Source organism: Pseudomonas brassicacearum (assembly GCF_003732265.1).
GTDB lineage: Bacteria > Pseudomonadota > Gammaproteobacteria > Pseudomonadales > Pseudomonadaceae > Aquipseudomonas > Aquipseudomonas brassicacearum_D.
This window is the reverse complement of sequence record NZ_MOBK01000018.1, coordinates 1-57663: the sequence shown is the minus strand read 5'-3', so window position 1 is coordinate 57663 and position 57663 is coordinate 1. Positions and strand designations below refer to the sequence as shown.

Here is a 57663-nt window from a genome sequence, read left to right as displayed (position 1 = left end):
GTTGTTAAAGAGCGGTTGGTTAAGATCTTTCGTCTCAACCGAGGCGCGCATTCTACAGCAGCCCCTGTTGCTGTCAAGCGGTTATTTTCAGAAGTTTTCAAAGTTTCGCTTGGAAATCTTTAACAACTTCAACCACTTGCGCTTCCGATCACTCGGTAGCGGGAGGCGAATTCTACAGCGTTCCAACATTACGTCAAGCCTCTTTTTGAACTTTCTTACCCACTCCGAACACCTGTACTTAAGAGACCCTTTTCAGGCCACTCCCAACCCGCATTGGCCGGGTAAACCAGCGACGCGCCTACTCAGTCGTCCAGTCAAGATCGTCGTCCCACTCCTCATCGTCCTCAAAGTCCTCCTCATCAACCTCCTCCGCTTCCGGTTGGTTAAGGAGAAAATCCTTGCGACTCTCAGTAATTGCCCGCCTTAGTTCCTCCCCCTTCACGGGGCAGTTGAGCATTTGGGCGATGCGATCGATTTTTTTCGCCACGGCTTCCTCCAACGCATCGGCTATGGCCCGATAGTGCGCGCTTTCGGGCACGGATGCCAAATGGCTGACCGTCTTGCGACTCAGTTTCTCCGCAATTCCTTGAGTCGGGCCTCGACGTTTTCGCCAGGAAAGCGTTTGTGCAATGCCTTTATTAATGTATCTGCCGCCTGTGCCTGACCGGCATTCTGCAGGCGCACCACCTCACGCAGTTGCTCATCCAGCGTTATTGCCGGCGCCGCTGCACGCTTGGCTACTTTCGCCTCTTCAGCCCTCTCGGCATTAATCGACTCGCTCTGCGCGGGCGCAGCAACATCAGCCATCGGCGCTGCCGGGGCAGCCAGAGATCGCGCAGCCTCTTTTTTGACGACCGGGGCGGATGCCTTGGGCGCCGGGACGAAGTCATAGCTCGGCGCTTGCTCCGGCGGACCCTGCACCAACGACAACATCAACGCGACACCCACAAGGCTCGCAAACGCAACCTGCCAGCGAGGCTTCTGGCAAACCTGAACCCAACGCTGCCAGAAGTTCAGCTTCGGCGCCGGTGTTTCCCGATGGGCCATTGCAAGGATCAATGAATCCAGATGAGCTGGCGGTTCACCCATCGCGTGCTCACGAACGTGCTTCACCACATCATCTTCAGGTGTAGGACGGGCGTCAGTCATGTCAGTACCTCCTCGGCCAGCAGCCGACGCAGTTTTTGCTGGGCGTAACGCAATCGGCTTTTGACGGTTTCCAGCGGTGTTCCAGTGAGCGTGGCGATCTGCGCCAGGTCGAGATCGCCATGGGCGCGCAGAAGGAAGACTTCACGCTGATCAGCGGGAAGGTCTTGCAGCGCCGTTTCCAGACGCTGACTGTCGCGACTCAGGCTCAGCAATTGCTCCGGATCGGTCGTCTCATCAATCACCGCATGAGCCTGTTCGTCATAGCTGTCCTGCAAGGGATTGTGGACTCCATGCTTGCGCCAGTGATCGATCAGTCGATTACGGGCGATCTGGTAAAGCCACGTACGAAAGTTCGCCCGACCTTGTGGCTGACTGGTGCTGCGAATCAGGCTCAGCCAAGTGTCCTGGTAAACCTCTTCGGCCAGCTCGGGTTTACCGCTGAGGCCAAGCAGGAATCGATAGAGGCCCAGACGATGGCGGGCGTACAAGATCTCGAACGCCGACCCGTCACCTGCTCGATAACGGGCCAGCAGCGCTTCGTCGCCCGGTTCAGGAGCTGACATGTCAGTTGTAGCCTCCTTTAATAAGCGGCTGACTGTTCGATGCCGTCGTGGTGCGCAGGCTTTGCGCCAACTCAACCAACTGCACGAACTCGGCACGCAGCCCGAAGCGATCCTCACCCCGCGCACCGCGAGCCAGCGCTTGCGTGTCCTTCAAACTGAAATCACCGGTGTACCGCCCATCTTTAAGCTGCTGGGAAAACGCGGCGACGGCCGCCGCAAACCTCAGGTCATCGCTGGCTTTGCTGGCCTGACTGTCAGTGATCGGACGCTCGATCAAGCGACTATTCCCACCTTCGGGCAGCTGATACCTCACTCGCAGCATCGCCAGTTCTCCGGTATTCCCCGAAACAACCGACTCAGGCTGGCCATAGCGCAACGGCTCCAGCCATCCCTTCTCACCCTTGGGCACAATTTCATACAGCGCCGTGACCGTGTGCCCCGCACCGATCTCGCCCGCATCGACCTTGTCATTGCTGAAATCCTCGCGCTTCAGCGCCCGATTCTCATACCCCAACAGTCGATATTCGCTGACTTGAGCCGGATTGAACTCCACTTGCAGCTTGACGTTCTTCGCCACGACCGCGAGGGTTGAGCCGAGCTGATCCACCAGCACCTTGCGCGCTTCACGCAGGTTGTCGATGTAGGCGTAGTTACCGTCGCCGGCGTCGGCCAGTTGCTCCATCAGGTGTTCATTGTAGTTATCCACACCAAAACCCAGGGTCGTCAGGGAAACGCCGGTCTTGCGTTTATCCACAGCCATTTGTTTGAGGCTATCGAAATTGCTGATGCCGACATTGAAGTCACCGTCGGTGGCCAGCAGGATGCGATTGATCCCCTTGGGAATAAACGCCTGCTGCGCCATTTGATAGGCCAGTTCGATACCTGACGCACCAGCGGTCGAACCTCCGGCAGTCAATTGATCGATAGCTGTACGAATTTTCGCCTTTTCGCGTCCGGAAGTGGGCTCGAGTACCACACGCGAATCGCCAGCGTAGACCACCAACGAAACACGATCCTGTTCGCGCAATTGATCAACCAGTAATTTCAGGGTGCTTTTGACCAGCGGCAGACCTTCGCGGCGGTCCATTGAACCGGACACGTCTACCAGAAACACCAGGTTCGCCGGGGCCAGTTCCGCTACCGCGCGGTCAGAGGCCTTGATGCCGATGCGCAGCAGGCGCGTATGCGGGTTCCAGGGTGACGGTGCCAGTTCAGTGGTCACCCCGAATGGCGAGCCGTCGGTGGGTAACGCATAGTCGTAGGGAAAGTAATTGACCATCTCCTCCAGCCGTACCGCACCGTCGGGAGGCAAGCGCCCCTGATTCAGCAACCGTCGGACGTTGGCGTAAGCGCCAGTATCCACATCGGCGCTAAAGGTCGAGACCGGCGCCTCGGTCACGCTGTGGATGGGGTTGTCCGCCAGCGCCTGGTATTGCTCTCGCTGTTCATCCCGATACCCCGGCGGCAACGACTCAGGCGCAAAACTTGCGACCGGTGCCGGACGAACGCTGCGCTTGGCCATCGACGTATCCGCCATGACCGCCTCGCTGCGCACCATCCCAGCCGTCTTCATCTCGCTTTGAGCCGGTGGCGACACTTGCGCAGAATCGGGTGTGGAGGAAACGCCGCAACCGGCGATGGCCAGCAGCAACCCGGTGGTGAAACCCTGGGCGGCCGGGCGTAGGAAATGCAGAGGGAGGGACATGGGGGCTGACCTCAGGAGGAAAATGATCCATTCATCCTCTGAGACGAGCCCCCGATCAGCTTCGGGTTAAACCGGCTGAAAATTAAACTCAGCGGTGGTAACGGCGCACCACGCTGCTGTTCCTGAGCACATGACCTTTGATTTTTTCCAGCAGTTGCGCGCGCGTCAGGCCGGCAGGCAAGGCGTCTGGAGCGAGGTCCAGCGCATACAACTGAATAATGTAGTGGTGGGCACTGTCGCCAGTCGGCGGGCAGGGTCCCATATAACCGGTGGTGCCTTTGCTGTTGGTGCCGCCGACACCTTCAAGCGCTGATTTTGCCCCGACGCCGGCAGGAATCTGGTGGGTGGTGGCCTTGATGCCGTAATGCACCCAATGATCGACGCCCTGACCCTTCTGGCCGTCCGGGTCGTGCATGACGATGGCATAACTCAATGTCCCCGCCGGCCCGGTGTTCCAGTTCAGCGCAGGAGATGCATTGTGTCCGCCACAACCCGGTGCATCGCTGGCAGCCGCCGAGGTAAACAGCCGGTCATCGGTGACACCCGGGATGTTCAGGGTGAATCGCTCCTGGGCCTGCGCCGGAAATTGCACGCAAAGGGCGACTGCAATGGCCGCCAGCCAAGGGTTCAGAGAGGTCAATCGGGTCATTCCGGAGCACCTTGTGCGGATAGGGCCGTCGTCGGCTTGCGAACTATAGCTGGACCGTTCGTGCGGTGGCAGTGGGAATTGGCTGAACCTCGCGTAAAGCGCCAAACTCTTAAGTGAAACGTTTGTCTGGAGAGCCATCATGGCACTGCACCGCGTTGCGCGTTTCGCCGATGTGTCCGAGAGCCGGGGCCTTGAAGTCCGGATTGCGGACACCAAAATCGTTTTGTTGCGAGTGGGCGATCAATTGCGCGCCTATCAGGGCGAATGCCCGCATGCCGGGGCACCACTGGCGGAAGGCGCGCTGTGCCACGGACGCTTGATCTGCCCATGGCACAAAGCGGCGTATCGGATTGAGGACGGGGCATTGTGCGAACCGCCGGCCCTGGACAGTCTCAAGCGCTATCCGCTGGAAGTACGCGATGACGAGATCTGGGTCGACGACCAGCCATTAGTCGATGCGCATACGCCGCCGGCGGATGACGAACGGACATTTGTCATCGTCGGTGCCGGGGCGGCCGGTACGGCGTGTGCGGCGGCTCTGCGCGAAAAGGGCTTCGGCGGCCAGGTGCTGCTGATCGACCGCGAAGTCGACGCAGGATACGACCGCACCGTCCTGAGCAAGTTTGTTATCGCCGGGGAGATGCCACCGGAAGAAGTCCCGCCGTTAAGGGATGACGCGTTTTATTCCGAACAACGCATCGAACGCATCAACGGTGAAGTCGCCAGCCTGGACGCGTCGAGCAAAACCCTGCAGCTGACTGATGGGCGATCGCTGAATTATGACGCCGCGTTGCTTGCCACCGGCGGCAAGCCCAATCCACTCACGCTGCCTGGCGCCGATTTGCCGCAAGTGTTCGTGTTGCGCTCAAAAGATCAGGCGCGGGAGATTCTGCAGGCGGCAAAACCCGGCCAGCGAGCGGTGATCATTGGCGACAGTTTCATTGCCCTCGAGTCTGCTTCAGCCCTGCGTGAATACGGTTTGGAAGTGACGGTCCTGGCCCGGCATGCCATCCCCTTCGCCGCGCAATTTGGCGAAACCGTCGGCAAAGCGATTCGCGCCCTCCATGAGGCCAATGGCGTGGTGTTTCACACCGAAGGCGAAGCCTCCTATATAGAAGGCGCGGAAAACGTCGAAGCGGTGTGCCTGGACAATGGTCAACGCTTGCCGGCGGATCTGGTGCTGGCCGGCATCGGCGTCACCCCCGCCACCGATGCGTTTACCGATCTGCCCAAGGAAAAAGACCGCTCTCTGAAGGTCGACGGTGCCATGCGCGTCATCGACGGGGTGTGGGCGGTCGGCGATATCGCGACCTTCCCGCTCAACGGCCAGCCTCAGCGCATCGAGCATTGGCGCCTGGCTCAGCAACAGGCGCGGATCGCCGCCGCGAATATGCTGGGCGCCGACGAGCATTACCTCGACGTACCGTATTTCTGGACCTGGCACTTCGGCAAAAACTACGACTATCTCGGCCACGCCGAAGCCTGGGACGAAGTCGAGTTCAAGGGTGATCCCTTCCATCCACCCTTTATAGGCCTGTTCGGCAAAAACGGCGTAGTGGCGGCTGCGGTTGCCTGCGACGAAGAACGGGCCATGGCGCTGCTCGCCGAACGCATGAAGCAGCCGCTGTCAGTGGATGAAGCGTGGCAACTGATTCGGGACCTTGGTTAGCAGGACAGCAAAACGCCCGACCTCTGCGTGCAGCAGAAGCCGGGCGTTGTTTTGAACGACAGGTTTTATTCCTGGATTTCAGCCCCACCACCGATTTTGCTCATCACGAAGCCGACAAACTCTTCAACGGTCATTTTCTGGCCATTGAATTCCACTTGATTGTTGGCGTAGTGAAATTTGCTGACGATGTTATTGCCGTCCAGTTTGGCGAACTGCGTACCGACCGCCATGCTGCCGAACATGTTGGCCGTGGCGGTCGCCTGGTCGGCGATGAGCTTGGCGTCGGTCTGACCATCAAGTTGGCTTTGCACGGTGAACACGTCAACGAGCATTGGCTTGGACACTTTTACATTGATATCCAGCAGTGCAATCAACTGTTGGGTCAGTTGATCGGGCGGCAGGTCCATAGTCGGTGGCTTGGTCAGGTCGAGCACCAGGTTGGCGCGGCTTTCGCCATTGGTGGTGTTGAACGACAGGTTTTCCAGCGCCACTTGCGGGCCGGCAGCCAGCAGTTTTTCGAGGCCGGTTTTGACCTGCGCCTCTTCGGCCGGGGTCAGGACCAGTTCTGGAGACGGCTGACCAGCCGCGGCGGCTTCGGCGGCGGCTTTCTCATAAGGCTGCAGTTTGGTCTGGTAGACCTGCATCAGCGACATGGTCGCCGGGATGTCGAGGTTCTTCAGGCTCATGGCCATTTGCGCGGAACCGACCGCCTTGCCGTTCACCGACACTTCACCCACTTTGTAATCGGCACGCCCCGAAGCGCTGGTGCCCGATTCCTCGGTCTGGTTTTTCATTTCAAATTTCTTCAGGCCCAGTACCGATTGCTTGGGGCCGAAGGTGGATTTGCTGTCGGTCAGCTCGAGGGTGTTCTCGCCGGTGTAGAAACCGTAAGTGCTTTTAACCAGGTTACTGGCCATGGTCAGGCCATTGAGCTCGACCTTCACCGGGGTTTGATCTTCGGCCACGGTGGTCAGCGTCAGGCTGTCCATGTAGCCGCTGGCCTTGACCTTCTGAGCCTGGGCGCTGGCGGCGACTTCGAGGTTCAAGCCGGAGAATTTCAGGTTGGACTTGTCATCCAGCGCGACGTCCAGTGGCAAGAATTCGAGGGTGCCGTTGGTGGCGTTGTCGTAACCGATGTTGACCACGCCGGTGAGCGGGGATTTTTCTTTGGCGGCGGCAAACCATTTCTCGGTGAGCGGGGTGCGTTCCAGTTCGTAGTGACTGGTAGCCATGACCGGCAACCATTTCAACGAGACCAGACGCGAGAACGGCAGCGGGCCGTGTTCGATGTGGTCGACAAAGAGCAATTCAACCGGGGCTTCACCGAACATCTCGCCTTCGCCCTTTAGGCGGTAGTGCGCGGTGCTGCTGAACACATGACGCTCAAGCGACACCAGTTCCAGCGAGGCCGTGCCATTGGAACCGACCAGCGCAGCCTTCAGCTCTTTGTTGGCGTCGGCGATCGAAGTGTTCAATACGCCTTCGATTTTGGTCCCGGTGTACCAGGCACCACCCGCGCTGATTGCACCGATGGCTACGACGATTCCAAGAAGCACGCCTGCTGATTTATTCATGAATGACCCAGTCAATGTCCGTTGTTTGAAGGTGTCGTCGTCTTCCCTGAACCCTTGAGGGGTTGCGGCTCGACTCCGCTAAAAGTGGGGTGGAGATTAGCACTAGGCGCATCGGGCGGCCCAATGTTTAAAGGTTAAAGAATGTCTAGAAACACTGTTGCCTATGGACACTTCACAGGAGGCGAGAGTTTCAGAGTTTACCGGGCCCTCTTCGCGAGCAAGCCCGCTCCCACATTAGATCTTCAGTGGACACAAAATCTGTGAACAAAGAGATCAAATGTGGGAGCGGGCTTGCTCGCGAAGGCTTCAGTTCCGCCAATACACATTCAGGAATACTGCACTTCCATCTCATCCAGCTGATGATCAAAGCTCTTGAGCCGCGCCGTCCACGTATACACCAGCACCTCGAAGTCCCGGTTGATCACCGCCCCGCCGGTCACCTCCGAGCGTGGATCACAGACGTCCAGCTGATAGCGTTCCCGCGCCATCTTGGTGGCAACGTCCGACAGCTCGCGGGCATTGCTGAGCCAGTGCCAGCCATCCTCGGACACCTGTTTATCCAACGCCAGGCATTGCTTCCTCAAGGTTTCGAGGCTTTTTTCCAGCGGTGTGCCGGTGAGCTCGCCCATGACTTCCTGGAACGTGCGCCCCGGTTGCCAGTAGCTGCCCCAGAAATATTGGTCAAACACCGTTTCGACACGACGCAGCGCTACCTTGGTGTCCCAGATCAGCACCAGGGTCTTGCCTTGTTCGAATTGTCTTTTTTTGATGCGCTGACCCTGGACGGAAGCCCAGGCCACCACCACGATCGCCATCACGGCGATGAGCGCGGTAGCGCTGTCGAGAAACACCAGCGCCTTGTCGATCTGGTGGGCCAGCATGATGCCGTAGAAATAGGTGGCCGACAGCAAAACCAATGCTGCAATAGCGCACCAGAAGCCAGGAGCATAAGGGTTTTTCATTATTTTTAATCCCCATGACCAACGCGAGCTTGATCGATGAAGTCGACTCGCGACTCCATCAATTCAAAGCATAGCAACGGCCTCAGGGTTTGCTGGTGTTCGTGCCTTGCGTTCGTCCGCTTTCCCAGCCGCCGCCCAAGGCGAGGAACAAATCGATCTGGCTGGCGGCAACCTGGGTGTTGGCAGCGGCCAGTTGCGCTGTGACATCCGTGTAGGTGCGGGTCGCTTGCAGGTCCGCCAGGAATGATTCGCGCCCGGCCTGGAAGAAACGATGCGTCTGGTCCGCTGCCAGTCTTGCCGATTGCTCGGCGTCTGCCAGGGCGTCACGACGTTGCAACAACGCGGCGTACTGGGCCAGGCTGGTCTGGGTTTCGCGAATGGCGTTGAGCACCACCCCATCGAAATGCGCCAGCGTCGCCTGGGTCACCGCTTCGGCTTCGCGGATGCGTGCCCGGGCGCCGTTGGTCGGCACGTTCCAGGTCAGCGACGGACCGAAGCCCCAACGGTTGGTGGACGGGTCGCCGAGATCGTCGAGGATACCGACGGTGCCGATGGTCGCGCCGATGCTGATGTTCGGGTACAGCTCACCCGTGGCGACGCCAATCCCGGCCGTCGCAGTCGCCAGCCGGCGCTCGGCCTGCCGCACATCGGGACGACGCTTGAGCAATGCGGCGCCATCGCCCACCGGAATCAATTGGGCGATTTTCGGCAGCTCGTCGCAGGTGGCGGTGCCGGCCGGCAGTTGATCCACTGGCTTGGCCAGCAACATCGACAGGCGATACAGCCCGGCCTGACGCGAGGCCTCATAGCGCGGCATGTCGGCGCGCAGGGATTTGAACTGGGTTTGCGAACGGGTGACCTGGGTTTCGTCGCCACGGCCGGCATCGCGCAGACGCTGGATCAGCGTGGTGCTCTGGGCCTGCAGGTCGAGGGAGTGCTGGGCAATCTCCCGCTCCTCATTGGCCGCGCACACTTGGGTGTAGGCTCGGACCACGTCGGCCACCACGGTGATGCGAGCCGTATCGGCAGCTGCCTGCGTCGCATCGGCGTTGGCCTTGGCCGCCTCGATGCCGCGCTGCAACGTGCCGAACAGATCGAACTGGTACGACGCGCTGATGCCGATATCGCCGACGTTGGCCACCGGCACTTTTTCCGGAAGCAGGAACGCTTGGCCAGACTCCTGCAATCGCTGGGCGCCCATCTTCACACCGCCGCTCCAGCCACCCGCCGCTTCTGCCTCATCGACCTGAGCGCGGGACCGAGACAGGCTGGCCGCCGCAACGCGCAAGTCGGTATTGGACGCCATGGCCTGTTGCACTAACTGGTCGAGTCTCGGGTCCTTGTACAGGCGCCACCAATCGGCCGGCACCGGTGCGGACACCACCGTTTTGCCGTCGACCGCCAGATCGCCCTGCAAATCGGGTCGATGAACAGCCGCTTCGTCGGGCAAATGGTAATCCGGGCCAACTACCTGACAGGCCGACAGCAGCAAACCTAATCCGGCAACCGCCAAACCCGACGCCTTGCTCATTTCGCCGGCTCCTGCGGTTGATCGTCGAGGATCGACACAGTCGCGGTCCGCCCGGCGATCATGCGGAAGTCCGCCGGCACATCGTCAAAGACGATCCGCACCGGAATCCGCTGTGCCAGGCGCACCCAGCTGAATGCCGGGTTGACGTTCGGCAGCAGGTTGTTGCCGATGGTGCGGTCGCGGTCTTCGATGCCGGCGACGATGCTTTCCACATGTCCACGCAGCCGCGCGCGGTCGCCGATCACGCGGATGTCGACGCTTTGGCCGACATGAATGCCGTTCAGTTTGGTTTCTTCGAAATAACCGTCGATGTGGAATGAATTACTGTCGACCACCGACAACACCGGCCGCCCGGCTGTCACGAATTCCTGCGCACGCGGTGCACGGTCGTTGACGTAGCCGTCGACCGGGCTGCGGATGGTCGAGCGGTCGAGGTTCAATTGAGCGCTGTCCACCGCCACTTGCGCTTCCATCAACGCCACTTCGGCGCGAGCGACCCGGGACTGACTTTCTTCCAGCTGCTCGCCCGGCACCAGATTGCCCAGGCCACGGTTACGCTTGGCTTCGCGTTGAGCCTGAGCCAGGGTTTCCTGACGGTCGGCGACCGCCGCTTTGGCCTGGCGCAGGGCCAGTTTGAAACGGTCCTGATCGATGCTGAACAACACCTGGCCGCGTTTCACCAATTGGTTGTCGCGCACATCCACTTGCTGAATCAGCCCGGACACGTCCGGAGCGATTTGCACGATGTCGGCACGGATATGCCCGTCGCGAGTCCACGGCGCAAACATGTAGTACATCACCATGCGCCAGACCACGACGACGGCGAAGGTCACGATCAACAGGGTCAGGACCACGCGACCCAGGGTCAAAAAAGGTTTTTTCATGTCATCAGGTATCGACTGAGTGAGTCCACGGCGCCGAGCAGCAAAGCGTAGAGAGCCACGTTGAACAATGCCCGGTGCCAGACCAGACGGTAAAAGTGCAAGCGCATCAACAACCCGTGCACCAACAGGAACAACACATACGTAATGCCCATCAATACCAGCAGCGTGGGCAGAAACACCCCGCTGATGTCCACATCACCGATCATAAAGGCGCTCCATCGATGCCATGGGGCAGCGGTTCTTCGAGTTCGCCCGAGCTTACGAATTCCACGCCTGGCAACAACGCCAGGCGCAGGCCGCTCAGGGCATGCAACAAATTCAGACGGGCATCCTCATCACAATTCGTGTCCAGTGCCCGGCGGGCGCGGTCGAGGGTCATCAGCAACGGGGCGGGGGCCGGCAGACGCTCATCCGCCTTCAGACAGGCCTTGAAATACTCACCGACTTCCGCCACCACCTGATGCAGCAGCGCTCGCGGTACACCGTCCACTCGCGGCGTGTAAGCCAGCAGATCGAGCACGTTCAACGCCACACGCACCTCACGCAACGCGATGCCGGTGTCCTGGCCGGTCATGGCCAGACGCGGCAAGTGCTGCATCAGACGATCGAGCACGTGTACGCCCAATTGCCGGTGTTCGGCCAGATTTGCCGGTTTGCTGAGATTGACGATGTCGCGCCAACTGAAGCGGGTCAGCCGCTTGGCCGCCAGTTCCGCACCGAACGGCCGGGCGATCAGGGTCCAGATGAAGGCAAACAACAACCCGATGGGGCCGGCCAGGTTGGAATTCGCGAAGCTGAGGAAATCCGCGTCATAGGCGCCTTGAATGCTGATAAAGGACGAGGTGTTGACCAGGGTCAGGAGCATGCCCAGGTAAAACTGCGGCTTGACCGTCAGGGTGCCGATGCAGATAAACGGCACGGCAAACGCCAGCACCAGCATCGGAAAATCATGCAGGTTGGGCAGGACCAGGAACAGATACAGGCTGGCGAGCACCACGGACATTGCGGTCCAGAAAAAGAACCTGAAAATCTGCGGTGCCGGGTCATCCATCGAGGCGAAAAAACTGCACGACACGGCGGCCAGAATCACCGCCGAGCCTCCATCGGTCCAGCCGAGCAGAATCCACAGCACCGAGGCGACGATGATCGCGGTGACCGTCGAGGCCGCCGAGTAGAGCATCAGCCCACGGTCGAGAAACGGTGACAGGCGACCCAGGCGCCAGTGGCGATACACCGCGCGCCAGCTGTCCGGGCTTTCGCACTGGATGGCGTATTGCAGGCTGCGGCAGTCTTGCCACACATCGATCCACTCGCCGAGGCGATACAACGCGTTTGAGAACAGCAGCTGTTTGCGATCGTTCAGGGCTTCGGCGGACGGTTGCAGGGCATCAAGCTGATCTTTCAGCGCCTGCCAGCGAGCGAGGTCGGCGTCTTTGTGATTGAGCCATTCGGTGGTGGCGGCCAGTATCGGTGCGAATTTTTCCACTAGCTCGGGCGTGCGCCGCTCAAGGGCATACAGCGCATCGTCGAGGGCGTCGATCACCGGCAACAGGTGAATCATCCGCCCGCGCAGTTCCTTGGTGTTGCGCACGGTTTGCCGGTGCGCGCCCTCGTGCGGCAATTGGCCGATCATCAATTCCAGGGTGTTGAAGGTCGTGACCATGGCCGAGCGCAGCGCGCTGACTTCATTCGGCTCAACCTGACGACTGAGAAAACGCAGGCTGTACGTCGAAGCATCGGTAAACCATTTGCTCACCGCATCGTTGAACACCGGCGCCAGCCGCCGTGGCCAGAACATGGCGCCGACCACCGCTGCCACGGCAATGCCGAGGAAAATTTCTTCCGTCCGCGCTTCCGCCACGTCCCAGACGCCCAAGGGGTTGTTCACCACCGGCAGGGCGATCAGCGGCAAGGTGTAACCCGCGAGCATCAAGGCGTAGTTGTTGGCGGTGCGCAGGTGCAAGGACAGAAACAGCAACGTCCCGGTCCACAGCGCGATGACCACCACCAATACGTAGGGACTCTGGACAAACATGGGCACAAAAAGCACCGCTGCCGCCGCGCCAAAAAAGGTACCGATGGCACGGTAGAGCGCCTTGGAACTGGTAGGGCCGACAAAGGGGCTGGACACGATGTAGACCGTGGCCATCGCCCAATACGGACGCGGCATCTGCATGAGCAGGGCGATGTACAACGCAATCATCGAGGCGGCAAAAGTACGCACCCCGTAGAACCAGTCTCGCGCGGCGGGCATACCGCTGAAAAATCCGCTCAAGGGTTGACCACCGACGGCGCATTCGCCGCTTCAAAGGCTTTCAGTACCCGAAGCGTAGCTTCCAGATCGCTTTGGTCGATGCCTTCAAGCACTTCATGGCGCAGGCGCACCAGCTCGATTTCGACCGCCTGCACCAATTCGCGACCGGTGGCGGTCAGGCTCAGGCACTTGGCGCGTCGGTCATGGGCATCTTCGGTGCGGCAGACGTAGCCCGAATGACACAACTGATCGAGCAAGCGCACCAGGGACGGACTCTCCATCCCCGCCGCCTGCGCCACCGTCACTTGACGCACACCTTCGCCCAAACGCCCGATCATCAACAACGGGACGGCGCAGGCTTCGGAGATTCCATAGTTGACCAGCGTGGTCTGGCAGATCTTCCGCCAATGCCTGGCGGCCACCACCATGGAGCTGCTGATGTTCATCTGGAGAGCGTCGAGGTTCTTCGGCACGAGGGGAGATACACACTGTTAGTTTGCTAACTATCAATATCGCATTTGGGGGGAAAGGTGGTCAAGTTTTGAAACAAATTGGCGCGATCAGGGCGACCGCGCATGTTCATGGGTTTGGAATATTTATACCCCCCGCCCCTTCCTCAACAACACATCCAACTGATCCACCACCTCCGCCCAATCCGCATCATCCAAAATATCGTCCCGCAAAAACTGCGCTTGGCACTCGCTCCAGAAAAACGCATCTGCAAGGTGCAGTTCGGGCTTGAGCGGTGAGTGGGTAGCGATGAATTTATCGATGCTCTCGGCGTCATCCTCCAGGCCGAGTTGCTTGAACAGGTTGGGCAGGGTGTGGGTTGGGGATTCCATGTCGGGCTCCTTGAAATAGGAAAAATGTTTCGCGAGCAGGCTCATTCCCACATGGACACACGGTCAACTGTGGGAGCGAGCCTGCTCGCGAAGGCGGCAGCACTGAAAACACAACACTCACTGACTCAATTCCCGCACCTCGGCATGCGGCACCATTTTCAAGAACTGCGGCATGGCCATGTGCAGCAGATTGGTGTGATTGCCCGCTTCCAGATAGATGTCTTTCTGCCGGGTTACCAACGGGTCGATGACCACATCCAGCCCATAAGCCTCACCCAGCGCCGGCACGGCACCGCGTTCGCAATCATCGAACAGGTGCGGCAGATTGCTTTCCCGCGAGACCTGCCATTCGCCGCTGCTACGGACTTTGCTCAGGTCCAGATGACGGCTGGCAGGCAGTACGGCCATCAGGTAATGGCCGTGGTGGTCGTCGAGGATGACCGACTTGGCCATCCGCTCTGCTGGAATGCCGGCGACCCGCGCCGTTTCCAGGCTGCTGGCCGAATGTGGATGGGTCACGATGTCATATTCGCAGTGAGCCGTTTCCAGGCTTCTCTGCACGGTTCTTGCCATACGCATGATGCACCTCGGTGTCCGCAACAGTGACGAGCGGACGATGGTTGACGCTTTTCTTCGTACTGAAAGTCTAGGCCTGATGGTGCATGCCGGCGGGAAATCCGCCCATCGGACGCCATCGTAAAGTGAGCAGAATTCAGAGATGCCCAGGCTCAACTAAACTGTATACAGAGCCACCTGATGACTCTCGCGGAGGGTCACGTGAATATTCGTTGCTGTGCCGTTGCACTGCTGTTGGTGTTGAGCGGCTCGGTGTTCGCCGCCGACACCGTTGTGCTGCTGATGCCAAATCCCGTCGGGATCTGGTTGATCACTTTCGGCATCGCCTTTCTGATCGCCGAGGCCGCGTTGCCCAATTACGGCGTGATCGGTTTGGGCGGCATTGTGATGTTCGTGATCGGCGCGGTGATTCTGACCAATACCGAAATGCCTGTTCCCTTGATGATCGGCCTGGGACTGGTGAGCGCCCTGCTGCTGATTTTCCTGCTGATCCGCGCCCTGAAAACCCGACCCCGGCGCAACGTCAGTGGTGATGCCGGACTGCTGGGCAGCGTGACGCCGGTCCTGTCGTTGCTGCCCGACAATGCCTGCAACGGCTGGGTGCATCTGCAAGGGGAGCGCTGGCAGGTTTCAAGCTCGACACCGCTGCAGCCGGGGCAACACGTCCGGGTGGTGGCGCGACAAGGATTACTGTTGCAAGTGGCCGCGGCTGACGCGGCGCCGGTGGGAGAATAAACATGGGCCTGCAAGTAGGTTTTGCCGCGCTGCTGCTACTGCTGATTGCACTGGCGGGGTCGACCTTCCGCATCCTGCGCGAATACGAGCGCGGCGTGGTGTTCCAGCTCGGACGCTTCTGGCAGGTCAAGGGCCCCGGCTTGATCCTGTTGATCCCGGTGGTCCAGCAAATGGTCCGTGTCGACCTGCGAACCATCGTCCTCGACGTTCCCCCGCAAGACGTCATCACCCGCGACAACGTCTCGGTCAAGGTCAATGCGGTGCTGTATTTCCGCGTGCTCGATCCACAGAAGGCGATTATCCAGGTCGAAGACTTTCTCGCGGCCACCAGCCAATTGGCCCAGACCACTCTGCGAGCGGTGCTGGGTAAACATGAGCTCGATGAACTGCTGGCCGAGCGCGAACGGCTGAACATCGATATCCAGCAAGTGCTCGACGCCCAGACCGACGCCTGGGGCATCAAGGTTGCCAACGTCGAGATCAAACATGTGGACCTCAATGAGTCGATGGTCCGCGCCATTGCCAAGCAGGCAGAAGCCGAACGGGAACGCCGGGCCAAGGTGATCCACGCCGAAGGTGAATTGCAGGCCTCGGAAAAACTCATGCAGGCCGCCGAAATGCTCGGCCGTCAGCCCGGGGCCATGCAGTTGCGTTACATGCAGACGCTGAGCTCGATTGCCGGGGACAAGAGCTCAACCATTGTCTTCCCGCTACCGATTGAACTGCTCAAGGGCATGGCGGATTTGTCGTCGAAGCCGTAAGGCAGAGGCGATACCAAGGCTTTCAACGCAGCACAAACAAGCGCGCATTAGCCCCGCCCGCCTGCGTTATGGCGGCGTTCTTCCAGCCCACGGGCAGCGGCGCGAACTCGTCCGGCACACCGACGGTGCCAATCAGCCACACGCGGCCAGTGCCTTTGGGCAGGCTGTCGAGGCGGTCCAGATAAATGTCCTGGGTGACCAGCGTGCCAAAGCCATAGGCGTTTGGCCGGCTCGACCCGCCATTGGCCAGCGGCGGGGTGTACAGCAACGGTTTGGCGTCGGTGCGGTTGTAATAAACGTAGGCGAGGTACCAGAGCATATCGCTGGTGACGATCTGGTCACCGGCAACGAAGTGCTGGTTAACGTAATCGACCATCACATTGATCTGATCGTGGGTATCGACCGTGGCGTTGTTCTTCAAGCCGACCAGTTCGACGCCGACAAACAGCACCAGCACCGCCAGCGCCAGCACTCGAAACCCTGAATACAAGCGATCAATGGCCAGCGCGACAATCATCGGCAACCCCAGTGCGTAGGCCGTCAGGTAACGCTCGATGAACACTGGCGAGATAAACGATACGCCGAATACCAATAGCATCGGCAACGCCGTGTAGATCACCAGCAGGATACTGCCGCGAATGACGCTGCGGTCCCGCGCCAGCGCCACGCCTGCAATCGCCAGCAACGCCAGCGGCAGCGCGATAAAAACCAGCGTCGGCAGGTTTTCGCCATCATCCTGGGTCAGCAACGACCAGATCATCGACGGCAGCGAGCCGAATGTGACCGGCAACTCCCACCCCACATCGCCGTTGGCTTTGAGCAGATCCATGTGCTGGATCAGATCGATCAGGTTGGGTACCCACGGCAGGTAGATCAGCACGATTGCCACGTTCGCCAGCCACCAGCCGGGGCGTTGAATAGTGCGCAAGCGATACTCTGGCAGTACGCGAATCACGCCCAGGTACAGCCAGTGGCACAACACGCACAGGGCGGTGAAGTAGTGGGTGTAGAACGCCGCGCTCATCAACAGCACATACACCACCAGATAGCGTGTACGCCGGGGATGCCTGATCCAGTAGACCAGCGCAATCGTCGCGCCGATCAGCCACAGGCCCAGCAGCGAGTACATCCGTACTTCCTGGCTATAACGCACCGCCGTCGGCAGCAGCGCCAGGAGAAAACCGGCCAGTAACGCAGCACGCCGGGTGGCGATCAAGTCCATCAACCAGACGCCGAGCCATACCGTGACGATCCCGGGCAGAGCGCTGAGGCAGCGAATCGAAAAAATGCCGTCGCCGAACACTTCGATCCAGCCATGCAGCAGCATGAAATACAGCGGCGGGTGCACGTCATGGGCAGCATGTACCCATATTTCAGCCAATGAGTATTGGCTCATCAGCAGGCTCGACCCTTCGTCGCCCCAAATCGCCGCCGCCGTCAGGTCGTAGAAACGCACCAGGGCAGCCAACGCCAGAATCGCCAACAGCCGGTGTTCCTGCGCCCACCGCAACCAACGCTGTACCACCGCCCAGCCGCCAGGCACCGCGTGCGGATCCTGGGTACCGCCAAGCGAAGTTTCTCTGCGCGCTTCCATTGCCTCCCCCTGCAACCGGCCCGACATCACGAAGCCTATGGATCACTTTAAGGCGGCACAGGTTCGTCGTCGATGATGGCTTTGCGACCAGTGCCCCTTCGGCGACCGTAACTCTCAGATGGATGAGCAGGGCATCGACTGCGAAAGTGCGCGTCAAGTGCAAATCGGTTAGTGGATGGAAATGCGTTGTATCAAAAAGACAATTTTTTCAAAGTGATCGATTGATCCCCTACCGAATGAATAAACGGTAAGGAATCCCACATGGCAGTGGGAACCTTCATTCAAAACAAACTGAAGTGGGCGATAGACACTTCATATACCCCTTGCCACACCGACATTTCCTCCATCCCCCAGCAACAATCACTCATAACTGATGCCAGGAATGCATTGACCTTCATCCCTGTAAATGCACAAAACTAGTCGGCCGGCACTGGACATCGTTCAGTCGAGTGGACCTTGGTCAGTCAAGGGTTGACGTGCATGACGCACTCAATTTAGGATCACCCCACCACTCAACCCCGTACGCAGAGATTCAGTTCTCTGGCAGTTGGGGTGAAAAAACCGGCTTAGGCCGGTTTTTTCGTTTCTGAGGATTGAATTTGTGCGTACCGCGTTCTTCGTCGATGGCTACAACGTGGTCTACGGGTTGCTTGCAGGAACACCCTACAAATGGCTGAATCTGCCCACGTTATTGGCCCATATCGCCTACATTGAAAACCCTCAAAGCACGCTTGTCTCAATCGACTACTTCACGTCCTCTGTCAAACCGGAGCTTGCCACCCGAGGTAGAATTTCCAAGGAAGCCCAAGACACTTACGTCCGAGCGCTTAAGGCCAACAATGTTGCCGTTCACTATGGTCGCCATCAACTTGAGCCCGCAAGAGCACCGCGTTTTGTCGACAAAAAAACCGGTGCGTCTCGCCAAGACAAAGTTGCCATCTGGAAACTCGAAGAGAAAGAAACTGACGTTCATATCGCGATAAGCATGTACCGCACCGCTGCAAGAGAAACGAAAGACAAACATGCTGAGTGCATTCAACAACTCGTTCTTGTTTCTGGGGATACAGACATGGCTCCTGCACTAAGAGCCATCAGAGAGGATTTTCCTCACATAACCGTCGGCGTTGTCCTTCCCTACAGAACTGGATTTAAACGCTCTCCGCCCGGCTCCTTAAAGGAACAGTCTCACTGGATGCGACGAGTCGTCACCGCAGAAGAGCTGCAGACACATCAATTTGCAAACCGGGTACCAACGCACAAGGCGCCCGCCATCAAACCGGGTTATTGGTAACGACATTCGCCACTGGATACATCGACTCCCATCCCCCGCCCAACGCCTTGTACAACCCGACCATCGCCAGCGAAACCCCGGTCGAACTCTCCACAAACTGCTCCTGAGTCGCCAGCAATGCACCTTGCACCGTCAGCACATTAACGAAGTCCACCACGCCTTCTGTGTATTGCTGCTGCGCAGTGCGCAGGGCGATCTGGTTTTGGCGCACGGCTTCGGCGAGGCTGTCGCGGCGCAGTTGGCTGGCGTTGTAGGCGGTCAGTTGATCGTCGATTTCATGCCAGGCGCGCAGCACGGTTTGCTGGTAGGCGATGGCCGCTTCCTGTTGCTGGGCTTCGCGCAGGTTCAGCACGCCGCGCAGGCGACCGCCGTCAAACAGCGGCAGGCTGAATTGCGGGCCGATGCCGAATGAACGCGAGCCCCACGAACCAAAATCGCTGAGCTGCATGGCTTGCGAACCCAGGTTGCCCGACAAGGTAATCCGTGGATAGAAATCACCCTTGGCCACGCCGATGTTCGCGGTGGCAGCGTGCAGTTGCGCTTCAGCCTGGCGAATATCCGGACGGCGTTCAGCCAGCTGCGACGGCAAGCCGATCGCGACCTGACGCGGGGTTTGCGGCACGGGCGCGTCTGTGGATAACTCGGCGTAGAGCGCTTGCGGCGGCTCGCCCATCAGCAGGCTCAACGCGTTGATCAGTTGCGACTGACGCTGCTCCAGCGCGGGCAGGCGCGATTCGATGGCGGCGACTTGGGCGGCAGCCTCGGCGACGTCCAGGTCGGTGGCAACGCCGTCGGCCAGACGCAGTTGCGAGAGTTTCAAACTGTGGCGGGCGACATCGAGGTTCTGCTCGGTAACAGCCCGAGTACTTTGCACGCCGCGCAGCTGAATGTAGTCCTGAGCGGTTTCCGCGAGCACCGACAGCAGCACACCGCGACGATCGTTTTCCGCGACTTCCAGCGTGGCGTCGGCGGCTTCGGTTTCGCGGCGCACGCGGCCCCAGAAATCCAGCTCCCAGGACGCGGAGAAACCGGCATCCCACAGGTTGAATGCCGAGTCACCGTTGTGTCCCGAGGGATCGTTCAAGCCTTCGCCGCTGTTGCGCTTGCGTCCATAGCTGCCTGTCGCGGCCGTGTTGGGGTAACGGTTGGCGGTGATCACCTGGCGTGCGGCGCGGCTTTGCTGCAAGCGGCTGCTGGCGAGTTTCAGGTCGAGGTTGTCGGTCAGGGCGCGTCGGGTCAGGGCGGACAGTTTCGGGTCGTTGAAGACCTCCCACCAGCGTTCGTTCATGTCGGCAGTGACCGCTTCACTGGCGGCGGGTTTGGTGGGTTTTGACCATTCGGTGATTTGTCGGGCTTGAGGCTTCTGGAAGTCGGGGCCGACGGTGCAGGCTGACAGGCTCATGATCAGCAAGGTGCAAAAGGTGAGTTGAGGCCACCGGCCTCTTCGCGAGCAGGCTCGCTCCCACATGGGATCTGCGCACAAAAGGAGATCTCCTGTGGAAGCGAGCCTGCTCGCGATGGCGTCCGCCCGGCCAACAAAAATCTTCATCGCTGAGTCACCTCATGCGACACCGCGCTCGCCGTATCAATACTCGCCTCCACCGACATCCCCACGCGCAACCGCGAAGCCAATGCCTGCCCAGGTTCCAGGACGATTTTCACCGGAATCCGCTGCACAACCTTGGTGAAATTGCCCGTGGCGTTGTCCGGCTTGATCGAGGCAAACGTCACGCCCGTCGCCGGGGCGATGCTCTCGACGCGACCGTTCAGCGCCTCACCGCCGAGGCTATCAACCCGCACCTGCACAACCTGCCCAGGCTGAACGTTGGTCAGTTGAGTCTCTTGAAAATTGGCCACCACGTAAGCCTGTGCCAGCGGCACCACCGCCAGAATCTTGCTACCCGGCGTCACATAGGCGCCGACTCGCACGGCGCGTTCGCCGACCATGCCGTCCTGCGGCGCGACGATGCGCGTGTAAGACAACTCATAGCTGGCGATTTCCAGCGCGGCATGCGCCCGTTTCAGTCCACCTTCCGCCGCATCGCGCTGGGCGGTCAGAATGTCCACTTGCTTGCGTTCCGCCGCCAGCACCGCCATCGCGTTGGCCAACCGCGCATTGGCCTGATCGATGCGCGTACGCGCCTGCTGAGCATTCTGCACCGTGCCGGCCCCGACGCCGGCCAAGTGGTCGTAGCGGTTCAACTCATGCTCGGCGAAAGCCATTTCAGCCTTGGCCGAGACTACCGAGGCTTGAGCTTGAGCGATCACTGACGCCTGGCGTTCAAGGGTCGCGCGGGCATTTTGCAACTGCGCCCTGGCGACCAGGGTTTCAGCGTCCGCCGCCTGTGCCGCGGCGCGTAGATCACGATCGTCGATCAACGCCAGCAACTGCCCGGCCTTAACCTGCTGGTTGTCTTCCACCAGCACCTCCTTGATAAACCCGGCCACGCGCGGGACCACCAGGGTGAAGTCCGCCGAGACGAACGCGTCATTGGTTTTCTGCTGCGTGCGCTGACCGAACAGGCCGGGCGTCAGCAGACAAATCAGCACGCCGACCACCACCACTACGGCGACACCGACAGCTATTTTTTGCTTGGATTGAGTCGTCATAAAAACCTTCTGTTTCAGTGAAGCGTTCAAGTCGGCGCGCGCGGTGGATACATCCGCGTCGGCAGCCAGAAAATCAGCAGGATCAACGCCAGCGCGACACCCGCCATGCACAGATAAAGATCGGAAGACGTCAGCACCACGGCCTGCTCGTGCAGGCGGTGAGCGAGGCCCGCGCTGTCGCGTTCGGCCAGGGGCGAGTTGCCGAGGTTGTCCACCAGCATCGTCGAGTGAAAATGCAGCCTGGCGGTGGTCAACGCCTCGATGACGCCGGTCGCAATCACCGCTGACAGGCCTTTCACCGTGTTGAACCAGGCTGAAGCGAACGGCCCTTCCATCGGCGAGATGCTGCCGGTCGCCAGCATCAACAGCGGCAGGACAGCCATGGGCTGACCGAAGATCTGCAGCAGTTGCAGCGCGTAGAAATCGTCGCGAATCCACGCCGACGTCAGCTGCGAACCACCGATGCACGACAGCGCCAACATGCTCAAACCCGCGCCCAACACCCAGCGACAATCGACCCATCGCAGGTTGCACAACGCCGCCACCAACGGCAGCGCAATCAACTGTGGCAACGCCGCCAACAGCGTGATCGGCGCGGTCTGTACGGGGCGATAACCCTGCACCTGAGCGAGGTAAGAGGACGGAATGATGATCACCGCCAGCAACACCACCAGCACCCCGGCCAAGGTGAGCAAGGCGAAGGATAAGTTGCGGATGCCGAGCATCTGCATCTTGAAAAACGGTATCGGTTGCGACCATTCATTGATCAGAAACAACACCAGCAACACCAGCCCACCGCCGAGCAATCCACAGATCAGGCTCGACTCGAACCAGTCCAGCCGATTGCCCTGCAAGATGCCGATCACCAGCATGCAGATCGCCGGAAATCCCAGCAGCAGACCGCGCCAGTTGAATTGCTTGAAGCGCTCCAGACGCAGCGGGTCCTGGGGCAACCCATAGGCCACCGCTCCCAGCGCCAGCAGACACGGCACGATGATTTGCCAAAACGTCCACTGCCAGCCGACATACTCGGTCCACAACCCGGCCAGTGGCGTGCCGAGCCCCGGGCCGAAGGTGGCGGTCAGGGCATAACCGGCCAGGCCATAGAGTTTTACATTGGCCGGCAAGAATCGCAGTGCGACGGTCATCAGCATTGGCGGCAATGCACCGCCGGCCAGGCCTTGCAACGTGCGCAGGATCAGCAGGCTTTCGTAGTTCGGGGCGAACGGACACAACAGGCCCAACAGCGTGAAGACGCTGATGGCGCACAGGGTGAATCGCCGTAGCGAGAACGTCACCGCACACCACGGCGCAAACGCCATGGCCGCCACCGAGGTCGCGGTGTAACTGGCGACCAGCCAGGTGCCTTCGTCGTAACCGATGGCCAACGCGCCGCGAATATCCGCCAGGGCTACTTTGGTCACCATCTCGTTCAGGCCCGACACCAGCACCGCCAGCAACACCCCCACCAGACCGATGATGATCCGCGGGCCGAAGACCGGCGGCGTGACGGCGGTTGGTGGGGTCGCGGCGAGGGGTGCCGTGACCGTGAGGGAAGTCATTGCTGCTTGCTCCGGGATTAAGTACCGGGGCATTTTAAAAAGCATGGAGGCTGACGAAAACTGACTTATCGACAGGTTATAAGTGCGTCAGACGCAACAATACAAACCCCCTGTGGGAGTGGGCTTGCTCGCGAAGAGGACATCACATCCAACATCAACGTTGACTGACACACCGCTTTCGCGAGCAAGCCCGCTCCCACACTAGATCGTCGGTCAACTTGAGTGTGGTTGTGCGGCCAGCCATGTTTCGTCGCAGCAGGCTTTCAGGGTTTCACGCAGCCAGCGGTGAGCCGGGTCGTTGTCAAATCGCGGGTGCCAGGCCTGGGTCAGCATCAGGGTCGGCAGCGGGATCGGCAGAGTGAACGAGCGCAGTTTCAAACCCAGGCGGCGCACGCTCAGCAACGCTTCCTTGGGCACCGGCAGTATCAGATTGGAATCGGGCAACGCGAACATCGCCGCATGGAAGCTCGGCGCGATCACCGCTACCCGCCGCTCCAGTCCCAGTGCGTTGAGGGCCGTGTCGATCGGCCCACGGGCAATGCCACGGCGCGACATGCTGATATGCGAAAAACCAGCGTAGCGCTCGGCGGTAATCTCTTCGTCGAACAGCGGATGGTCCTCGCGCACCAGACCGACAAAGTGCGTCGAGAACAGGTTCTGCACTTTCACTTCCGGCATGACGGGACGATTGTTGCTGACACTTAAATCGATCCGCCCTTCGCGCAGCGCTTCATCATCGCCATCGCCTTCCGGCACAAAACGCAATTCGCAGTGCGGCGCCTGGCGCTCCAGCGTATCGAACAGCTTGCCGCCATAGACGCCGACGAAAAAATCGTTGGCGCGGATGCTGAACCGGCGGCGCAACGAACCGAGGTCCACCTCATCGGCTGAACGAAACAGCAAGGCGGCCTGCTCGACCACGTCGCGCACCTGTTCGCGCAGCTCAAGGGCCTTGGGTGTCGGCACCAGACCGCGACCGGCGCGCACCAGGATCGGGTCGCCGATGGCTTCTCTTATACGGGTCAGCGTTCGGCTCATGGCCGCCGGGCTGAGGTTCATCCGCCGCGCGGCGCCGACCACGCTGCCCTCGTCGAGCAAGGCGTCGAGGGCGACCAACAGGTTCATGTCCGGGAGTTGCATGCTGAGCACTCGTGGCTGATCTGGATTGATTCAGACGCAATGCTAGCAAACATCCCCCAGTGATGTGTTGGCTGGGCTGGCCCCATCGCGAGCAGGCTCGCTCCCACAAGGGTTTTGTGTGGTTCACAAAATTGGCGGTCAATAAAAATCCACTGTGGGAGCGAGCCTGCTCGCGAAGAGGCCAGACCGGCCAACACAAAATCTAGCGCTGCATCCCCCACCGCTTAACAGTCACCCGCTCCAACGAATCAAACACCAGATTCTCCACCAGCAACCCAATCAAAATCACCACCGCCAAGCCGGCAAACACTTTGTCGGTGTACAGCTCATTTCGATTCTGAAAGATGTACCACCCCAATCCACCTTTGCCGCTAGTCGCACCAAACACCAATTCCGCGGCGATCAACGTGCGCCATGCGAAGGCCCAACCAATCTTCAACCCGGCCAGAATCGACGGCAACGCCGCCGGAATCAGGATAAACAGCACAAACCGCATGCCCTTGAGCCCGTAATTACGCCCGGCCATGCGCAACGTTTCCGAGACCCCGAGAAACCCCGCATAGGTGTTCAACGCCAAGGCCCACAGCACCGAATGCACCAGCACAAAAATCAAACTGTTCTGCCCCAGGCCAAACCACAGCAGTGCCAACGGCAACAAGGCAATCGCCGGCAACGGGTTGAACATGGAGGTCAATGTGCTCAGCAAATCCCGACCGAACTGGGTCGACACCGCCAACGTGGTCAAGGCAAACGCCAGGACGATGCCGATCAGGTAACCCTTGAGCAACACCACCAACGAAATCCAGACCTTGCCCAGCAATTCACCACTGAGCAAACCGTCATACAGCGCGCTGGCCGTTTGCAGAAAGCTCGGCAGCAGCAGGTCGTTGTTCTGCACGCGGGCGACCACTTCCCAGAGCACCGCCAGCAATATCAGGATCAGGCTTTTGCGAATCCACCCCTGTTGCCAGAGGCGCTGACCGAGGGGCAATTCACGCTCCAGCGGTACGCTGGTCAGCGGCAGCAAAACCGTTTCGAACTCTTCACGCGCAGATGATAAATGGCTCATCGGGCACTCCTCTCAATGGCTCAATAAGCGATGCGAATGTCGGAGAAATCCAGCTCACGCTCGGTTTCCGGCGACTGCCCTTCATCGAACAGCAACCGATGAATCCGTCGCGCCGACTCTTGAAACGCCACGCCGCCGAGGCTGTGCAAATCGTATTGATGGCTGTGGACTTCCGCCCGCACCCGCCCCGGATGCGGCGACAGCAACAGAATGCGATTGCCCACCACCAGCGCCTCTTCGATGGAGTGGGTGACGAACAGCAGCGTGAAACGCACCTCTTCCCAGAGCAGCAGCAATTCTTCCTGCATCTTGCGGCGGGTCAGCGCATCGAGGGCGGCGAAAGGCTCGTCCATCAGGAGGATTTTCGGTTGCATCGCCAAGGCGCGAGCGATGGCGACTCGTGCTTTCATGCCACCGGACAAGGTGTGCGGATAAGCGTCGGCAAACGCCGCCAGTCCGACTTTTTCGAGGTAGTGCAGCGCGCGTTCTTCAGCCTCTTTACGTTTCAGGGTTTTGGATGCCAGCAGCGGAAACATGACGTTCTGTTTGACGGTTTTCCAAGGCGGCAGCTGATCGAACTCCTGGAACACCACGATCCGGTCCGGCCCCGGCGCGTGCACGGTTTGCCCCTGCAGACGGATCTCGCCCTCACACGGCTGAATGAACCCGGCCACCGCCTTGAGCAAGGTCGACTTGCCGCAACCGGACGGGCCGAGCAGCACAAAGCGGTCCGCCGGATCGATTTCAAAACTCACTTGATGGGTCGCTCGAACCACACGCTGCGGCGTGCGGTATTCGAGGCTGACGTTGTCGACCGACAGCAGCGCCTGGGCTGCGACGTTCGATTTGCTGACCGTGTGGCCTTGCAAAGGGGCGTTCATTTCGATCAGCTCCCTTGCAGTGGCTTGGCGTCCTGGAAGAAGTAATCCTTCCACGAATCCGGTTTGTTTTTGATCGCGCCCACGCGGTAGAGAAACTCAGCCAGTGGATACGTATTCTTCGGCGTGACGCTGAATTCGAACTGCGGGTTGTCGATGATTTTCAGCAACGCGGCGCGGTCGATTTTCGCCTTGGTGACGCGGATGTAAGTGTCGGCCGCCGCGCCTTTGTCGTTCTGGGCAAACTCCGCCGCTTCAGTCAGCGCCGCGATGAAAGCCTTATAGGTTTTCGGGTTCTCGTCACGGAATTTCTCGGTAGCGAACAGCACCGTCGGCGAGTTCGGGCCAAGCACGTCGTAAGAGTTCAACACCACGTGGACGTTGGGATTGGCCAGTTCCTGATCCTGGAACGGCGGGTTGGAGAAATGCCCGGACAACTCGGTGCCCCCGGCCACCAACGCGGCCGTGGCGTCCGGGTGCGGCACTGCAATGGTGTACTTGTCGAGGCGATTGAATTCCTTGTCACCCCACTGCTTGGCGGCCGCGTATTGCAGGAAACGTGACTGCACCGACACGCCTACCGCCGGCACCGCAATCCGGTCCTTCTCGGTGAAATCGGCGATGGTTTTGACCTTGGGATTGTTGCTCACCAGGTAGTAAGGGAAGTTGCCGAGGGAGGCCACGGCTTTGACGTTCTGCTTGCCGTGGGTGCGATCCCAAATCGTCAGCAACGGACCGACGCCCGCGCCAGCAATATCAATCGAGCCCGAGAGCAGCGCATCGTTGACCGCCGCGCCGCCAGACAGCTGAGTCCAGTCGACCTTGATGTCGATGCCTTCCTGCTTGCCGTACTTCTCGATCAGGTTCTGATCGCGCACCACGTTGAGCAATAGATAAACAATGCCGAACTGTTCGGCGATGCGGATTTCACCTTCGGCATGAGCCGCGGTCGGCGCCACCAGGCTGCCGGCGATCAGGCTGAAACCCAGGCCGATGGCGGCGGCCAGCGGTGCAAAGGGAAGACGTTTGGACATGATCAAATCTCCGACAAATCAGAAAGGCGCGTCGCCCTGGATGGTGGTGCGATACAGCTTGCGGCGCAGATGGCTGGGGCATCCGGCGGCGAGGTGAATCAGCGAGCGGTTGTCCCAGAACACCAGGTCATGGGGCTGCCACTGATGGCGGTAGATGTTTTGCGGCAGCACGCTGTGGGCGTAGAGCTCGGCGAGCAGCTGCTGGCTCTCGTCTTCCGGCAAACCGACGATGCGGGTGGTAAAGCCTTCACTGACGAACAGCGCCTTACGGCCGTTTTCCGGGTGCGTACGCACGATCGGGTGGACCACTTCGGCGACTTGCGCCAGTTGCTCCGGCGTCAGGGTCGGGCGCCAGTTGCCTTCGAATTTGGTCTCGCTGTAACGCGCCGTGTAGGAGTGCGCAGCGGATCGGCCTTCAACCGCTTTGCGCAACGCGTCGGGCAGGTTGTCCCAGGCTTTGTGCATGTCGGCGAACAAGGTATCGCCACCTTCGGACGGCAGCTCTTGGGCGTGCAACATCGAGCCCAGGCTTGGCAGTTCTTTATAGGAAAGGTCGGAGTGCCAGAACTTGCCGGCGTCACCGAGGCCGATGGATTGGCCGTTTTCGATGATGTTGGAAACGATGAGGATTTCCGGGTGGCCGGCCAGCAGGAATTGCTTGAGCACGTGGATCTGCAACACACCGAATCGACGGCTGAAGGCAATCTGTTGCTCGGGGGTGATGCGCTGGTCGCGGAACACCACGACGTGATGATCCAGGTGCGCGCGATGGATGCGGGCGAAGTCCTGGTCATTGATCGGGAGAGACAGGTCGAGCCCGATGATTTCAGCACCGACGGCGCCGCTGAAAGGGCGGATGTCGAAGGTTTGTGGCGCGATGCGGTTGGTAGCAGAGACGGCTGACATAAAAATCACTCCCACGCACGGCACGCTCAAGGGCGCGCGCGTCGATCAAGAAACTCACGGAGGTCCCGTGTTGGTTCGTGTCGTGCGGCGCGCCGATTGGTCGGCAGGTACGCAGGGGAGTGACTTTATAGGTATAAGAATTGAAATTTAAATACCGTTAGTGAATAACGATATGGCATTTAGGGATGTACCGTTTTTGAGGCCGCCATCGCGAGCAGGCTCGCTCCCACAGGGGTTTTGTGATCGACACAAGTCCAATGTGGGAGCGAGCCTACTCGCCAAGGGGCCATCAGCCTCACTAAAAATTATCGCTCGTGCAACGCCTCAGCCCGCGCCCGAATAATCGGCTTGAGCAAATAGCTGAGCACCGACTTCTTGCCAGTGATGATATCCACCGACGCCACCATCCCCGGAATGATCAGCAGCGGCTTTTCATCCGTCCCCAGGTGGCTGCGATCGGTACGCAGCTTGATGATGTAGTACGTGGTCTTCTTGTCTTCATCGGTGATGGTGTCCGCGCCGATCTGTTCAAGCTTGGCCTTCAACCCACCGTAGATGGTGTAGTCGTACGCCGTGAACTTCACCGTCGCCTCTTGTCCCGGGTGCAGGAAGGCGATGTCTTGCGGGCGAATTTTCGCCTCGACCAGCAAGGTGTCGTCCAGCGGCACGATTTCCACCAGGTCACTGCCCGGCTGGATCACGCCGCCAATGGTGTTCACCAGCAGCTTGTTGACGATGCCGCGCACCGGCGATGCCACCAGCGTTCGGCTGACCCGGTCTTCCAGCGCTTTGCCGGTGGCCTGGGCCTTGTTCAGGTCGGTGCGTGCTTCGTTGAGTTGAGTCAGGGCTTCGCTACGGAATTTACCGCGCGTCTCGTCGATCTTGCGCTGCACTTCCTTGATCGCCGATTCGGCGCGAGGGATCGCCAGGGTCGTGGCATCCAGTTGTCCGCGCGTTTCGACTTCCGCACGCCGCAGGCGCAGCACTTCAACCGGAGACACCGCGCCCTGGGCCACTAACGGCTCGGACATGTTGATTTCCTGGCGTTGCATGCTCAGTTGCTGGCGATACTGCGACTGTTTGGAGGTGAACTCACGCAGCTCTTGCTGACGCTGGATCAACTGCTCCTGCAAACCACCGATTTCATCGTGCAGTTGCTGACGACGGCTGGTGTACAGCGACTCTTCGCTGGCTGCCTGAACGGGCACGGCTTTGAGAACATCCGCCGCGAAATTCAGCGGACGGTCGTCGACTTCCGCGCTCAGGCGTTCGACCCGCAGCAGCATCGACAAGCGATCCGCTTCGGTCTCGCCGACGTTGGAGGCGAAACGCGTGTCGTCGAGGCGAATCAGCGGCGCACCGGCCTCGACGATCTGCCCTTCTTTGACGAACAGCTCGGAAACGATACCGCCCTCAAGGTTCTGGATTTTCTGGATCTTCGACGACGGAATCGCCTTGCCGTCGCCCTTGGTGACTTCGTCGATCACCGCGTAGTTGGCCCAGAGCATCAGGAACACGAAGAAGGCGATGATCGCCCAGATCGTCAGCCGCACCACGCGCGGGGCGTCTTCGATGAGGGCTTTGTTGACCTCGGGCAGTGGCTGGCCATGCAGCGACTCGGAGCCTTTGAAGTAACGGCCGATCGCACCCTTGAAACCCGACTTAAGCAACACTGATCTGCCCCTTCTTCAACGCTTCCATCACGGCGGCTTTCGGGCCATCGGCAAGAATTTGTCCACGGTCGATGACGATCAAGCGATCCACCAGCGACAACAGCGAAGCCCGGTGCGTGACCAGCACCACGGTTTTGCTTTCAACCACCGCCGCGAGGCGTTGTTTGAGGCGTTCTTCACCGGTGTTGTCCATGGCACTGGTCGGCTCGTCGAGCAGCAGAATCGGCGGATCAAGCAGCAGTGCCCGCGCCAGCGCGACGTTCTGGCGCTGACCGCCGGACAGGTTCTGCCCGCGTTCACCGACTTGCAGTTCGTAACCTTGCGGGTGCAGACGGGCAAACTCGTGCACACCCGCCAGTTCGGCGGCTTGCAGGACCAATTCGTCTTCTACATAACGTGCGCCCGACACCAGGTTATCGCGCAGGGTGCCCGCCAGCAGCTGGATGTCCTGCGCCACGTAGCCGATGTTGTGGCGCAACTCACTGACGTCGATCTGACGGATGTCGACGCCGTCCACCAACAGCGCGCCGTCGTCCGGCTGATACAGGCCCACCAGCAGTTTGGCCAGGGAGCTTTTGCCCGAGCCGCTGCGTCCGATGATGCCGATTTTCTCGCCTGGCTTGATGGTCAGGTTGATGTTCTTCAGCGCCGGGTTCTGCTGTTGCGGGTAGGTGAAGTTCATCTGCCGGCACTCGATGGCACCTTGCAGCACCTTGCGGCTCAACGGGCGCTCTTCGAAGTTGCGCTCTTGCGGCAACTCCATCATTTGATCGACCGAGGTCATGGTCACCCGCGCTTGCTGATAACGGGTCAGCAGGCCGGACAGCGAAGCCAGCGGGCTCAGCGCGCGGCCGCTGAGCATGTAGCAGGCAATCAGGCCGCCCATGCTCAGGTGACCGTCGATGATCTGGTACACGCCGAAGACGATCATGATCACCCCGGCCAGTTGCTGGATCAGCAAGGTGATGTTCATCGCCAAACCGGAGAGCATTTTCACCCGCAGTTCGAGGCGGCTGAGGGTGCCGATGGTTTGTTCCCACTGATACTGGCGTTCGCTTTCGGCGTTGTTGACCTTCACCGCGTCGAGGCCGGCGAGGGTTTCGATCAGGCTCGACTGACGCTCGGCGCCGAGGGCCATGGTTCGTTCCATGGTCGCCACCAGCGGCTTCTGCAAGGCGTAGCCGATCAGCAAGGCAATCGGGAACGCCAGCACCGGGATCCACACCAGGTGCCCGCCGAGGATCGCGATGACCATGAAGATCAACAGCGTAAACGGCAGGTCAATCAGACTGGTCAGGGTCAGCGAGGCGAGGAAGTCGCGCAGGCTCTGAAACTCGTGGATGTTCTGGGCGAAGCTGCCGACCCGCGCCGGGCGGTACTTCATCGCCATGCCGACAATGCGCTCGAACAAGGTGGCGGAGATGATCAGGTCGGTTTTCTTGCCGGCCAGGTCCAGGCACAGACTGCGCAGGCTCTTCAGGATCAGGTCGAACAGGTAGGCACCGGTAATGCCGATGGCCAGGACCCACAAGGTCGATTCAGCCTGGTTCGGCACCACGCGGTCGTAGACGTTCATCACGAACAGCGGCGCGGCCATGGCAATGATGTTGATCAGGAAACTGGCGGCGATGGCGTCGGCGTACAGCCAGCGCGAACGCTTGAGGGTGTCGCGGAACCACGAACGCGCACGTGGAATCAGCGTGCCGTGGTTGACGTCGAATTTGTGCTGGGGTTGAGCGAAAAACACTTTGCCGGTGTAGTCGTCGGCGAGCAGTTCACGACTGACGATACTTTCGCCGCCTTCGCATTCGCTCAGCAGCACCCGCGCCTGGTCGTCACCGTGCCAGCCAAGCAGGACCGCACTGCGGCCATCCTTGAGCAATAGCAGGGCCGGCATCGCAATCGCCGGGATCTGCTCAAGCTTGCGTTGCATCACCCGACCTTGCAGACCGGCGCGAGCAGCGGCGCGCGGCAGCAGTTCTACGCTCAGGCGTTGCTTGGGCAATGGCAGGCCGGTGGTCAACATCGCGGCGCTGGCCGGTTTCTGGTGCAGAGTGCACAGGGCGAGCAGGCCATCCAGTAACGGATCGTCATGCAACGCGCGTGGATCATGGATGAGTTGAACCCGACTGACTTCTGATTCCACGCTCGACACTCTTGGCTAACGGTAAAAAGGGAGGACTCAATTCATCCCGGGAGCTGGACCTGGGCTTCACGTCGTTCTGCACAACGGATGCCAACGGTGCGACCACTCCCTGGCGCTTGAGCAACTGGCTCATGGTCGCCTTGAATCGGTATTGAGTAAATAACTGAATGTTTTTGATCTCGGCGGCTTGTTGACGTCCCGCTTCACTGGACGTCGAAAAACCGTCAAAAGCTATTTGCGCAAAGCGTACGCCCGACTCGCCAAGGTGCAAAATTTCCCGGTGATAATGGTTCGATATCACTTATGGGGTGACTCGGTAAGAGCCTTCGCGACCCTAACCGCCCAGCAGATCGCCCCGTAGAGGTATCCCTCTTTGACGTCCTTTAACTGATAATCCGCGCCCAATCGACTATTAACACCTGCCTGGACTTCCGGATGGACTCCCAGCGCCTGTCGCATGGCCTGCGCAAAGCTCTGCACCTGAACAAAACCGGTGCCTGCAGCAAAGCGTTGAGACTTGGACGACTGCAGACGAACGGTTTTGATTTCCCTTGATTACTTGTCGTGAATCACTGCGAAACATACGAACACATCGGAAAATGACCACACGAATGACCGTATGTCGGAAAGTTAAAAGTTGGAGCCAAATCACACTCGGCAAGACGGCTCGTCACTCAAATATCAATGTGACATTACTGGGACGAGTGTTTAGGATGACACCTGCAAGGTCAATAGTTTGGCATATAGTCAATAGCGAAAAAATATAGACAGTTTCTTGACGAATGTCCGCGTCAAACTTGCGTCTATTCTTGTTTTAAAAGTGCGCCCGGACAGGGCAGGCCAGAGTGCCGCCAGGTCCCTGCAAGTCAACTGAATGTTCCGCCCGGAGAGTCTTCAATGAGCAGTGTTGTTGCCATCGTCAAAAGCATTGTCGGTCAGGTTTTCGCGGTGTCCCCAGAGGGCGTCCGTCGTGTACTCGTTGAAGGCGATCGGTTGCTGACAGGCGATCAGGTAGACACTGGCGCAGCGGGCGCAGTAACGCTCGAACTGGCTGACGGTCGGACCCTGGATCTGGGTCGTGACACCCAGTGGAGCGCAAACACTCCGGACTCCAGCACCGACCTGGCAGAAGCCACCGCACAGGCCGCGCCATCGGTTGAAGAACTGCAGCAAGCCATCGTCGCCGGCGCCGACCCGACCAAAGACCTTGAAGCCACCGCGGCCGGCCCTACGGCTGCCGGCACCGGCGGCGCGGCAGGTGGTGGTCACAGCTTCGTGATGCTGGACGCCACCGCTGGCCGCGTGGACCCGACCGTTGGTTTCCCGACGGCGGGCTTTAGCACCAACGCATTGGCGGCACAGAACCCCCTCGACGGTCAAACAGCCAACAACAACCCGACCCTGCAACGTGAGTCGACCCTGAGCCTCAGCGCCACGCCGACCATCACCGAAGCCGGCGGCGTACTGGTTTACACCGCGACCCTGACCCAGGCGCCGCTGACCGACCTGAGCATCACCCTGTCCAACGGCTCGGTGATCGTGATCCAGGCCGGCCAACTGACCGGAACCGTCAGCGTACCGTTCGCACCCAACGACACCGTTTATAACGACCCGACCCAGATCGATGTGACCGTCACCGGCACCACGGGCGGCAACGGCATCATCGTCACTCCGCCGACGACCCCGGCCGTGACGCAGGTCACCGACACCGTCGACACCACCACCGTTACGCTGACCGCAGGCGCCAGCGTTACCGAAGGCGGCGTGATCACGTACACCGCGACGCTGACCAATCCGGCCCAGACCCCGGTAACCATCACGCTGTCCAACGGTTCGACCATCACCATCGACGCCGGCCAGACCACGGGCACCGTTAACGTGCCGACCACTGCCAACGACGTCTATAACAATGGCAGCACCGTCACCACCACGATTACCGGTGCAACCGGTGGCAACTTCGAAAACCTGGTCCCGAGCACCACGCCGGCGGTCACCACCATCACCGACTCCCGCGATGACACCGGCCTGAGCCTGTCGGCATCAACCGAAGTGGCCGAGGGCGGACAGATTCTGTACACCGCTACCCTGACCAATCCGGCCGGTACGCCAGTCACCGTGACTTTGAGCAACGGCGCGGTCATTACCATCGCGGCGGGCGCGACCACCGGCAGCGTAAGCGTCCCGGCGCCGGCTGATGATGTCTACAAAGACGCCGGCAAAGTTGAAGTCACTGTCAAAGAGGCGGTGGGCGGTAATTTCGAGAATCTGGTCACCGATCCGGCAGCGGCGGTGACTCAAGTCACTGACACGCTCGACACCTCCACCGTCAGCCTGACCGCCAGCGGTACTGTGGCTGAAGGCGGCACCGTGGTTTACACCGCGTCCGTTACCGCGCCGGTCACCGGTTCGCCGGTCGTCGTGACCTTGTCCAACGGCCAGACCATCACTATTCCGGTCGGCGACAGCAGCGCCAGCGTGAACTTCACTGCACCGAACGACGCCTTGGCTGGCGGCGGTTCGCTGAGCGTGAAAATCGACGACGCCAAGGGCGGCAACTACGAGAAGCTCGACGTTGACGGCAAGTCAGCGGATACCTCGGTCACTGACACCGCAGACACCACCACGCTGAGCCTGACCGCGACCGATTCCGTAGCCGAAGGCGGCTCGATCGTCTACACCGCCACATTGACCAATGCTGCCGGCACTCCGGTGACCGTCACCTTGAGCAACGGCGCGGTGATCAACATCGCTGCGGGTGCGATCACTGGCTCGGTGACCGTCAAGGCACCCGCCGATGACGTTTACAAAGACGCTGGCAAAGTCGAAGCGACCATCAAGGACGCCACCGGCGGCAACTTCGAACACCTGGTGAGCAGCCCGACAGCGGCGGTGACTGACGTTACTGACACCATCAACACCTCAACGGTCAGCCTGACCGCCAACGGTACTGTGGCCGAGGGCGGCACCGTGGTTTACACCGCGTCCGCCACCGCCCCCGTCACCGGTTCGCCAGTTGTTGTGACTTTGTCCAACGGTCAGACCATCACCATCCCGGTCGGCGACAGCAGCGCCAGTGTGAATTTCACCGCACCGAACGACGTCTTGGCGGGCGGCGGTTCGCTGAGCGTAAAAATCGACGACGCCAAGGGCGGCAACTACGAAAAGCTGGACGTTGACGGCAAGTCGGCGGACACCTCGATCACCGACACCCAGGACACCACCACCGTCAGCCTGACCGCGACCGATTCCGTCGCTGAAGGCGGTTCGATCGTTTACACCGCGACCCTGACCAACGCTGCCGGCACTCCGGTGACCATCACCCTGAGCAACGGTGCAGTCATCACCATCGCGGCCAACGCTACCACTGGTTCGGTGACCGTCAAGGCACCCGCCGATGACGTCTACAAAGACGCCGGCAAAGTCGAAGTCACCATCAAGGACGCCACCGGCGGCAACTTCGAAAATCTGGTCAAAGACCCGGCTGCCGCCGTGACCAGCGTCTCCGACACCCTCGACACCTCGACCGTCACCCTGACCGCCACCAGCAGCGTGGCCGAGGGCGGCACCGTGGTTTACACCGCATCGGTCGGTGCTCCGGTCACCGGTTCGCCCGTCATCGTGACCCTGGCCAACGGTCAGACCATCACCATCGACATTGGCAAAAGCAGCGGCACCGTCAATGCCGTGGTTTCCAACGATGTGGTCAATGGTCATGCACCGGTCACCAACTCGATCACCAACGTCAGCGGTGGCAATTACGAAAATCTGGTCGCCGACAAGACACCGGTCAGCACCAGCGTGACCGACACCGTCGACACCACCACCCTATCGCTGACCGCGACCGGCAACGTCAACGAGGGCGGTTCGATTGTCTACACCGCGACCCTGACCAACCCGGCCGGCACGCCAGTGACCGTAACCCTGAGCAACGGCGCGACGATCACCATCGATGCCGGTAAAACCACCGGCACCGTCAAAGTCGATGCGCCGAAAGATGACGTCTACAAGGACGCCGGCAAAGTCGAAGTCACCATCAAGGACGCTGCCGGCGGCAACTTTGAAAACCTGGTCACCAACCCGGCGCCAGCCGTGACCAACGTGGCTGATACCACCGACACCACACGCCTGAGCCTCAGCGCGGACACCGCGGTACTTGAAGGTTCGCACATTACTTACACCGCTACGCTGACACACGCCGCGCAGACTCCGGTCACCGTCACGCTGAGCAACGGTGAGACCATCACCATTGCCGCGGGCAAGACCAGTGGTTCGGTGACCATCGCGGCACCGAGCGACGACGTCTACAGAGACACCGGTTTACTCACCGTGAAGGTGACCGACGCCACCGGCGGCAACTTCGAGAACCTCGTTGTCAGCCCGGCACCCGCCATCACCATCGTCTTCGACACCATCAACACCACGTTGCTGTCTCTGTCGGCCAGCCACACCGTCAGCGAAGGTGGCCAGATCACCTACACCGCCACCCTGAGCAACCCGACTGACACGGCCATGACCGTGAAGTTGAGCAACGGCGCGGTCATCCAGATCGCCGCTGGCGCTTCCAGCGGTTCGGTCGAGTTCGCGGCACCGGCTGACACGCCGTACGTCGATGGCGGCAAAGTCGCGGCGATCATCGTCAGCCAAAGCGGTGGCAACTTCGAAAACGTCGCGGTCAATTACGCGCCGGCGGTCACCACCGTTGCCGATACGAAAGACACCACCGGCCTGACACTGAGCGCCACCCCTTCGGTCGCTGAAGGCGGTTCAATCGTCTACACCGCGACGCTGACCAATGCTGCCGGCACAGCCATGAATGTGACGCTGAGCAACGGCGCGGTGATCCATATTGCCAAAGGCGCCCTTACCGGTTCGGTGAACTACGCCGCACCGTCGGATGACGTCTATAAAGACGCCGGCAAAGTGGAAGCCAGCATCACCAAGACCACCGGCGGCGACTTTGAGAACCTGGTCGCCGACAAGACGCCAGCCGTCACCGACGTAACCGACACCATTAACAACACCACCGTTTCCCTGACCGCCACGCCGAGCACGGCCGAAGGTGGCACCGTGGTTTACACCGCCTCGGTCAATGCGCCTGTGACCGGTTCACCGGTTGTAGTGACCTTGTCGAACGGCCAGACCATCACCATTCCGGTTGGCGCCAGCAGCGCCCATGTGAACTTCAAGGCACCGAACGACGCCCTGGCTGGCGGTGCGACGTTGAGCGTAAAAATCGACGGCACCACCGGTGGCAACTACGAGAACCTGGTGGCGAGTAAAACGCCGGCGGTCACTTCAGTGACCGATGTTAAAGACACCACCACGGTTAGCCTGACCGCGACCGACTCCGTCGCTGAAGGCGGCTCGATCGTCTACACCGCCACACTGACCAACGCTGCCGGCACGCCAGTAACCGTCACCCTGAGCAACGGCGCGGTGATCAGCATCGCTGCGGGTGCGACCACTGGCTCGGTGACCGTCAAGGCACCGGCCGATGACGTCTACAAAGACGCCGGCAAAGTCGAAGCAACCATCAAGGACGCTACCGGCGGCAACTTCGAACACCTGGTGAGCAGCCCTGCAGCGGCAATTACTCAAGTCACTGACACGATCAACACTTCGACGGTCAGCCTGACGGCAACGCCTGCCACGACCGAAGGCGGCAACGTGGTGTACACCGCGTCTGTCACTGCACCGGTCACTGGCCAGGCCGTGGTCGTCACCTTGGCCAATGGTGAAAAAATCACCATCGCCGTCGGTGAAAGCACCGCCTCGATCACCGTCAAGGCACCGAACGATGCGCTGGTCGGCCACGAACCGCTGGTCAACTCCATCAAGGAAGTGACCGGTGGCAACTTCGAGAATCTGGTCGCCGACAAGACCCCGACCTCGACCGCCATCAGCGATACCGTGGACACCACCAAGGTGACCATGACCGCCAGCGACTACGTGGTCGAAGGCGGCAACATCACTTACACCGTCAACCTCAGCAACGCCGCCGGCACTGACATGACGGTCAAGTTGAGCAACGGCGAGAGCGTCGTGATCAAGGCCGGCGACAAGTCAGGTTCCATCACCCTCCCGGCGCCGGGCGATGACGTCTACAAGGACGGCAGCAAGATCACCGTTGGCATCGCCAGCACCAGCGGCGGCGATTTCGAGAAGCTCGACGTCAGCCAGACCACGCACACGACCACCGTCAATGACACCATCGACACCACCACGCTGAAGCTCAGCTCAGACGTGAGCACCGTTGGCGAAGGTGGCCAGATCATCTACACCGCCACCCTGAGTCACCCGGCTGACACGGCGATGACCGTGACGCTGAACAATGGCCTGGTGATCAACATCAAGGCCGGCGAGTCCAGCGGCTCGGTGCCGTACACCGTGCCGAATGACATCTACACCGGCGCACCGGACGTCCGCGCAGCCATCGCGGACAGCACCGGTGGCAACTTCGAAAAACTCGACACCGACCGCTCGGCCGTCGTCACCAAAGTGACCGACACCGCCGACACCACCAGCCTGACCCTCAGCGCCAGCGGTTCGGTGCAAGAAGGCGGGCAAATCGTCTACACCGCGACGTTGTCCCATGCCGCCGGCAGCGACATGACCGTGACACTGAGCAACGGCTCGACCATCACCATCCTCAAGGATGCGGTGTCCGGCCACGTCAGCGTGGACGCACCGAAAGACGACGTGTACCTGGACGCCGGCAAAGTCACCGCCAGCATCGATCAGGTCAGCGGCGGCAAATTTGAAAGCCTGGTGCCGGACAAGTCGCTGGTGTCCACGGACATCACTGACACCCTCAACGACGTGGTCGCCAAACTGACGGTGGATAACTCCAGCGTCACCGAAGGCGGCAAAGTCACCTACACCGTGACCCTGACTAACGCCGATGGCTTGCCGGTCAACAATCACGGTGACCTGACCTTTACATTGACTGACGGCACCGTGGTCAAGGTTGCGGCCAACCAAACCAGCGGCAACACCGTGGTGACCACCCAGGACAACCACGTCATCAACCAGCCGGTGACAGTGGTTAATCAACTGACTGGTGTTTCGGGCACCAACACGTTCGAAAACCTGGTACTGAGCACCGACAAGACCAGCGTCACCATCCTCGACAACGACCACGCGCCAGTGTCCATCGGTGGCGCTGTCACCGGTCTCGAAGATTCGACCATCACCCTGAGCTGGAACGACTTCAAGGTCACCGACGTCGATAACGATAGCCCGCTCGGCATCACCATCACCCAGGTATCGGGCGGTGGCACCCTGCTGTTCAACGGCGTGCAGGTCACCTTGGGCCAGACCATCAGCCAGGCGGATATCGCGCTGGGCAAACTGACCTTTGTACCCGCCGCTAATGAATCGGGTACCGATGGTTATGGCGGAACCGGCGTAGGTAACAAAGCGTCGGATTACGCGCAGATCCAGTTCAAGCCTACCGACGGCTTCAACCAGGGCACTGAAGCGTCCCTGAAAGTCGACATCACTCCGGTGGCGGATGCGCCAACGCTGAATGTCGCGGGCAACAACGTCACGTCGACTGGGTTGATCAAGGAAGTCTGGACCGGTCTGTCGGGCCTGGGCACCGATGGCAGCGGCGCGGCAACGGGCACACTGAAAAGTGTCATCGATGGCGCCGGCACACCGAATTCCAGCAGCACCGTGAGCAACGTGCAATCCGGTGGCGATGTGGCCCAAGGCACGGCGTCGAAAACCTCCGGCCTGATTTACCTCGAAGCCGGCAAGACGTACACCTTCAGCGGCACCGGCGATGACAGCTTGCTGGTGACCATTGGCGGCAAGAACATCGCGGCCACTACGTGGGGCGCGGGTGCCAACCTGAACGGTTCGTTCACCCCGTCCACCAGCGGTTACTACACCCTGGACATCTACCACCACAACCAGAACGGCCCGGGCAACTATGACGTCAACCTGTCGGTCAACGGCAGCCCGGCCATCGACCTGAGCAGCGCTGGCGTTCCGCTGTATACCGGCGTCGCGGATCTGGCCGCTTCCGGCGTGACGGTTTCCGATTTGCACGGCACCAACGGCGAAGGCTACTACGACGGCTACAAACTCAACACCGGCGCCGAAGGCACCAGCATTCACCTGTCCGCCATCAGCACGGCGCTGACCGATACCGACGGCTCCGAAAGCCTGAGCGTGAAGATCAGCGGCATCCCGGCGGGCTCGGTACTCACTGACGGCGCGGGCCATACCTTTACCGCGACTGCGACCTCAGGCGAAGCCAATGTCACTGGCTGGAACCTCGGTTCCCTGACCGTGACTCCGCCTGCAGGCTTCAACGGCCAGTTCAACCTGACCGTGACCTCGACGTCCACCGAGACCCTCGGCGGTTCGGCGCCAAGCACCGCAACGATCCCGGTCACGGTTTACCCGCCGGCCGCCATCAGCGAAGTGGTCGCAACCCTCACGGTGGATAAAACCACCGTGGCGGAAGGTGGCCAGATTACTTACACCGTGACCCTGTCGAACAAAGACGGCATTGCCATCGAGCGTCACGATGCGCTGACCTTCAAGTTGACCGACGGCACCGTCATCACGGTACCGGCCGACAAGACGACCGGCTCGTTCACCGTCACCGCCCCGGACGACATCCTGATGGGCGGTCAACCGACCATCGTCAACAAACTCGAAAGCGTCAGCGGCGCAGAGACCTCCGGACCTCTGACCCTGGCTCAGAATTCGGTGCAAACCGCCGTTACCGATGAAGCAGGTTCAGGTACCACAACCAACAACCAGGGCGACAAGGTCGGCATCACCATCGTCGGCAACGGCGCGGTGCTGGAAAACCAGGCGCCAAGCTTCACCATCAAGCTCGACAAGGCCCAGGATGTTGCCCTGACCGTGAAATTGAGCGACGGCCAGACCGTTACCTTCGCCGCGGGCGAAACGGAAAAAGTCCACACCCTGTCGCCGCAAGGCGAAGACGTCTACAAAGACGCCGGCACTGCGACGCTGGGCATCAGCGGCGCGACTTCCGGTGGCACTGCGCTGGAAAACCTGGTTGTGGGCAACCCGGCGTCGGTGGTCATCACCGACACCATCAGCGAAGTTATCGCCAAGCTGACCGCCACTCCGTCGGTCAACGAAAATGGCACCATCACCTACACCGCGACCCTGACCGACGCCAAAGGCGCATTGGTCACCGCTCACGATGAGCCGGTCACCGTCACCCTCGACAGCGGCAAAACCATCACCATCGCCGTCGGCCAGAGCTCCGGCACCTTGCAGGTGACGGCGGACAACGATATCTACAAAGGTCCGACCACGGTTACCGAGGGCATCAAATCGGCGGCCGGTGGCAACCTTGAATTGATTGCGCCAAACACTGACAAAGTCACCACCACGGTCAATGACGTCAACGACGCCACCACCGTGAAGCTGACCGCGACCCCAAGCGTCGATGAAAACGGCACCATCACTTACACCGCGACTCTGACCGATGCCAAAGGCGCACTGGTCACCGCGCACGATGCGCCGGTCACCGTGACGCTGGATAGCGGCAAAACCATCACCATCGCCGTCGGCCAGAGCTCGGGCACCTTGGCCGTGAGCGCAGGCAACGACGTCTACAAAGGTCCGACCACAGTCACCGAAGGCATCAAATCGGCGGCCGGTGGCAACCTGGAATTGATCGCTCCAAACACTGACAAAGTCACCACCACGGTCAATGACGTCAACGACGCGACCACCGTGAAACTGACCGCTACGCCGAGCGTGGATGAGAACGGCACCATCACTTACACCGCAACCCTGACCGATGCCAAAGGCGCATTGGTCACCGCTCACGATGCGCCGGTCACCGTCACCCTCGACAGCGGCAAAACCATCACCATCGCCGTCGGCCAGAGCTCCGGCACCTTGGCCGTGAGCGCAGGCAACGACGTCTACAAAGGTCCGACCACGGTCACCGAAGGCATCAAATCGGCGGCCGGTGGCAACCTGGAATTGATTTCGCCTAATACCGACAAGGTCACCACCTCGGTCAATGACGTCAACGACGCCACCACCGTGAAGCTGACCGCGACCCCGTCGGTCAACGAAAACGGCACCATCACCTACACCGCGACCATCACCGACAAGAACGGCGCACTGGTCACCGCTCACGATGCTCCGGTCACCGTCACCCTCGACAGCGGCAAGACCATCACCATCGCCGTCGGCCAGAGCTCGGGCACCTTGGCCGTGAGCGCAGGCAACGACGTTTACAACGGCGCGCCAACCGTCACTGAATCGATCAAGAGCGCCAGCGGCGGCAATCTCGAAGCCCTCGGCGCAGACAAGACCAGCGTCTCGACCACAGTCGGCGACTTCAAGGACACCACCACGGTCAGCATCACTGGCAGCACTTCGGTGACCGAAGGCCAGACCGCCAGTTACACGGTCAGCCTGACCAACCCGGCACAGACCGAAGTGACGCTGAAAATCGTCTACAGCGGTACCGCCGCCGACGGTTCGGACTTCACCGGTGTGTACACCGTGAAGATTCCGGCCGGCGCCAGCAGCGCCAATTTCAGCGTCGCGACGCTGGACGACCGGATCACCGAAGGTACTGAAAACTTCGTGGTCAAGATCGACTCGGCCACCGGCGGCAACTTCGAGACGCTGGCGGTCAGTACGACCAATGGCAGCGTCAGCACCTCGATCATCGACAACGATGCGCCGCCGGTGCTCGACCTCGACGCCAACAACTCAAGCGGTGCCACCGGTGCCAACTACAACGTGACGTTCACCGAAGGCACTACCGGCCAGGGTGTATCGATCGGCGACACCGACCTGAAAATCACCGACCCGGACAGCACAATGATGACCGGCGCAACCATCGTGCTGACCAACCGTCAGACGGGTGATGCGCTGAACCTGGGCAACAGCGTCAATGGCATCACCATCAATGCCAACAGCACGAATGGCACGGTCACGCTGACGTTGTCCGGCAACGCGACGCTCGCCGACTACATCCAGCAGATCAAGAACATCAGCTTCACCAACAGCAGTGAAGACCCGAGCACCGTGCCGCGGATCATCACCGTGACCGTGACCGATGGCAGCAACTACTCCAACACCGCGACCACCACCGTGACCGTGGTCGGGGTGAATGACGCACCGACAGCAGCACCGGTCAACGTCACCGGCACGGAAGACACCCCGCTGATCCTGAGCTGGTCGACCTTTGGCGTCAGCGATGTCGACAGCCCGGCCGCCAGCCTCGGTGTGAAAATCACCGGCCTGCCGGGCGAAGGCAAATTGCAGTACCTGAACGGTTCGACCTGGACCGACGTAACGGCTAACCAGACCCTCAGCAAGACTGATATCGACGCGGGCAAAGTACGTTTCATGCCGGATGCCAACGAGTCTGGCGCCAACGGCAATAGCGCCGGCATGGGCAACAACAAGGCGGACTACGCGCAGATCCAGTTCCAGCCAACCGACGGTTCGCTGCAGGGCAACACCGGCACAATCAAAATCGACATCACCCCGGTGGCTGACGCGCCAACGCTGAACGTCGCGAGCAACAACGTAACCTCGACGGGCTTGATCAAAGAGGTCTGGACCGGCCTGTCGGGCCTCGGCACCGATGGCACCGGCGCGACGTCGACCACACTGAAAAGTGTCATCGATGGCGCGGGCACACCGAACTCCAGTGGTACCGTGACCAACGTGCAATCCGACGGCAGCGTCGCGGCAGGCACGGCATCGAAAACTTCCGGCCTGATCTACCTCGAAGCGGGCAAGACGTACACCTTCAGCGGTACCGGCGATGACAGCCTGCTGGTGACCATCGGCGGCAAGAACGTTGCGGCAATCACCTGGGGTGCGGGCGGTAATTTGAACGGTTCGTTCATCCCGACCACCAGCGGTTACTACACCCTGGACATCTACCACCACAACCAGAGCGGCCCGGGCAGCTATGACGTCAACCTGTCGGTCAACGGCGGTGCGGCAGTCGACCTGAGCAGCGCTGGCGTGCCGCTGTACACCGGTGTGGCGGACCTGGCCGCTGCCGGCGTGACCGTGTCCGATTTGCACGGCACCAACGGCGAAGGCTACTACGACGGTTACAAACTCAACACCGGCGCCGAAGGCACCAGCGTTCACCTGACCGCAATCAACACAGCGCTGACCGACACCGACGGCTCCGAAAGCCTGAGCGTGAAGATCAGCGGCATCCCGGCGGGCTCGGTGCTCACCGATGGCGCCGGCCACACGTTCACCGCCACCGCGACCTCCGGCGAAGCCAACGTCACCGGCTGGAACCTCGGCACCCTGACCGTGACCCCGCCGCCGTACTACAACGGCCAGTTCAACCTGACCGTGACCTCGACCTCCACTGAAGCGTTGGGCGGCTCGGCACTCAGCACCGCGACGATTCCCGTCACGGTTTACCCGGCGGCTTACAACGCCGTTACCGCAACGTCCGGTAATGACAACATCACTGGCACCGACGGCAACGACATCATGGTCGCCGACATCGGCGGGCTGACCGTGGTGCCGGGCACTAACTACAACATCGCCTTCATGGTCGATAGCTCAGGCAGCATGAGCTCGTCGTCGATCAACGCCGCCAAGGACTCGCTGACGTCGGTGTTCAACACCCTCAAGCAGAGCATGGGCGGCAACTCGGGCACCGTGAACATCTTCCTGGTGGACTTCGATACCCAGGTCAACAAATCGGTATCGGTCAACCTGAACGATCCGAACGCCCTGACCTTGCTCAAATCGGTACTGGACTCGATGTCGTCCGGCGGTGTGACCAACTACGAAGATGTGTTCAAAACCACGGCCAACTGGTTCCAGAGCGCTGACGCCGTGGCCAACACCGGGGCGAAGAACCTCACGTACTTCATCACCGACGGTCAGCCGAACTACTACCAGAGTGGCGAAAAGACCAACCCGACGCTGTACGGCAGCGTGAAGCTTGATGACGTGGTGAAAACCAGCAATTACAAGCCGGGAGATACCTTCTCCACGACCATCGACAGCACTCACAAACTGGCCATCGACAGTGACGGGAATGCGACGCTGTACACCCTGAACGGCTCCAACAACTGGAAAGCCAGTAGCGTGGGAACCATTCATGCTCAGGGCGACGGCACTTACGAGGTGTCCTCCACGACGGGCAGCGGCAGTGATCAGACGATTGTCGATAACTCCTCTTCCAGTTTTGCGCTGCTGAGCAATGTGTCCAACGTCGAAGCCATTGGCTTGAACAAGGGCGTTACCCTCGTCGACTTGAGCCCGTACGACTCGAACCATACGCCGCAAACCAACATCGATCCGAAAGACCTGGCCAACTCGATCGTCGGACATACCGAAGCGACGCAACCGGGTTCTGACACGGTCAATGGCGGCGACGGCAACGACATTCTGTTCGGCGACCTGGTGAGCTTCAACGGCATTGCCGGTGAGGGTTATCAGGCGATGCAGGCGTTCGTCGCCCAGCAGACCGGTGTGGACGTTACCAAGGTCACCACCAGCAACGTGCACCAGTTCATCACCGAGCACTACACCGTGTTTGATGTGTCCGGCGCCCACGACGGCAACGACACGCTGTTGGGTGGTACGGGCAATGACATTCTCTTCGGCTCGGGTGGCAACGACAGCCTCGACGGCGGCAAGGGCAATGACATCCTGCTCGGCGGTTCGGGTAACGACACGCTGATGGGCGGTTCAGGCAACGACATCCTCATTGGCGGTTCGGGTGCCGATACCTTTGTGTGGAAGTCGGGCGACACCGGCAACGACGTGATCAAGGACTTCAAGGCCAGCGAAGGCGACCGCATCGATCTGCGTGATCTGTTGCAGGGCGAGACCGGCAGTACCATCGACAACTTCCTGAAGATCAGCACAGTGGATGGCGTGTCGTCGCTGCAAGTCAGCGCCGGCGGCAAGTTCAACTCCGGCGACGCGGCAGCCGCGACTCCGGACGTGACGATCAAACTGGAAGGCAACAATTGGTCCAGCGCCAACATCCACACGTTGATTGCCGGCAGCGATCCGACCATCAAAGTCGACCACAACAACAGCTGACCCAACGAAAACGGCCGCCCTTATGGGGCGGCCGTCACGTTTGTGCCTTTCTCCACGGTGACGATTTCGTCGCCGCACCGCATACTCGCGTCCAGTTGGCCTATGCTGCTGACAGCATGAGGCTGGTTCATTTCTGAGGGATGCTCACATGTTCTACGTGCAACGCGATGCGCAAGGCCAGTTAGTGCGCGTGGAAGCCGCGGCCTACGCCGAGGCCACGGAAACACTGCCGGCCGACCACCATGAAATCCAGGCCTGGTATGCCAACGAAGTGATGGAAACCAGCCTCAAACAGCTCAAGCAGAGCGACCTGGAAATGATCCGGGTACTCGACGACTTGATCCAGGTGCTGACCAGCAAAGGCGTGATCCGCGTCACCGACCTGCCGCCGGCGGCACAGGCCAAATTGATGGACCGGACCCAGGCGCGTGAGGCGTTGGGCGGGTTGATTCATTTGATTGATGATGAAGAGACGGGGTTGATTTAACCCCCGTCATCGTTGGTGTCTGCACTGACGCCTTCGCGAGCAAGCCCGCTCCCACATTAGATCTTCAGTGATCACAGCTTGTGTGAACGACGAAGTTTCAATGTGGGAGCGGGCTTGCTCGCGAAGGCGATAGTCATTTCACCAAAAGAATTCCCTGTTAAACCTTGACCGAACCCGGCGCCAACTCTGGCGACTCCAGGTGATCCAGCGCCCGCTCCACCAACAAATGAACCCCATCTGCCATTCGGCTAAGCCCCAGCGCGACGCAGCGGCATGAGCCTTCGACATCGTCTGCCAGATTGGCGGCGATGGCGCTAATGGAGCGCAGGTCTTCGGAGGCGTTGGCCAGGAGGGCTTCGGTGGGGATGTCGGGGGAGACGGTGAAGAGGTGGCCTCTGCGGGGAGAAGGCGGATTTGGGGTAACTTTGAACATGTTGTATCTCCATCTGTATTGGGAGCTACGACCGTTCGCTTGCACGCGAATGGGGTGGCAGCTGTGCGCGAGTGTGCAAGACCGGGCAGACGGACCCCGGCAGATCATTCCCGGAAGAAAGATCTCCCACGCACAGCCGCCATAAAACAATGGCGTTGCGCGTCGTCTTTTACCCGGACTTGCACGTCCGTGTCACCGATTATTCAGTGACAAGGCCAGACCAGACCTGCGCATTACCCGGAACAAGTTCACCAAAACCGACGCAACTCGAAGGAAATCTCCTAGGAGTTTTCCTTCAGATTTTTTGGTGACTGCATTGACGCCATCGCGAGCAGGCTCACTCCTACAGGGGAGTTTTGTCGTTCACAGAATCTGTGCTCACTGAAGATCTACTGTAGGAGTGAGCCTGCTCGCGATGAGGCCATCAGCCTAACTGCCAAGGCTTGGGTTCACCAAACAACTGCCCCTGAACCCCATAGATCCCCATCTCCCGAATCACCGACAACTCCCCTTCGGTCTCTACCCGCTCGGCAATCAACGGCAAATCGATGCTGTGCGCCGCGCGCTGGATCGCTTCGATGAACAGGCGCTTGTCGCTCTCCTGATCAATCGCGCGAATGTACCCGCCATCGATCTTCAGGTACGCCAACCCCAGCCGCGCCAGGTTGCCGATCATGCTGAAACGCCCGCCAAAACGTTGCAGGCTCAGGGAGAAGCCGAGTTCTCGCAGACGCCGCGTCAGCTCTTCCAGCATCGCCTGCTCTGGCAATTGTTCCTCGCCGATTTCCAGGGTCAGGCGCGGCCCCAGATTGGAGTTCGCTCGCAGGATCTCGAAGATTTTATTCAGCGTTTGCGGATCGCCCAGCGTCGCTGACGACAGGTTCAACGCCAGCGACTCTTCGTGGCCCGCCATCTGCTCCAGCACCAATTCCAGCATCAGCCGGTCCAGTCGTGCGGTCCAGCCGAAACGCTCCAGCCACGGCAGGAAGCGTCCGGCAGGAATGGTCTGACCTTGCTCGTCGACCAAGCGCGAGAGCACTTTGTAATGCAGCACCAGTTGCGTGTCCTGGCTGGCCACGACCGGTTGGAAATACAGCTGGAAGCGCCGCTGATTCAACGCCTGATCCAGCAAGTTGTTCCAGGCATGATGGTCATCGCCGACGCTGGCCGACGCGCTGTGATCCAGGCATGCCCAACTCGGCTCACCCTGAGTTTCAGCTTGAGCCAGCGCTTGGTCGCCCAGCCCGAGCACCGCTTGCGGGGAGTCGCCATGAACGAACGGCGCCAGCCCGATCGAAGCCACCGAAGCCACGTCGGTGGCGCCCGTCGCATGCAGGCTGGCCAGGGCACTGTCGAGGTTCTGCGCCAGTTGCAACGCTTCTTCGCGCACCAGCCCCGGCGCCAGCACAGCGAACTCGCCGCCGCGAATCCGCGTGACGAGGTTCTGGGTTTCCGGGTATTTAGCACACTCGCGGGACAACTGCTCGCCCACCGCTTTCAACAACTGGTCAGTGCGCTGACCGCCCAAGCGCTGGTTCAAACCCGCCAGGTCCTTGACCCGCAGCAACAGCAGATAACCGGAACTGGCCTGCTCCGGATTGCTCACCCGAGCGTTCAATTGCATCTCGAAATAACGACGGTTGGCGAGCCCCGTCAGGTTGTCCTGATAGGACTCGACCCGCAGTTTTTCACTGCGCTCGGCCTGTTCCTGGAACAGCGCCTTGAGCTTCTCGACCATCTGGTTCATCGCCTGCACCACGCGGCGCAGTTCCGGAGTACGTGGCAGCTCCGGCAGGCTGAGGAACTCACGACGGGCGATGGCGTGGGATTGCTGGACCATGTAGTCCAGCGGTTTCAATTGGCGGCGCAGCAACAGCGCGCCCAGCACCGCGCTCACGGCGCCGCAGACCAGCAACCAGCCGAGACTGCCCAGCGCGCTCTGCCACAGCTTGGCCAGCGCGAACATCGGGTGGCTGACCACCTCGACCCGCGCCGCCTGCTCCCATCCACGGCTGACAATTGCATCGCCGCCAGCGGCTTCGAGGCCGATCATTTTGACGAACCAGTCCGGCACGTTGTTCACAGCCGGAATCCCGCTGCGCTCGACGATGGTTTTGTCGTTGCTCAAGTCGACGACGCGGATACTCGCGTAGTAGCCGCTGTCGAAAATCGAACTGACCAGCAACTCGACCATCGCCGGGTCGTCGATGTTGGGTGTCAGGGACAACGCCAGCGCGGTAGCAGCGTCCTGGGCGTGGGAACGCAACTGGTTGACGTACTGGGTGCGCGAGCTCTCCAGGCTGACCATGAAGCTGCCGGTGAAGGCGACCACCAGGAACAGACAGATAGCGATCAACAGCTGTTTGAACAAAGACATCTGAGCGCGTGCTCCTAGTTTGTCGTTTCGACCGGGAAACCTTCGGCCTGCATTTTTTTCAACACGTCCTGCCAGCGGGACAGGCGTTTGGTGTCACCGACCTTTTTGTTGCCCTTGGCGCCCGGCAAATACAAACCCTCCGCATTGAAAGAGTAGACCGGTAACAGATCGGTTCGTTGATTGGCCGGTTTTATCTCGTTGATCAGGCTGTCGAGCACCAGCGGCATGGCCTCGGGGCTTGAATAGTAGGTCAACACCATGTGCGCCCGGTTCTGGCGCAAGGCCTTGACGTACGTGATGCGCAGCTTGTCACTGGACACGCCGAGGTGGCGCAGGCTGAAATACTTGGCAATCGCATAGTCTTCGCAATCGCCGGCGCCCTTCCACAGCGCTTCGATGGGCGTTTCCCAATAATCGACTTCGTGCCACAGGTCGATGTCCTCGACGTAGCGCACCTGATTGTTGAAGAACAGGTTGACCACTTTGAGCTGTTCCAGCTCGCCGACCTGCTTCTGCGTGGCCAGTAAATGCTGCCAGGCGTCGATCCGTTGCTGCCCTTCGCCCAACGGCCCGTACAGGGCCTGAGCGCGCCGGCTGATCAGCGAAAAGTCCCAATCGGCCTGCAAGCCGCCCAGCATGACGCCAGCCAGTAGCAGCGCGCAGCACAGCCAGCGCAAGATCCGTGGGATTGCGAAACGTACCGCCAATGCGAGGCATCCAGAGCAGGCAAATGGAATTCGGCCGATGGTGCCGGTTACCCCGGCAAAAGACAATGGCACGGTGCAATCACGGGTGACACGCTAGACTTTGTATTGTGAATGACATGAAAAGCTTGCGATTGAGAACCTGACTTGTTTGACAAGCTTCATCGCAGTCACTAGTGTCCATTTGGATCCAAATATTTCAGTCGAATAGGGTGCGAGTAGTGCCACACAAGACCAACCCTCTCAGCAGCATCAAGGTCAGCGGGCCGATTCCCGCTCACCTCGCACGCTCGGTGATCGAAGAAACGCTGCGCTCGGCGATTCTCGATGGGCGCATCCCTTGCGGCACCGCGTTGCGCCAGCAAGACCTGGCCGACCTGTTCGGCGTCAGCCGTATGCCCGTGCGCGAAGCCTTGCGCCAGCTCGAAGCCCAGGCGCTGCTCAACGTGGTCGCCCATAAAGGCGCCGTCGTTGCGCCGCTGGTTCAGGGCGACGCCGTGGAAACCTATGCGCTGCGGATTCTCCTGGAGTCTGAAGCCCTGCGATTGTCGATCCCATTACTCGACAAAGAAGACCTGGAAGCCGCTGCCCGTCATATCGATGATATGGAGACAGAGCAGGACTACAGCGAGATCGGCCGTCTCAATCGCTTGTTCCACATGTCGCTGTACTGCAAGGCGCCTAACCGTCGCCTGTTGAGCCTGATCGAAGAAGGGTTGAACGAAGAAGAACGCTTCCTGCGTTTCAACCTCGAAGCGATGGGCCTGGGCAAACTGTCCCAGGACGATCACCGGGCGCTGCTGCTGGCGGTGGAAGATCGCGACATCGAGCGCGCAGTAAAGCTGCTTGCGCACCACCTCAACCGGGGTGTCGAGGTCATTACACGCTACCTCGCCAGCCCTGACGCACTGAATAAAAAAACCGCCCGGTAAATTGTGCCAGCAAGCCAGAACGAGCAGATCGGACTGCTCGTTTTCGCTTGTCACAACGCCGCTCAGCCCCTCGCTAAAGCCTCACCCTCGATTTTCCCCTCCCAAGCCCAATAACTGCACCGAGAAGTTGACGCTTCGGTGATAGCGGCTGCCGTGATTTACGCTCACTCTTGGACTGCCAACAACCAATGAACGGGCGACGCTGCGCACCTGCGCAACAGTCCCCGCAACAAGAACCTACGGAAGGAGTCTTGTCACGGGAAAGGAAGCTTCGGCGTTGATCCCAGCCAACTTCCACCCTCTAAAGTCATGTCATTGATTCAACCAAGAAAGTTGCTTCGAGTGAGGCATTCACTCTTCATTTCAATTCTGACCTTAATTAGTCGGAAGGAGCAACTACGCCCAAATAAAACTGCCAATTAAAGTTTTATTGAAACTTGTCGCGCCTAATAAACTTGAACTTCTATTTAATTAAAAAATGACTTGCCGTGAACTTTATTCGTGTATTAGTTTTTGTTCGCCGCACTGAGCAAAGGCCTGCAAGGCCGGCCCTGCGGACTCACAAGCACTAAAACCGATCAATTAGATTGAGGCACTTGCTCGTCCACTGAAAACTTTAAACGCCACGCACTGATTGATCGCAACTTCCTTAACGGCATCTCAGATCACTTATAGGCTCACTCATGAAAGCGAATAAAGACCGTCTCACCCAGAAGAAGGCAGAACTTAGTGCACACCCGATTTTTTCTGAAATACATTCGCTGCCGGTACTTCAACGTTTCATGGAAACCCATGTCTTTGCAGTCTGGGACTTCATGTCGCTGACCAAGCGTCTGCAACAGGAACTGACTTGCGTTCAATTACCTTGGTTGCCGCCTCGAGACTCGCAGGCCGCGCGCCTGATCAACGAGATTGTGCTCGGTGAAGAATCCGATGATCGTCCGGCCCAAGGTCATTACAGCCACTTTGAATTGTATCTGGATGCGATGCGCGAAGTCGGGGCCAGCACGGTCGCCGTGGAGCGCTTTGTCGCGTTGCAACAGGAAGGCGTGAGCTATGACGTCGCGCTGCAAAGCGTGGACGTCGACCCGGCCGCCGCACAGTTTGTGCGGCACACCTTGCACACGGCGTTGCATGCACCGGGCCACAGCGTCGCAGCGGCGTTCTTGCATGGTCGTGAGAGTGTGATTCCGCAGATGTTCCAGCGGATTCTCGACGATTGGGGCATCGGCATCGAGCAAGCACCGACCTTCCGTTATTACCTGGAACGGCACATCGAAGTCGATTCCGAAGACCACGGCCCGGCAGCGGAAAGACTCCTTGCGCGGTTGGTCGATGGCAATCCGCAACGGGAAGAGGACGTCTACGCCAGCGCGATTGCTGCCGTGGAAAGCCGCATCGCCCTGTGGGACGGCCTGCGCCTGAGCATGGGCGAGCCGTTGCGTGAGGTGACCGCATGAACGCCGCCGATTACCAATCCTTTGCCGACGCCTGGGAGAGCCGCGCGACCATCCGCACGCGCCCACGTCGGGTGCTGGAAAACGATGACAAGCTGATCTATCCCTTGAGCCGCCAGCCACTGGTGCTGAGCGAAACCTTCCTGCGCGAATGCCCCGAGCAACGGGACTTCGCGCTGGTGCAGACGCTCTACAAATTCATTAACGACGTAGTGATTTTCGAAACCGAGATCGTCGACAAGACCGCGCGCAGCATCGCCAAGAATCGCTTCGCCGTGACGTTCCCGTTCGCTTGTCGATACGACGCCATGACTGTGGTGGTGGACGAGGATTACCACGCCTTGGTGGCCATGGACTTCATGCAGCAGACCATCGCCATGACCGGCATCACACCGATCGTATTGCCCGACGAAATCGAGCTCAGTCGCGCCATCCCGGCAGCGGTGGCGCTCGCGCCGGAACACCTGCGCAGTGCCGTCGAATTGATCTGCGTGGCCATTGCCGAGAACACCGTGACCGGCGATGTCGCGGCGTTCGCCAAGGACGACACGGTCAAGCAATCGATCAAAGGCCTGATGGCTGATCACCTGCTGGATGAAGGGCGCCACTCCGGCTTCTGGGCGCGGCTGGTGCGCATCTACTGGCACACCGCGAGCGAAGAAGACCGCCATTGCATCGCGCAGATCCTGCCGGTGTTCATCGGCCATTACCTGACCAACGACATTCAGAAGTCCTTCGACTTCCGGTTGATCGAGTCTTTGCAGATCAGCGACGCGACGCGTCAGGCACTCAAGAGCGAAGTCTCGGGGCTGGCCTTCCCGATCAATCGCCATCACCCGCTGGTCGCCAACATCGTGCGGTTTTTCCGCAGCAGTTCGCTGCTCGATTCGCCGTGCGTGCAAGACGCCCTCAGCGACTACCTGGTTTAACGAGGAGAACATCCATGAGACGTCTCGACATTTTGCTCATTGGGCAAAGCCAGGCCTTGACCGACCTGGCGCTGGAACTTGAACAACACGGTCATTCGCTGGTGCGGCTCGACACGCTCAATGAGCAGCCGTCGGTTGATTTGCTGATCGAGGACGCGAGCCTGGCATTTTCGGGTTTCAGCGCAATACCGCGACTGACGCTGCAACTGGGTATCGGCGGATCGGAGGCTGGCGGCTTGCCGTCGCTGGACCTCTTGTGCTCGTACAACTCGGCATTGTTCACGCGCGTGCCGATCGCCGACGAGCCTTACGGCAACGGCCAGGCATTGCGCCTGCGAGCGGTGGCGGAGCTGGTGGATCACGTCGCACTGCTGGTCAGCCGCTTCTCCCGGGATGCCGAGTATTTCCTCCACGCACAACCGGCAGCACCGGCTGACTTTGAGCGTGTGGAGACTCTGGTGTGGCTTGAACATTTGGCGTTCGTCCATCAGCTCAACATTACCGCCCAACCCTGGCTGCTGGAATTGGGGCAGATCCCGATGATCGAGCGCCTTGAACAGCGCTTCCTTCAATCAGCCGAACGACCCGCGTTGAGCATCGATGGTACGACGCTGAGCTTTCGACAACTGCATGCCTATAGCCGAGCTATCCAACAGCAGTTACAGCCGCTGCTCGATAAGCATCAGGGGCCGTTGGTGGTCGGGATCTGCCTGCCGAAATGCAGTGCGCTGTATGCGGGGATTCTGGCGATTCTCGGCAGCGGCGCGGTGTACTTGCCGCTGGAGCCGAGCCATCCGCTGCAACGTCAGCAGTACATTCTTTCCGATGCCGGGGCGGTGCTGTTGCTGCATGACGGCCAGCACCCGCTCGCCGACGACATGCCAGGGCTGAACATCAGCCACATCGACATCGATGACGTGGACCTCGAACAGCCCTTGATGCGTCAGCGGCCTGATAGAGATGCGCCGTGCATGGCGCTCTATACCTCGGGCACCACCGGGCATCCCAAAGGCGTGTTGCTCAGTCAGGCCAACCTTGCACACTTCACCGCGTGGTACGCCGACTACGTACACCTCACCGAACAGAGTCGGGTACTGCAGTTTTCGTCGCTGAGTTTTGACTCGTCGCTGATCGATATTTTCCCGACCCTGCTGCAGGGCGCCGAGCTGATCGTGCCCAGTGACGATCAACGCCGCGACCCCTTGCAACTGGTCGAGCTGATCCGCCACCAGCAACTCAGCCACGCTTTTTTACCGCCGGCACTGCTGAGCATTCTGCCGCTGGATCAGTTACAGGGACTGGATCATGTGATGACCGGCGGCGACGTTTGCGAACCGTACGTGATCGAGCAACTGACGCGCCAGGGCAAGCTCTACAACCTGTATGGCCCGACCGAAGCCACGGTGCTGATTACCGCGCGACAGTTGCGTCCCGGCGACAGCAATCGAACTCTCGGTGCACCGATTGCCAACAGTCAGGTGCTGATTCTTGATGAAGACTCCCAACCCGTCACCGACCACACCGTCGGTGAGTTGTACATCGTCGGGCCGGGTGTGTGCCTGGGGTATCTGAACAACCCGCAGCAGACCGCCGAACGCTATCTGAACCTGAGTTTGCCAAGCGGCCAAAGGCTGCGCGCCTATCGGACCGGCGATATGGCCAAGTGGACCCGCGACGGCATCGAGCTGTGTGGGCGGCGGGATAACCAAGTGAAGATTCGCGGCTTTCGGGTAGAACCGGAAGAGATCGAACGCTGCCTGCGCGACAGCCAGTTGTACCGTCAGGTGGCGGTGGTCATCGACAGTCAGCGACGCATTCTGGCCTTCCTCGCACAGCCTCAGGAAGACCGACCCGGTGCCGCTCGCGATGCATTGAAGGCTCACGCGTTGCAGTTTTTGCCGGACTACATGCAGCCCGGTGCATGGACCGAACTAAACAGCATGCCCTTCGCCAGTAACGGCAAAGTCGATCGCAAAGCGTTGCTTGCCATGCCGGTCAACGTCCTGGAAAACAGCGCACGGCGCTTGCCAGTCAGTGCCGATGAGGCCTTGCTGCTGGAGATCTGGGCCGAGTTGCTGGAGCTGCCGGCCAGTGACATTTCAACCGACGAAAGCTTCTTCAATTTGGGTGGTCACTCGATCCTGTTATCGCGCATGTTGCTGCGATTGCGTGAGGAATTCGGGCGCAGTATTTCGATCAACCGCTTCATTGAACTGCCGACCATTGCGAAGTTGGCGACCTTGGTACGCGGCTCCGGCACTGAAGAAGTGCTGAGCGAAAGGGCCCTGGCGGATGCCTTCCGTGAGCTGGATATTCAGCCGCTGCCGGTCAACCAAATGGGCGATGTGCACAAGGTGATCGTCACCGGCGCGAACAGTTTTGTCGGTGTGCATATCGTCGAGGCGCTGTTGGGTTGGGGCGCCACTGAAGTCGTGTGCCTGGTGCGCGATGGCGGTGGGCAATCGGCGGCTGAGCGCTTTGCTCATGCATTGCGCGAGAACCGTCTGGAGCACCTGGACCTGAGCCGGGTGCGGGTGTACGCCGCGGACATCACTCGTCCGTCTCTGGGGCTTTCCAATGAGGTGTATGAGCGCCTCGATCGAGAGTTCGGCGCGCTGGTGCACAACGCTGCCAACGTCAATCACGTACTCGATTACGAATCACTGGCGCGTGACAACGTCGAACCGATTTTCGAGTGCCTGAGGTTGTGTGAAGGGCGCAGCAAGAAGGTCTTCAACTTCGTCTCGACGCTCTCGGCGTCCAGCACGATTGCGGCCGATGGCCGGGTGCTGGAATTGCCCGCGGCGCAGACACCGCCGATCTATATCAAGAACGGCTACAACCTCTCCAAGTGGGTCGGCGAACGGATTCTTGAACGGGCGCGCGAGCGTGGGGTTCGGGTCAATCTCTATCGCCCAGGCAACATCAGTTTCAACAGCCTCACGGGTGTCTGCCAGCCGCACAAAAACCGTTTGATGCTGATGCTCAAAGGCTCGATCCAGCTCGGCCAGGTGCCGGAGTTCGCGCTGAATTTCGATTTGATGCCGGTGGACTTTCTCGCCCGGTTCATCGCCTTCCATGCCGGCCGTTATCAGCCTGAAAAAGCGGTGTTCAACCTGCACAACCCCGAACCGCTGAGCTGGGACGACTACGTGGCGTCCTTTCGCGAAGCCGGGCGGGAATTCTCGATGGTCAGCGTCGCGCACTGGCAGCAGCAACTGGGCCGCGTCGACAGCGACAACGCGCTGTTCGGCGTGCTCGGTTTTTACCTCAACGGCTTCGAAGAAGACATCGGCGATATCTCGATGATCGGCCACGCCAATGCCCAGGCGGGCGTGCGGCAGATGGGCGCGCACTACCCGGAAAAAACCCCGGCGCTACTGCGTCGAGGCTGCGACTACCTGAAAGAAATCAACTTCATCTGAATCAACCAAACGGAGCAAAACCATGAGCACTCTACAACCCGATACCCTGATCAAAAACCCTCAAGGCTGCCACGTGGTGTCCTCGGTGGAAGTGCCGACGGAAGCCGAGAAGGTCTGGGCAGTCGTTGGTAACTTTGCCGGCTTCGATCAGTTCATTCCGGCGCTGTCGCACATTGAGATGACGGGCGAGGGCGTTTCGTCCTTGCGCAAGAAATTCTTCAAGGATGGCAACCTGGTGGTCGAGCAACTCAACTCGCGGGATGACCACGCGTTGAACATGACCTGGACCACGATCTACAACACATTAGGCGTGGCCAATTTGTGGGCAGCGATGAATGTTGAGCCGCTGGGAGTAGGCAAGTCCCGTGCGACCTGGACCATCATCGCCGAACCGGCGCAGGGGGGTGTGGAGGCTCTGCCGGGGTTCAAGGCGTTTGTGCAGGGGTTTGCTGATGATGCGATGAATAATGTGTTGAAGCTGTTTGTATAAGTCTGAGTTTGATCGATAACGCAGGCCTGAAACGACAAAACCCCTGTCTGCGTTAGCAGACAGGGGTTTCGGAATTCAATCTTGACGATGACCTACTCTCACATGGGGAAACCCCACACTACCATCGGCGATGCATCGTTTCACTGCTGAGTTCGGGATGGGATCAGGTGGTTCCAATGCTCTATGGTCGTCAAGAAATTCTGTGACCAGCCCGTTACAGCCGTAACGTGCCAGCAAAAAATGGTGACTTCTACTAAAACAAAACCCCTACCTGCGTACGCAGATAGGGGTTTCGGAATTTAATCTTGACGATGACCTACTCTCACATGGGGAAACCCCACACTACCATCGGCGATGCATCGTTTCACTGCTGAGTTCGGGATGGGATCAGGTGGTTCCAATGCTCTATGGTCGTCAAGAAATTCGGTAGCCAGGTCGTTCTCTCTTGCGAGATCACGCTCCAGCGAATGGGTATGTAATAGATTTGTGTGTTTCGAATTTTCGACAATGTATCGTCTTCACACACCGCAATCTGGTCTCTGTCGAGTTCACAGATTGCTTGGGTGTTATATGGTCAAGCCTCACGGGCAATTAGTATTGGTTAG

39 protein-coding genes, 2 rRNA genes and 1 pseudogene are annotated in these 57663 nt (G+C 59.9%); 11 read left to right on the top strand and 31 right to left on the bottom strand.

Features of this window, described 5'->3' with window-relative positions:
- Window positions 1-298: 298 nt before the first annotated feature.
- The 5 genes from BK660_RS29305 to BK660_RS29285 form a co-directional block, all read right to left on the bottom strand.
- On the bottom strand, window positions 299-547 hold the full coding sequence (locus tag BK660_RS29305; RefSeq protein WP_123436308.1) for a hypothetical protein: 249 nt from the start codon (window positions 545-547) through the stop codon (window positions 299-301).
- 20 nt (window positions 548-567) lie between these two features.
- The gene (locus BK660_RS29300; protein WP_123436307.1) at window positions 568-1149 is read right to left on the bottom strand and encodes a hypothetical protein; all 582 of its coding nucleotides are present in this window, start codon (window positions 1147-1149) and stop codon (window positions 568-570) included.
- Window positions 1146-1712 carry an RNA polymerase sigma factor gene (locus BK660_RS29295; protein ID WP_123436306.1) on the bottom strand — a complete coding sequence of 189 codons (567 nt, stop codon included), beginning with the start codon at window positions 1710-1712 and terminating at the stop codon, window positions 1146-1148. Before BK660_RS29295 ends, BK660_RS29300 begins: the two co-directional genes overlap by 4 nt.
- A gap of 1 nt (window position 1713) precedes the next feature.
- A complete protein-coding gene (locus tag BK660_RS29290; RefSeq protein WP_123436305.1) occupies window positions 1714-3417 on the bottom strand; it encodes a vWA domain-containing protein in 1704 nt (567 codons plus the stop codon).
- Between the two features lie 88 nt (window positions 3418-3505).
- Window positions 3506-4066: a YbhB/YbcL family Raf kinase inhibitor-like protein gene (locus BK660_RS29285; protein ID WP_123436304.1), complete on the bottom strand. Its 561-nt coding sequence runs from the start codon at window positions 4064-4066 to the stop codon at window positions 3506-3508.
- Between the two features lie 139 nt (window positions 4067-4205).
- On the opposite strand from BK660_RS29285, the gene BK660_RS29280 reads away from it, so the two are divergent.
- Window positions 4206-5735: an FAD-dependent oxidoreductase gene (locus tag BK660_RS29280; RefSeq protein ID WP_123436303.1), complete on the top strand. Its 1530-nt coding sequence runs from the start codon at window positions 4206-4208 to the stop codon at window positions 5733-5735.
- A 65-nt stretch (window positions 5736-5800) separates the two neighbouring features.
- Here the strand turns inward: BK660_RS29280 and BK660_RS29275 are convergent, their stop codons facing one another.
- The 9 genes from BK660_RS29275 to BK660_RS29235 all read right to left on the bottom strand — a co-directional run bounded on the left by BK660_RS29275 (window position 5801) and on the right by BK660_RS29235 (window position 14361).
- Window positions 5801-7309, bottom strand: coding sequence for a YdgA family protein (locus BK660_RS29275; RefSeq protein ID WP_123436302.1), 1509 nt, complete (start codon window positions 7307-7309; stop codon window positions 5801-5803).
- Window positions 7310-7635: 326 nt separating this feature from the next.
- Window positions 7636-8271: an NADH:ubiquinone oxidoreductase subunit N gene (locus BK660_RS29270; protein WP_123436301.1), complete on the bottom strand. Its 636-nt coding sequence runs from the start codon at window positions 8269-8271 to the stop codon at window positions 7636-7638.
- An 82-nt stretch (window positions 8272-8353) separates the two neighbouring features.
- Window positions 8354-9802: an efflux transporter outer membrane subunit gene (locus tag BK660_RS29265; RefSeq protein ID WP_123436300.1), complete on the bottom strand. Its 1449-nt coding sequence runs from the start codon at window positions 9800-9802 to the stop codon at window positions 8354-8356.
- A complete protein-coding gene (locus tag BK660_RS29260) occupies window positions 9799-10686 on the bottom strand; it encodes an efflux RND transporter periplasmic adaptor subunit (protein ID WP_123436299.1) in 888 nt (295 codons plus the stop codon). Before BK660_RS29260 ends, BK660_RS29265 begins: the two co-directional genes overlap by 4 nt.
- Window positions 10683-10892, bottom strand: a complete 210-nt coding sequence (locus tag BK660_RS29255) for a DUF1656 domain-containing protein (protein WP_046033221.1) — start codon at window positions 10890-10892, stop codon at window positions 10683-10685. Before BK660_RS29255 ends, BK660_RS29260 begins: the two co-directional genes overlap by 4 nt.
- Window positions 10889-12961, bottom strand: coding sequence for an FUSC family protein (locus BK660_RS29250; protein WP_123436298.1), 2073 nt, complete (start codon window positions 12959-12961; stop codon window positions 10889-10891). Before BK660_RS29250 ends, BK660_RS29255 begins: the two co-directional genes overlap by 4 nt.
- Window positions 12958-13386 (bottom strand): MarR family winged helix-turn-helix transcriptional regulator, encoded by a 429-nt coding sequence (locus BK660_RS29245; RefSeq protein WP_123436297.1) that lies wholly within the window; start codon window positions 13384-13386, stop codon window positions 12958-12960. The genes BK660_RS29250 and BK660_RS29245 overlap by 4 nt, the downstream gene beginning before the upstream one ends.
- 150 nt (window positions 13387-13536) lie before the next feature.
- Window positions 13537-13782 (bottom strand): DUF2789 domain-containing protein, encoded by a 246-nt coding sequence (locus BK660_RS29240; protein WP_123436296.1) that lies wholly within the window; start codon window positions 13780-13782, stop codon window positions 13537-13539.
- 117 nt (window positions 13783-13899) lie between these two features.
- Window positions 13900-14361: an aminoacyl-tRNA deacylase gene (locus tag BK660_RS29235; protein WP_123436295.1), complete on the bottom strand. Its 462-nt coding sequence runs from the start codon at window positions 14359-14361 to the stop codon at window positions 13900-13902.
- 198 nt (window positions 14362-14559) lie between these two features.
- On the opposite strand from BK660_RS29235, the gene BK660_RS29230 reads away from it, so the two are divergent.
- Window positions 14560-15093, top strand: coding sequence for an NfeD family protein (locus tag BK660_RS29230; RefSeq protein WP_123436309.1), 534 nt, complete (start codon window positions 14560-14562; stop codon window positions 15091-15093).
- Between the two features lie 2 nt (window positions 15094-15095).
- Window positions 15096-15854, top strand: a complete 759-nt coding sequence (locus BK660_RS29225; RefSeq protein ID WP_027926014.1) for a slipin family protein — start codon at window positions 15096-15098, stop codon at window positions 15852-15854.
- Window positions 15855-15876: 22 nt separating this feature from the next.
- Here BK660_RS29225 and BK660_RS29220 read toward each other — a convergent pair whose 3' ends face one another.
- Complete coding sequence (locus tag BK660_RS29220; RefSeq protein WP_123436294.1) at window positions 15877-17448, bottom strand: glycosyltransferase family 39 protein; 1572 nt, start codon at window positions 17446-17448, stop codon at window positions 15877-15879.
- A 601-nt stretch (window positions 17449-18049) separates the two neighbouring features.
- Here BK660_RS29220 and BK660_RS29215 point away from each other — a divergent pair.
- On the top strand, window positions 18050-18739 hold the full coding sequence (locus BK660_RS29215; RefSeq protein WP_123436293.1) for an NYN domain-containing protein: 690 nt from the start codon (window positions 18050-18052) through the stop codon (window positions 18737-18739).
- Here BK660_RS29215 and BK660_RS29210 read toward each other — a convergent pair.
- The 11 genes and pseudogenes from BK660_RS29210 to BK660_RS33750 all read right to left on the bottom strand — a co-directional run.
- Entirely contained in the window at window positions 18720-20288 is a 1569-nt protein-coding gene (locus BK660_RS29210) for an efflux transporter outer membrane subunit (protein WP_123436292.1), read from the bottom strand. The genes BK660_RS29215 and BK660_RS29210 overlap by 20 nt on opposite strands.
- Window positions 20285-21349, bottom strand: coding sequence for an HlyD family secretion protein (locus BK660_RS29205; RefSeq protein ID WP_123436291.1), 1065 nt, complete (start codon window positions 21347-21349; stop codon window positions 20285-20287). The genes BK660_RS29210 and BK660_RS29205 overlap by 4 nt, the downstream gene beginning before the upstream one ends.
- Before the next feature lie 26 nt (window positions 21350-21375).
- A complete protein-coding gene (locus BK660_RS29200; RefSeq protein ID WP_123436290.1) occupies window positions 21376-22911 on the bottom strand; it encodes an MFS transporter in 1536 nt (511 codons plus the stop codon).
- A gap of 213 nt (window positions 22912-23124) precedes the next feature.
- The gene (locus BK660_RS29190) at window positions 23125-24051 is read right to left on the bottom strand and encodes a LysR family transcriptional regulator (protein WP_123436289.1); all 927 of its coding nucleotides are present in this window, start codon (window positions 24049-24051) and stop codon (window positions 23125-23127) included.
- Between the two features lie 202 nt (window positions 24052-24253).
- Complete coding sequence (locus BK660_RS29180; RefSeq protein WP_123436287.1) at window positions 24254-25120, bottom strand: ABC transporter permease; 867 nt, start codon at window positions 25118-25120, stop codon at window positions 24254-24256.
- A 20-nt stretch (window positions 25121-25140) separates the two neighbouring features.
- Window positions 25141-26001: an ABC transporter ATP-binding protein gene (locus BK660_RS29175; RefSeq protein ID WP_123436286.1), complete on the bottom strand. Its 861-nt coding sequence runs from the start codon at window positions 25999-26001 to the stop codon at window positions 25141-25143.
- Window positions 26002-26006: 5 nt separating this feature from the next.
- Window positions 26007-27032, bottom strand: a complete 1026-nt coding sequence (locus BK660_RS29170; protein ID WP_123436285.1) for an ABC transporter substrate-binding protein — start codon at window positions 27030-27032, stop codon at window positions 26007-26009.
- Window positions 27033-27050: 18 nt separating this feature from the next.
- Complete coding sequence (locus BK660_RS29165) at window positions 27051-27938, bottom strand: TauD/TfdA dioxygenase family protein (protein WP_123436284.1); 888 nt, start codon at window positions 27936-27938, stop codon at window positions 27051-27053.
- Between the two features lie 305 nt (window positions 27939-28243).
- A complete protein-coding gene (locus BK660_RS29160; RefSeq protein WP_123436283.1) occupies window positions 28244-29611 on the bottom strand; it encodes an HlyD family type I secretion periplasmic adaptor subunit in 1368 nt (455 codons plus the stop codon).
- Entirely contained in the window at window positions 29601-31757 is a 2157-nt protein-coding gene (locus BK660_RS29155) for a type I secretion system permease/ATPase (RefSeq protein ID WP_123436282.1), read from the bottom strand. Before BK660_RS29155 ends, BK660_RS29160 begins: the two co-directional genes overlap by 11 nt.
- Window positions 31758-31798: 41 nt before the next feature.
- A pseudogene (locus BK660_RS33750) lies at window positions 31799-31950 on the bottom strand (TolC family outer membrane protein); the annotation flags it as partial.
- A gap of 704 nt (window positions 31951-32654) precedes the next feature.
- Between BK660_RS33750 and BK660_RS29150 the strand changes: the two are divergent.
- Both BK660_RS29150 and BK660_RS29145 read left to right on the top strand, forming a co-directional pair.
- On the top strand, window positions 32655-45824 hold the full coding sequence (locus tag BK660_RS29150) for a retention module-containing protein (protein ID WP_123436281.1): 13170 nt from the start codon (window positions 32655-32657) through the stop codon (window positions 45822-45824).
- 148 nt (window positions 45825-45972) lie between these two features.
- Window positions 45973-46311, top strand: coding sequence for a tryptophan synthase subunit beta (locus tag BK660_RS29145; RefSeq protein WP_123436280.1), 339 nt, complete (start codon window positions 45973-45975; stop codon window positions 46309-46311).
- Between the two features lie 157 nt (window positions 46312-46468).
- Here BK660_RS29145 and BK660_RS29140 read toward each other — a convergent pair whose 3' ends face one another.
- From BK660_RS29140 to lapG, 3 genes are all read right to left on the bottom strand, one after another.
- On the bottom strand, window positions 46469-46744 hold the full coding sequence (locus tag BK660_RS29140) for a DUF6124 family protein (protein WP_123436279.1): 276 nt from the start codon (window positions 46742-46744) through the stop codon (window positions 46469-46471).
- Between the two features lie 424 nt (window positions 46745-47168).
- The gene (gene lapD / locus BK660_RS29135) at window positions 47169-49121 is read right to left on the bottom strand and encodes a cyclic di-GMP receptor LapD (protein ID WP_123436278.1); all 1953 of its coding nucleotides are present in this window, start codon (window positions 49119-49121) and stop codon (window positions 47169-47171) included.
- Between the two features lie 14 nt (window positions 49122-49135).
- Complete coding sequence (lapG, locus tag BK660_RS29130; RefSeq protein ID WP_123436277.1) at window positions 49136-49828, bottom strand: cysteine protease LapG; 693 nt, start codon at window positions 49826-49828, stop codon at window positions 49136-49138.
- Window positions 49829-50046: 218 nt separating this feature from the next.
- Here lapG and BK660_RS29125 point away from each other — a divergent pair, with 218 nt between their 5' ends.
- From BK660_RS29125 to BK660_RS29105, 5 genes are all read left to right on the top strand, one after another.
- Window positions 50047-50757: a GntR family transcriptional regulator gene (locus BK660_RS29125; protein ID WP_123436276.1), complete on the top strand. Its 711-nt coding sequence runs from the start codon at window positions 50047-50049 to the stop codon at window positions 50755-50757.
- Between the two features lie 683 nt (window positions 50758-51440).
- Window positions 51441-52217: a DUF3050 domain-containing protein gene (locus BK660_RS29120; protein ID WP_123436275.1), complete on the top strand. Its 777-nt coding sequence runs from the start codon at window positions 51441-51443 to the stop codon at window positions 52215-52217.
- The gene (locus BK660_RS29115) at window positions 52214-53143 is read left to right on the top strand and encodes a diiron oxygenase (RefSeq protein WP_123436274.1); all 930 of its coding nucleotides are present in this window, start codon (window positions 52214-52216) and stop codon (window positions 53141-53143) included. The genes BK660_RS29120 and BK660_RS29115 overlap by 4 nt, the downstream gene beginning before the upstream one ends.
- Before the next feature lie 14 nt (window positions 53144-53157).
- A complete protein-coding gene (locus tag BK660_RS29110; protein WP_123436273.1) occupies window positions 53158-56568 on the top strand; it encodes a non-ribosomal peptide synthetase in 3411 nt (1136 codons plus the stop codon).
- 22 nt (window positions 56569-56590) lie between these two features.
- Window positions 56591-57058, top strand: coding sequence for an SRPBCC family protein (locus BK660_RS29105; protein ID WP_123436272.1), 468 nt, complete (start codon window positions 56591-56593; stop codon window positions 57056-57058).
- A gap of 79 nt (window positions 57059-57137) precedes the next feature.
- On the opposite strand, the gene rrf (BK660_RS29100) is transcribed toward BK660_RS29105, so the two are convergent.
- Both rrf (BK660_RS29100) and rrf (BK660_RS29095) read right to left on the bottom strand, forming a co-directional pair.
- A 5S ribosomal RNA gene (gene rrf, locus BK660_RS29100) occupies window positions 57138-57253 on the bottom strand.
- A 108-nt stretch (window positions 57254-57361) separates the two neighbouring features.
- Window positions 57362-57477, bottom strand: a 5S ribosomal RNA gene (gene rrf / locus BK660_RS29095).
- Window positions 57478-57663: the final 186 nt, after the last annotated feature.

What these genes read in the sequence shown, in the direction of transcription:
- BK660_RS29300 (WP_123436307.1), bottom strand. Translation starts at nt 1,149, where the DNA reads ATGACTGACGCCCGTCCTACACCTGAAGATGATGTGGTGAAGCACGTT.
- BK660_RS29295 (WP_123436306.1), bottom strand. Translation starts at nt 1,712, where the DNA reads ATGTCAGCTCCTGAACCGGGCGACGAAGCGCTGCTGGCCCGTTATCGA.
- BK660_RS29290 (WP_123436305.1), bottom strand. Translation starts at nt 3,417, where the DNA reads ATGTCCCTCCCTCTGCATTTCCTACGCCCGGCCGCCCAGGGTTTCACC.
- BK660_RS29285 (WP_123436304.1), bottom strand. Translation starts at nt 4,066, where the DNA reads ATGACCCGATTGACCTCTCTGAACCCTTGGCTGGCGGCCATTGCAGTC.
- BK660_RS29280 (WP_123436303.1), top strand. Translation starts at nt 4,206, where the DNA reads ATGGCACTGCACCGCGTTGCGCGTTTCGCCGATGTGTCCGAGAGCCGG.
- BK660_RS29275 (WP_123436302.1), bottom strand. Translation starts at nt 7,309, where the DNA reads ATGAATAAATCAGCAGGCGTGCTTCTTGGAATCGTCGTAGCCATCGGT.
- BK660_RS29270 (WP_123436301.1), bottom strand. Translation starts at nt 8,271, where the DNA reads ATGAAAAACCCTTATGCTCCTGGCTTCTGGTGCGCTATTGCAGCATTG.
- BK660_RS29265 (WP_123436300.1), bottom strand. Translation starts at nt 9,802, where the DNA reads ATGAGCAAGGCGTCGGGTTTGGCGGTTGCCGGATTAGGTTTGCTGCTG.
- BK660_RS29260 (WP_123436299.1), bottom strand. Translation starts at nt 10,686, where the DNA reads ATGAAAAAACCTTTTTTGACCCTGGGTCGCGTGGTCCTGACCCTGTTG.
- BK660_RS29255 (WP_046033221.1), bottom strand. Translation starts at nt 10,892, where the DNA reads ATGATCGGTGATGTGGACATCAGCGGGGTGTTTCTGCCCACGCTGCTG.
- BK660_RS29245 (WP_123436297.1), bottom strand. Translation starts at nt 13,386, where the DNA reads ATGAACATCAGCAGCTCCATGGTGGTGGCCGCCAGGCATTGGCGGAAG.
- BK660_RS29240 (WP_123436296.1), bottom strand. Translation starts at nt 13,782, where the DNA reads ATGGAATCCCCAACCCACACCCTGCCCAACCTGTTCAAGCAACTCGGC.
- BK660_RS29235 (WP_123436295.1), bottom strand. Translation starts at nt 14,361, where the DNA reads ATGCGTATGGCAAGAACCGTGCAGAGAAGCCTGGAAACGGCTCACTGC.
- BK660_RS29225 (WP_027926014.1), top strand. Translation starts at nt 15,096, where the DNA reads ATGGGCCTGCAAGTAGGTTTTGCCGCGCTGCTGCTACTGCTGATTGCA.
- BK660_RS29220 (WP_123436294.1), bottom strand. Translation starts at nt 17,448, where the DNA reads ATGGAAGCGCGCAGAGAAACTTCGCTTGGCGGTACCCAGGATCCGCAC.
- BK660_RS29210 (WP_123436292.1), bottom strand. Translation starts at nt 20,288, where the DNA reads ATGAAGATTTTTGTTGGCCGGGCGGACGCCATCGCGAGCAGGCTCGCT.
- BK660_RS29205 (WP_123436291.1), bottom strand. Translation starts at nt 21,349, where the DNA reads ATGACGACTCAATCCAAGCAAAAAATAGCTGTCGGTGTCGCCGTAGTG.
- BK660_RS29200 (WP_123436290.1), bottom strand. Translation starts at nt 22,911, where the DNA reads ATGACTTCCCTCACGGTCACGGCACCCCTCGCCGCGACCCCACCAACC.
- BK660_RS29190 (WP_123436289.1), bottom strand. Translation starts at nt 24,051, where the DNA reads ATGCAACTCCCGGACATGAACCTGTTGGTCGCCCTCGACGCCTTGCTC.
- BK660_RS29180 (WP_123436287.1), bottom strand. Translation starts at nt 25,120, where the DNA reads ATGAGCCATTTATCATCTGCGCGTGAAGAGTTCGAAACGGTTTTGCTG.
- BK660_RS29175 (WP_123436286.1), bottom strand. Translation starts at nt 26,001, where the DNA reads ATGAACGCCCCTTTGCAAGGCCACACGGTCAGCAAATCGAACGTCGCA.
- BK660_RS29170 (WP_123436285.1), bottom strand. Translation starts at nt 27,032, where the DNA reads ATGTCCAAACGTCTTCCCTTTGCACCGCTGGCCGCCGCCATCGGCCTG.
- BK660_RS29165 (WP_123436284.1), bottom strand. Translation starts at nt 27,938, where the DNA reads ATGTCAGCCGTCTCTGCTACCAACCGCATCGCGCCACAAACCTTCGAC.
- BK660_RS29150 (WP_123436281.1), top strand. Translation starts at nt 32,655, where the DNA reads ATGAGCAGTGTTGTTGCCATCGTCAAAAGCATTGTCGGTCAGGTTTTC.
- BK660_RS29145 (WP_123436280.1), top strand. Translation starts at nt 45,973, where the DNA reads ATGTTCTACGTGCAACGCGATGCGCAAGGCCAGTTAGTGCGCGTGGAA.
- BK660_RS29140 (WP_123436279.1), bottom strand. Translation starts at nt 46,744, where the DNA reads ATGTTCAAAGTTACCCCAAATCCGCCTTCTCCCCGCAGAGGCCACCTC.
- lapD (WP_123436278.1), bottom strand. Translation starts at nt 49,121, where the DNA reads ATGTCTTTGTTCAAACAGCTGTTGATCGCTATCTGTCTGTTCCTGGTG.
- BK660_RS29120 (WP_123436275.1), top strand. Translation starts at nt 51,441, where the DNA reads ATGAAAGCGAATAAAGACCGTCTCACCCAGAAGAAGGCAGAACTTAGT.
- BK660_RS29115 (WP_123436274.1), top strand. Translation starts at nt 52,214, where the DNA reads ATGAACGCCGCCGATTACCAATCCTTTGCCGACGCCTGGGAGAGCCGC.
- BK660_RS29110 (WP_123436273.1), top strand. Translation starts at nt 53,158, where the DNA reads ATGAGACGTCTCGACATTTTGCTCATTGGGCAAAGCCAGGCCTTGACC.
- BK660_RS29105 (WP_123436272.1), top strand. Translation starts at nt 56,591, where the DNA reads ATGAGCACTCTACAACCCGATACCCTGATCAAAAACCCTCAAGGCTGC.